Annotated in this window: 50 protein-coding genes (1 of these 50 running past the window's edge); 38 read left to right on the top strand and 12 right to left on the bottom strand. The window is 42.6% G+C overall.

Going from position 1 to position 57,671, the window contains the following annotated elements; genetic code table 11:
- The 14 genes from fliR to MHO82_RS19880 all read left to right on the top strand — a co-directional run.
- Positions 1 to 326: the final stretch of a flagellar biosynthetic protein FliR gene (fliR, locus tag MHO82_RS19945; protein ID WP_239186908.1), read on the top strand. It extends 457 nt beyond the left edge of the window; the window shows 326 of its 783 coding nt (coding positions 458-783); the start codon falls outside the window, past its left edge; its stop codon occupies positions 324 to 326.
- Positions 327 to 362: 36 nt separating this feature from the next.
- Complete coding sequence (flhB, locus tag MHO82_RS19940; RefSeq protein ID WP_239186831.1) at positions 363 to 1,493, top strand: flagellar biosynthesis protein FlhB; 1,131 nt, start codon at positions 363 to 365, stop codon at positions 1,491 to 1,493.
- Between the two features lie 155 nt (positions 1,494 to 1,648).
- The gene (gene flhA / locus MHO82_RS19935) at positions 1,649 to 3,742 is read left to right on the top strand and encodes a flagellar biosynthesis protein FlhA (RefSeq protein WP_239186828.1); all 2,094 of its coding nucleotides are present in this window, start codon (positions 1,649 to 1,651) and stop codon (positions 3,740 to 3,742) included.
- Between the two features lie 36 nt (positions 3,743 to 3,778).
- A complete protein-coding gene (gene flhF, locus MHO82_RS19930) occupies positions 3,779 to 5,281 on the top strand; it encodes a flagellar biosynthesis protein FlhF (RefSeq protein ID WP_239186825.1) in 1,503 nt (500 codons plus the stop codon).
- Positions 5,274 to 6,161, top strand: coding sequence for a MinD/ParA family protein (locus MHO82_RS19925; protein WP_239186822.1), 888 nt, complete (start codon positions 5,274 to 5,276; stop codon positions 6,159 to 6,161). The genes flhF and MHO82_RS19925 overlap by 8 nt, the downstream gene beginning before the upstream one ends.
- The gene (locus tag MHO82_RS19920; RefSeq protein WP_239186819.1) at positions 6,154 to 6,888 is read left to right on the top strand and encodes an RNA polymerase sigma factor FliA; all 735 of its coding nucleotides are present in this window, start codon (positions 6,154 to 6,156) and stop codon (positions 6,886 to 6,888) included. The genes MHO82_RS19925 and MHO82_RS19920 overlap by 8 nt, the downstream gene beginning before the upstream one ends.
- A 55-nt stretch (positions 6,889 to 6,943) precedes the next feature.
- Complete coding sequence (gene cheY / locus MHO82_RS19915; protein ID WP_239186905.1) at positions 6,944 to 7,312, top strand: chemotaxis response regulator CheY; 369 nt, start codon at positions 6,944 to 6,946, stop codon at positions 7,310 to 7,312.
- Positions 7,313 to 7,366: 54 nt separating this feature from the next.
- Positions 7,367 to 8,089, top strand: coding sequence for a protein phosphatase CheZ (locus MHO82_RS19910; RefSeq protein WP_239186816.1), 723 nt, complete (start codon positions 7,367 to 7,369; stop codon positions 8,087 to 8,089).
- 9 nt (positions 8,090 to 8,098) lie between these two features.
- Positions 8,099 to 10,393, top strand: coding sequence for a chemotaxis protein CheA (locus MHO82_RS19905; RefSeq protein ID WP_239186813.1), 2,295 nt, complete (start codon positions 8,099 to 8,101; stop codon positions 10,391 to 10,393).
- A 9-nt stretch (positions 10,394 to 10,402) separates the two neighbouring features.
- Positions 10,403 to 11,530: a chemotaxis response regulator protein-glutamate methylesterase gene (locus MHO82_RS19900; RefSeq protein WP_239186810.1), complete on the top strand. Its 1,128-nt coding sequence runs from the start codon at positions 10,403 to 10,405 to the stop codon at positions 11,528 to 11,530.
- A gap of 10 nt (positions 11,531 to 11,540) precedes the next feature.
- Positions 11,541 to 12,320, top strand: coding sequence for a ParA family protein (locus tag MHO82_RS19895; RefSeq protein WP_239186807.1), 780 nt, complete (start codon positions 11,541 to 11,543; stop codon positions 12,318 to 12,320).
- On the top strand, positions 12,310 to 13,326 hold the full coding sequence (locus tag MHO82_RS19890) for a chemotaxis protein CheW (protein ID WP_239186804.1): 1,017 nt from the start codon (positions 12,310 to 12,312) through the stop codon (positions 13,324 to 13,326). Before MHO82_RS19895 ends, MHO82_RS19890 begins: the two co-directional genes overlap by 11 nt.
- Before the next feature lie 22 nt (positions 13,327 to 13,348).
- Complete coding sequence (locus tag MHO82_RS19885) at positions 13,349 to 13,843, top strand: chemotaxis protein CheW (RefSeq protein ID WP_239186801.1); 495 nt, start codon at positions 13,349 to 13,351, stop codon at positions 13,841 to 13,843.
- Positions 13,843 to 14,310 carry a DUF2802 domain-containing protein gene (locus MHO82_RS19880; RefSeq protein WP_239186798.1) on the top strand — a complete coding sequence of 156 codons (468 nt, stop codon included), beginning with the start codon at positions 13,843 to 13,845 and terminating at the stop codon, positions 14,308 to 14,310. The genes MHO82_RS19885 and MHO82_RS19880 overlap by 1 nt, the downstream gene beginning before the upstream one ends.
- 16 nt (positions 14,311 to 14,326) lie before the next feature.
- Here the strand turns inward: MHO82_RS19880 and MHO82_RS19875 are convergent, their stop codons facing one another.
- Both MHO82_RS19875 and MHO82_RS19870 read right to left on the bottom strand, forming a co-directional pair.
- The gene (locus tag MHO82_RS19875; protein ID WP_239186795.1) at positions 14,327 to 14,611 is read right to left on the bottom strand and encodes an EscU/YscU/HrcU family type III secretion system export apparatus switch protein; all 285 of its coding nucleotides are present in this window, start codon (positions 14,609 to 14,611) and stop codon (positions 14,327 to 14,329) included.
- A gap of 20 nt (positions 14,612 to 14,631) precedes the next feature.
- On the bottom strand, positions 14,632 to 15,453 hold the full coding sequence (locus tag MHO82_RS19870) for a hypothetical protein (protein ID WP_239186792.1): 822 nt from the start codon (positions 15,451 to 15,453) through the stop codon (positions 14,632 to 14,634).
- Positions 15,454 to 15,565: 112 nt separating this feature from the next.
- On the opposite strand from MHO82_RS19870, the gene ccmA reads away from it, so the two are divergent.
- The 10 genes from ccmA (at position 15,566) to MHO82_RS19820 (ending at position 23,445) form a co-directional block, all read left to right on the top strand.
- Entirely contained in the window at positions 15,566 to 16,180 is a 615-nt protein-coding gene (gene ccmA, locus MHO82_RS19865) for a cytochrome c biogenesis heme-transporting ATPase CcmA (RefSeq protein ID WP_239186789.1), read from the top strand.
- Complete coding sequence (ccmB, locus tag MHO82_RS19860) at positions 16,181 to 16,849, top strand: heme exporter protein CcmB (protein WP_239186786.1); 669 nt, start codon at positions 16,181 to 16,183, stop codon at positions 16,847 to 16,849.
- A 52-nt stretch (positions 16,850 to 16,901) separates the two neighbouring features.
- Positions 16,902 to 17,633, top strand: a complete 732-nt coding sequence (locus tag MHO82_RS19855; protein WP_239186783.1) for a heme ABC transporter permease — start codon at positions 16,902 to 16,904, stop codon at positions 17,631 to 17,633.
- An 11-nt stretch (positions 17,634 to 17,644) separates the two neighbouring features.
- The gene (gene ccmD / locus MHO82_RS19850; protein WP_239186780.1) at positions 17,645 to 17,851 is read left to right on the top strand and encodes a heme exporter protein CcmD; all 207 of its coding nucleotides are present in this window, start codon (positions 17,645 to 17,647) and stop codon (positions 17,849 to 17,851) included.
- Entirely contained in the window at positions 17,848 to 18,333 is a 486-nt protein-coding gene (gene ccmE, locus MHO82_RS19845) for a cytochrome c maturation protein CcmE (protein ID WP_239186777.1), read from the top strand. The genes ccmD and ccmE overlap by 4 nt, the downstream gene beginning before the upstream one ends.
- Positions 18,330 to 20,315, top strand: coding sequence for a heme lyase CcmF/NrfE family subunit (locus MHO82_RS19840; RefSeq protein WP_239186774.1), 1,986 nt, complete (start codon positions 18,330 to 18,332; stop codon positions 20,313 to 20,315). The genes ccmE and MHO82_RS19840 overlap by 4 nt, the downstream gene beginning before the upstream one ends.
- A gap of 3 nt (positions 20,316 to 20,318) precedes the next feature.
- Positions 20,319 to 20,873, top strand: a complete 555-nt coding sequence (locus MHO82_RS19835) for a DsbE family thiol:disulfide interchange protein (protein ID WP_239186771.1) — start codon at positions 20,319 to 20,321, stop codon at positions 20,871 to 20,873.
- Positions 20,870 to 21,355, top strand: coding sequence for a cytochrome c-type biogenesis protein (locus tag MHO82_RS19830; RefSeq protein WP_239186768.1), 486 nt, complete (start codon positions 20,870 to 20,872; stop codon positions 21,353 to 21,355). The genes MHO82_RS19835 and MHO82_RS19830 overlap by 4 nt, the downstream gene beginning before the upstream one ends.
- Positions 21,352 to 22,572: a c-type cytochrome biogenesis protein CcmI gene (gene ccmI, locus MHO82_RS19825; protein WP_239186765.1), complete on the top strand. Its 1,221-nt coding sequence runs from the start codon at positions 21,352 to 21,354 to the stop codon at positions 22,570 to 22,572. Before MHO82_RS19830 ends, ccmI begins: the two co-directional genes overlap by 4 nt.
- Positions 22,573 to 22,704: 132 nt before the next feature.
- A complete protein-coding gene (locus tag MHO82_RS19820; RefSeq protein WP_239186902.1) occupies positions 22,705 to 23,445 on the top strand; it encodes an MlaA family lipoprotein in 741 nt (246 codons plus the stop codon).
- Positions 23,446 to 23,530: 85 nt separating this feature from the next.
- On the opposite strand, the gene MHO82_RS19815 is transcribed toward MHO82_RS19820, so the two are convergent.
- From MHO82_RS19815 to MHO82_RS19800, 4 genes are all read right to left on the bottom strand, one after another.
- A complete protein-coding gene (locus MHO82_RS19815) occupies positions 23,531 to 24,871 on the bottom strand; it encodes an outer membrane protein transport protein (protein WP_239186762.1) in 1,341 nt (446 codons plus the stop codon).
- A gap of 325 nt (positions 24,872 to 25,196) precedes the next feature.
- Positions 25,197 to 26,507: an outer membrane protein transport protein gene (locus MHO82_RS19810; protein ID WP_239186900.1), complete on the bottom strand. Its 1,311-nt coding sequence runs from the start codon at positions 26,505 to 26,507 to the stop codon at positions 25,197 to 25,199.
- A gap of 269 nt (positions 26,508 to 26,776) precedes the next feature.
- A complete protein-coding gene (locus MHO82_RS19805; RefSeq protein WP_239186759.1) occupies positions 26,777 to 27,496 on the bottom strand; it encodes a DUF3379 domain-containing protein in 720 nt (239 codons plus the stop codon).
- Entirely contained in the window at positions 27,483 to 28,058 is a 576-nt protein-coding gene (locus MHO82_RS19800) for a sigma-70 family RNA polymerase sigma factor (protein WP_239186756.1), read from the bottom strand. The genes MHO82_RS19805 and MHO82_RS19800 overlap by 14 nt, the downstream gene beginning before the upstream one ends.
- A 641-nt stretch (positions 28,059 to 28,699) precedes the next feature.
- On the opposite strand from MHO82_RS19800, the gene fadI reads away from it, so the two are divergent.
- On the top strand, positions 28,700 to 30,010 hold the full coding sequence (gene fadI, locus MHO82_RS19795) for an acetyl-CoA C-acyltransferase FadI (protein WP_239186753.1): 1,311 nt from the start codon (positions 28,700 to 28,702) through the stop codon (positions 30,008 to 30,010).
- The gene (gene fadJ, locus MHO82_RS19790; RefSeq protein ID WP_239186750.1) at positions 30,010 to 32,130 is read left to right on the top strand and encodes a fatty acid oxidation complex subunit alpha FadJ; all 2,121 of its coding nucleotides are present in this window, start codon (positions 30,010 to 30,012) and stop codon (positions 32,128 to 32,130) included. Before fadI ends, fadJ begins: the two co-directional genes overlap by 1 nt.
- A 98-nt stretch (positions 32,131 to 32,228) precedes the next feature.
- Here fadJ and MHO82_RS19785 read toward each other — a convergent pair whose 3' ends face one another.
- Positions 32,229 to 35,006, bottom strand: coding sequence for an insulinase family protein (locus MHO82_RS19785; protein ID WP_239186747.1), 2,778 nt, complete (start codon positions 35,004 to 35,006; stop codon positions 32,229 to 32,231).
- Positions 35,007 to 35,138: 132 nt separating this feature from the next.
- On the opposite strand from MHO82_RS19785, the gene sixA reads away from it, so the two are divergent.
- The gene (sixA, locus tag MHO82_RS19780) at positions 35,139 to 35,615 is read left to right on the top strand and encodes a phosphohistidine phosphatase SixA (protein ID WP_239186744.1); all 477 of its coding nucleotides are present in this window, start codon (positions 35,139 to 35,141) and stop codon (positions 35,613 to 35,615) included.
- A gap of 79 nt (positions 35,616 to 35,694) precedes the next feature.
- Here the strand turns inward: sixA and smrB are convergent, their stop codons facing one another.
- Complete coding sequence (gene smrB, locus MHO82_RS19775) at positions 35,695 to 36,225, bottom strand: endonuclease SmrB (protein WP_239186741.1); 531 nt, start codon at positions 36,223 to 36,225, stop codon at positions 35,695 to 35,697.
- Between the two features lie 52 nt (positions 36,226 to 36,277).
- Here smrB and prmB point away from each other — a divergent pair, with 52 nt between their 5' ends.
- The 3 genes from prmB (at position 36,278) to MHO82_RS19760 (ending at position 40,653) form a co-directional block, all read left to right on the top strand.
- Positions 36,278 to 37,210 carry a 50S ribosomal protein L3 N(5)-glutamine methyltransferase gene (gene prmB, locus MHO82_RS19770; protein WP_239186738.1) on the top strand — a complete coding sequence of 311 codons (933 nt, stop codon included), beginning with the start codon at positions 36,278 to 36,280 and terminating at the stop codon, positions 37,208 to 37,210.
- Between the two features lie 263 nt (positions 37,211 to 37,473).
- Positions 37,474 to 38,559 carry a chorismate synthase gene (gene aroC / locus MHO82_RS19765; protein WP_239186735.1) on the top strand — a complete coding sequence of 362 codons (1,086 nt, stop codon included), beginning with the start codon at positions 37,474 to 37,476 and terminating at the stop codon, positions 38,557 to 38,559.
- Positions 38,560 to 38,769: 210 nt separating this feature from the next.
- On the top strand, positions 38,770 to 40,653 hold the full coding sequence (locus MHO82_RS19760) for a methyl-accepting chemotaxis protein (protein WP_239186732.1): 1,884 nt from the start codon (positions 38,770 to 38,772) through the stop codon (positions 40,651 to 40,653).
- Between the two features lie 229 nt (positions 40,654 to 40,882).
- On the opposite strand, the gene MHO82_RS19755 is transcribed toward MHO82_RS19760, so the two are convergent.
- A complete protein-coding gene (locus tag MHO82_RS19755; RefSeq protein ID WP_239186729.1) occupies positions 40,883 to 41,521 on the bottom strand; it encodes a trimeric intracellular cation channel family protein in 639 nt (212 codons plus the stop codon).
- 215 nt (positions 41,522 to 41,736) lie between these two features.
- Here MHO82_RS19755 and MHO82_RS19750 point away from each other — a divergent pair, with 215 nt between their 5' ends.
- On the top strand, positions 41,737 to 42,267 hold the full coding sequence (locus MHO82_RS19750; protein WP_239186726.1) for an elongation factor P hydroxylase: 531 nt from the start codon (positions 41,737 to 41,739) through the stop codon (positions 42,265 to 42,267).
- A gap of 83 nt (positions 42,268 to 42,350) precedes the next feature.
- Positions 42,351 to 42,620: a YfcL family protein gene (locus MHO82_RS19745; protein WP_239186723.1), complete on the top strand. Its 270-nt coding sequence runs from the start codon at positions 42,351 to 42,353 to the stop codon at positions 42,618 to 42,620.
- Positions 42,621 to 42,688: 68 nt separating this feature from the next.
- Here MHO82_RS19745 and MHO82_RS19740 read toward each other — a convergent pair whose 3' ends face one another.
- Positions 42,689 to 43,141 carry an isoprenylcysteine carboxylmethyltransferase family protein gene (locus MHO82_RS19740; RefSeq protein ID WP_239186720.1) on the bottom strand — a complete coding sequence of 151 codons (453 nt, stop codon included), beginning with the start codon at positions 43,139 to 43,141 and terminating at the stop codon, positions 42,689 to 42,691.
- An 18-nt stretch (positions 43,142 to 43,159) separates the two neighbouring features.
- Entirely contained in the window at positions 43,160 to 44,947 is a 1,788-nt protein-coding gene (locus MHO82_RS19735; protein ID WP_239186717.1) for a sigma-54-dependent Fis family transcriptional regulator, read from the bottom strand.
- Positions 44,948 to 45,206: 259 nt separating this feature from the next.
- On the opposite strand from MHO82_RS19735, the gene MHO82_RS19730 reads away from it, so the two are divergent.
- Positions 45,207 to 46,727: an aldehyde dehydrogenase family protein gene (locus tag MHO82_RS19730; protein ID WP_239186714.1), complete on the top strand. Its 1,521-nt coding sequence runs from the start codon at positions 45,207 to 45,209 to the stop codon at positions 46,725 to 46,727.
- Positions 46,728 to 46,956: 229 nt separating this feature from the next.
- On the top strand, positions 46,957 to 48,216 hold the full coding sequence (locus MHO82_RS19725; protein WP_239186711.1) for a hydroxymethylglutaryl-CoA reductase: 1,260 nt from the start codon (positions 46,957 to 46,959) through the stop codon (positions 48,214 to 48,216).
- Positions 48,217 to 48,294: 78 nt separating this feature from the next.
- Here the strand turns inward: MHO82_RS19725 and mnmC are convergent, their stop codons facing one another.
- Entirely contained in the window at positions 48,295 to 50,325 is a 2,031-nt protein-coding gene (mnmC, locus tag MHO82_RS19720) for a bifunctional tRNA (5-methylaminomethyl-2-thiouridine)(34)-methyltransferase MnmD/FAD-dependent 5-carboxymethylaminomethyl-2-thiouridine(34) oxidoreductase MnmC (RefSeq protein ID WP_239186708.1), read from the bottom strand.
- Positions 50,326 to 50,447: 122 nt separating this feature from the next.
- Here mnmC and fabB point away from each other — a divergent pair, with 122 nt between their 5' ends.
- The 4 genes from fabB to MHO82_RS19700 form a co-directional block, all read left to right on the top strand.
- A complete protein-coding gene (gene fabB / locus MHO82_RS19715; RefSeq protein WP_239186705.1) occupies positions 50,448 to 51,659 on the top strand; it encodes a beta-ketoacyl-ACP synthase I in 1,212 nt (403 codons plus the stop codon).
- Positions 51,660 to 51,994: 335 nt separating this feature from the next.
- Positions 51,995 to 53,140: a 4-phosphoerythronate dehydrogenase gene (locus MHO82_RS19710; protein ID WP_239186702.1), complete on the top strand. Its 1,146-nt coding sequence runs from the start codon at positions 51,995 to 51,997 to the stop codon at positions 53,138 to 53,140.
- Positions 53,124 to 54,137 carry an aspartate-semialdehyde dehydrogenase gene (locus MHO82_RS19705; RefSeq protein WP_239186699.1) on the top strand — a complete coding sequence of 338 codons (1,014 nt, stop codon included), beginning with the start codon at positions 53,124 to 53,126 and terminating at the stop codon, positions 54,135 to 54,137. Before MHO82_RS19710 ends, MHO82_RS19705 begins: the two co-directional genes overlap by 17 nt.
- Positions 54,138 to 54,312: 175 nt before the next feature.
- On the top strand, positions 54,313 to 57,671 hold a 3,359-nt coding region (locus tag MHO82_RS19700), incomplete at its 3' end, for a FimV/HubP family polar landmark protein (protein ID WP_239186696.1).

Below are 57,671 nucleotides of genomic sequence, written 5' to 3'. Positions count from 1 at the left end.
TTAGCTTTAAAACACTGCCAATAGGAACAGGTAGACTGACAGCCATAGACTTTCATTCAATGGCAACATGGCTTGGGATCATGTTTAAAGCCTCTTTAAGTATGTCTTTATCCGGCATTATTGCATTATTAACTGTTAACCTTTCATTTGGCGTAATGACACGTGCAGCACCACAGCTGAATATTTTCTCATTGGGTTTTGCATTTGCTTTGTTAGTTGGTTTGTTCTTATGTTGGTACATACTATTAGGGATGTACGCACACTATGATTTGCATTGGCAGTTGGGAGAGACGCAGCTATGTAGTCTGATCCGGTTAGATTGTTAGTTTAGCGTCGCTTAGAGAAAGGTAACGGAGGCTGCCATGGCAGAACAAGACGGTCAAGAACGTACAGAAGACGCAACGCCCAGGCGGCTTCAACAAGCAAAAGAAAAAGGGCAAGTTGCACGTTCAAAAGAGCTCGCTTCTGTTTCGGTATTAGTACTTGGTGCGATCTCGCTCATGTGGTTTGGGGAATCTCTAGGACGCGCGTTATTTTCTGTTATGGGGCGCTTTTTTACGATCTCTCGTGAAGAAATTTACGATATGGGAGTATTGGTTGAAATCATATGGGGGGCTTTAGGTCATTTGGTTTTGCCTCTGTCTTTGGTTCTTATTACGCTTTTTATTGCAGGGTTAATTGGCGCTGCTGGTGTGGGTGGTGTTAGCTTTTCTGCTGAAGCTGCTAGGCCCAAGTTATCCAAAATGAACCCTCTGAGTGGTATTAAGCGTATGTTTGGCCTTCAAAGCTGGGTTGAGTTGGTTAAGTCTATTCTGAAAGTTGTCTTGGTCGCTGGTGTTGCATTTTATTTGGTGAATGCCAGTAAAGCTGACTTATTCCAGTTGAGCCTAGATACTTTTCCCGCCAATATTTTCCATGCTTTAGAGATTCTATTGCAGTTTATACTGCTTATTAGCTGCTCTTTGCTTGTAGTAGTTGCTATCGATATTCCTTTTCAAATCTGGCAGCACGCAGAGCAGTTGAAAATGACAAAACAGGAAGTTAAAGACGAATACAAAGAGATGGAAGGTAAGCCCGAAGTTAAAGGGCGTATTCGAATGTTGCAAAGGGAAATGGCACAACGACGAATGATGGCGGATGTCCCACAAGCGGATGTGGTAGTTACTAACCCGGAGCATTTTTCTGTTGCACTGCGTTATAAGCACGATCAAGATAAAGCACCTGTCGTTGTTGCGAAAGGCATTGATCATGTGGCTTTTAAAATACGAGAGATAGCACGAGAGCATGAGATTGCTATTATCCCGGCTCCGCCACTGGCTCGAGCACTGTATCATTCCACGGAACTAGAGCAGCAGATCCCTGACGGCTTGTTTACTGCGGTTGCCCAAATATTGGCGTATATTTTCCAATTAAAGCAGTACCGACGTAAAGGTGGCGAGAAACCTGTCTTAATGGAAGATAATTTACCTATACCACCAGAATACCGACGTTGATAGAGTAATTCATTCTGCTTGAAGCTCTTTTTTTAGTGACAGATTTTTGACTGTTAACAGTGGCTTGATTTTTGCTTTTCATGGATTTATTAGTGAAGCAGTCATGGTATATGGCTGCTATTGAAAATTCTTCTGACTATTAAGTATCTCAAACCATGAAGCTAGCTGTTCCTTTCTCGGATAAGTTGCCCTTATCGCAATTAAAAGCCATGCCTGCTATCGGTGCGCCAGTTTTGGTTCTCGCAGCGTTAGCAATGGTGGTGTTACCCATGCCACCATTTCTGCTGGATATCATGTTTTCTTTTAACATTGCTTTGGCGATGGTGGTACTTTTAGTCTCGGTATATACCCGAAGACCATTGGATTTTGCTGCTTTCCCTACCGTATTGCTTATTGCTACCTTGTTACGTTTAGCGTTGAATGTAGCTTCTACGCGTGTGGTTTTATTATATGGTCATGAGGGCTCAGGAGCTGCTGGTCAAGTAATTGAAGCGTTTGGTAGCGTTGTTATCGGTGGTAACTATGCTGTTGGTTTAGTGGTCTTTTTAATCTTGATGATCATTAACTTTATGGTTGTCACCAAAGGTGCAGGGCGTATTTCAGAGGTAAGTGCTCGTTTTACCTTGGATGCGTTACCTGGTAAACAGATGGCGATTGACGCAGATTTGAACGCTGGCCTGATCGATCAAGAGCAAGCAAGAACTCGTCGTTTCGAAGTTACCAAAGAAGCTGATTTTTACGGTTCAATGGATGGTGCATCAAAATTTGTAAAGGGTGATGCCATTGCGGGTATTTTGATTCTCTTCATTAATATTTTAGGTGGCCTAAGCATTGGTATGATCCAACATGATGTTGGTTTTGGTGATGCGGTTCAAATTTATACCTTGCTAACTATTGGTGATGGTCTTGTTGCCCAAATCCCATCCCTCTTGCTATCCATTTCTGCTGCGATCATGGTAACTCGTCAAAACACTGACGAAGACATGGGACAAGAAGTTTTCTTCCAACTATTTAATAACCCAAAAGCGTTAATGATAACGGCAGGGATATTAACAGTAATGGGGCTTGTACCAGGCATGCCTCACTTTGCTTTTTTACTTTTGGCCGCTATTGCTGGTGCTGGCTCGTATTACTTGGTGAAAAAGCAACAGAATAAAGCGGAAGAGAAGAAAGCAGCACCTCCAACCGATTTGGCCAAGCCTACCCAAAAGGATTTATCTTGGGATGATGTTCAACCTGTTGATGTGATTGGTTTAGAAGTTGGTTACCGTTTAATACCAATGGTGGATCGTGATCAGGGTGGTGAGCTATTAGATCGTGTGAAAGGGGTACGTAAAAAGCTTTCTCAAGATTTTGGCTTCCTTGTTCCTGCTGTTCATATTCGTGACAACCTAGAGTTACCGCCGAATAGCTATCGGATTACTTTAATGGGGGTTGCTGGTGGTGAAGCAGAAATCCGTCCTGATCAAGAATTAGCGATTAACCCTGGACAAGTGTATGGAATGATTGAAGGTGAGCCAACGTTTGATCCGGCCTTTGGATTAGAAGCAGTTTGGATTAATGAAGAGCAGCGAGAGCACGCACAAGCTCTTGGCTATACAGTTGTTGATGCTGCAACCGTGCTTGCAACACATTTAAGCCAGCTTCTAACCAACAATGCATCGCAGCTTTTAGGTCATGAAGAGGTACAAAACTTAGTGGAAATGCTGGGACGTTCAGCTCCTAAGTTGGTCGAAGGTTTTGTTCCGGATCAGCTGCCTTTAGGTGTGGTGGTTAAAGTGCTACAGAATTTGCTTAATGAAGCGATTCCAATCCGAGATATTCGAACAATTGTTCAAACTTTATCCGAATATGCAGCAAAGAGTCAAGAACCTGACATTCTTACTGCTGCCGTCAGAATTGCTTTAAAGCGTTTAATAGTTCAAGAAATCAATGGGATAGAGCCTGAGCTGCCTGTTATTACGTTGATTCCTGAGTTGGAACAAATATTGCATCAGACTATGCAGGCGTCAGGTGGAGAATCCACAGGTATAGAACCAGGGCTGGCAGAGCGTCTACAAGCTTCCCTTACACAAGCCACTCAAGAGCAAGAGCTAAAAGGGGAGCCAGCAGTATTACTAACATCAGGTGTGTTACGTTCTACTTTAGCTAAGTTTGTGAAGAATACGATTCCAAGTCTCCGTGTACTTTCTTACCAAGAAATACCGGATGAGAAGCAAATTCGTATTGTTCAGGCTGTCGGCAATTAACTATCGCGTTAACTGATTAACGCAGGATAAACGGCTTTGAAAATAAAGAGATTTTTTGCAAAAGATATGCGTTCAGCCTTAGTTGAAGTTAAGGAAGAACTTGGCGTTGATGCCGTTATTATGTCGAATAAAAAGGTCACTGGTGGTGTTGAAATTGTTGCGGCAATTGATTCTGATCAACAACGAAAACCTAGTGCAGCGGCAGGAGCGGCTTCGCCGGAAAATCAACTCAGTAATCACTTATCTGAGCGCAATTTAGATAATGATAAAGTTGATATTCAAAAGGGTGGTTCGATGACTCGTCGTTTCGCCAATATGTTAAAGCAATACAGCGATAACAACGGGCGTAAACCTGAGGCGGAAACTCATCAAGCGAAGGATCCTGAACCAGAAGTTGACTCATTAACGGCTTTGTTAAGACGTCAATCAAAGTTTCAAAATCAGCAGGCATTAAACTCAACGTCTGAGATGACAAAGGCCATCCAGCATAATCCTGGATTGGCATCTTTGATTGCTGAAGATAAAAATATTGAAGTTCATAAACCTCAGTTAGATCCAACTCGTTTTGAACGTAATCGTGCAGCTGAAGATAAAAAGAACCAAGAATTAGAAAGTATGCGTGATGAGATGACGTCTATTCGTCGTCTTTTAGAACATCAAGTTTCTGGGTTGATGTGGCAAGAGGTGGAGCGACGTGAACCACTAAGAGCTATGTTAATCAAGCGTTTAGTTAAAATGGGTTTATCGGATGAATTAGCTGATCAGTTAGCTTGTTACATTCCAGAAGATATTCCAGCTAATCAAGCTTGGCGATCTTTATTAGAGTTGCTGTCAGATCAAATTATTACGACGAAAGATAATATCTTAGATACAGGTGGGGTTGTTGCTTTACTTGGACCAACGGGTGTTGGTAAAACGACCACCATTGCTAAGTTAGCAGCAAGAGCGGCAATGGATTATGGATCAAGCCAAGTCGCTCTAATTACCACGGATACGTATCGTATTGGTGCTCATGAACAATTAGCGACCTATGGTCGTATTTTAGGTTGTCCAGTAAGAGTGGTTAAAGATGCCGATGAATTGGCCGATACTGTATATCAGCTTCGACATCGTAAGCTAATCTTAGTAGATACCGCAGGAATGGGGCAGCGTGATGTTCGCTTGTCCGAGCAGCTTGATACGTTAATGCAAAATAGTGGTGCTAAAATTCGTAGCTTTTTAGTGCTGCCAGCAACATCACAACGTAAAGTTTTACAGGAAACAGTTGAGCACTTTAGGCGTATCCCATTATCGGGATGTGTATTAACGAAACTGGATGAATCGTTGAGTTTAGGTGAGCTAATTAACGTTGTTATTCAAAATGCACTTCCTATTGCTTATATCGCAAATGGTCAACGTGTACCTGAAGATATCGTATTAGCAAAACCAAAATATCTGGTGAATCGCGCGAATGAATTGTTAGAACAGGAGTCAAAACAAGATACACACTTCTGGAATAGCGATGAAGATGAATCACCAGCGGCGGATACTTATGATTGAGACAATAATGCAAGATCAAGCTAGCGGCCTCCGTCGCCTTACACAGCCAACATCAACTAAAGTGATTGCGGTAACTGGCGGCAAAGGTGGTGTCGGTAAAACGAATGTAACCCTTGGTTTAGCGCTCTCTATGGCTCGCCAAGGAAAAAAAGTCATGGTGTTGGATGCTGATCTAGGCTTAGCTAACATTGATGTAATGTTAGGAATACGCGCCAGAAAAAATCTTGGCCATGTATTAGCAGGTGAGTGTGAATTAAAAGACACTATCGTTGAAGGCCCATTTGGTGTGAAAATTATCCCTGCCGCATCGGGGACTCAATCCATGGCAGAATTAACACCAGCACAACACGCTGGGCTAATTCGTGCTTTTGGCAGTTTAGAAGATGAACTAGACGTATTACTTGTAGACACGGCTGCTGGTATTTCGGACATGGTCATCAGTTTTTCACGAGCTGCACAAGATGTTATTGTTGTTGTATGCGATGAACCTACGTCAATTACTGATGCTTATGCTTTAATTAAGATATTGAGCAGAGAGTATCAGGTTCCTCGTTTTAAAATTGTTGCAAATATGGTAAGAAGTTACCGTGAAGGGCGTGAACTATTTACTAAGCTAACGTTAGTAACTGAGCGTTTTTTAAATGCAAATTTGGAACTGGTCGCGTGTATCCCGATGGATGATAAAGTGCGGCAGTCTGTTAAGAAGCAAAAGATTGTTGTTGAAGCATTCCCTCGTTCTCCAGCATCTTTAGCGATTTGCTCTTTAGCGAACAAAGCGTTGACCTGGCCTGTTCCTAAGAATCCTAGTGGACACCTAGAATTTTTTGTGGAACGCTTATTGCTAAGAAATGACGCTGTTGGGGAGCGTGTTGGTGAGTAAAGCGTTAACTTACAATCAGTTTAAGAGCTCGGATAAGAGCCCTCAAGCTTTCTTAGAAAGATACTCGGATCTTGTAAAGCGTATTGCTCATCACCTGATGGGGCGTTTACCTCCGAGCGTATTAATTGAAGATTTGATCCAGTCAGGAATGATTGGGTTACTTGAAGCCCAGCAAAACTATGATCCAAGTAAAGGTGCTAGTTTTGAAACGTATGCTGGTATTCGAATTAGGGGCTCTATGCTAGACGAAATTCGTCGTGGTGATTGGGTCCCTCGCTCAGTTCATAAAAATAGCCGTTTAATAAATAGTGCAATTAATGAGCTAGAAGGCCGGTTAGGGCGTGATCCAACTGATATAGAAGTGGCAGAATACCTCGAAATGTCAATTGAGCAGTACCATCAAATGCTCAATGATGTAAACTGCGGTCGGTTAGTTGGAATGGAAGACCTTGGAGTAACAGAAGATGCGATTACGACCGAAGAGTCTAGTAATGAAAATCTTCCTTTCCAAGGTGTTGCCGATGATAACTTTCGGTCATCTCTTACTGAAGCAATTAAAACGCTACCAGAAAGAGAGGCTTTAGTTCTTTCTCTTTATTACGATGAAGAACTTAACTTAAAAGAGATTGGTGCTGTAATTGGTGTTAGCGAATCGCGAGTATGCCAAATACATAGCCAAGCAATGCAACGTTTACGTGCTAAATTAAGTGCGTGGACCGCACAATAATACACTTTCAGTCTAGTAATTTGTGACCTCACTGGAGGCGACTTTGAATAAAAATATGAAGATCCTCATTGTTGATGACTTTTCGACAATGCGTCGTATCGTAAAAAACCTACTTCGTGACCTTGGCTTTAACAATACCCAGGAAGCGGATGATGGTTTAACGGCATTACCAATCCTTAAAAAGGGCGGTATCGACTTTGTCGTAACCGATTGGAACATGCCTGGAATGCAGGGGATCGACCTTCTTAAAACCATCCGTGCTGACGATGAACTAAAACATCTACCAGTGCTAATGATTACTGCTGAAGCTAAGCGTGAGCAAATCATTGAAGCTGCGCAAGCAGGGGTTAATGGATATATTGTTAAGCCATTTACGGCTGCAACGCTTAAAGAGAAATTAGACAAAATTTTTGAACGTTTATAGTTCTCTTTTTTGACTGGTTTATCCATCTGGTGTACTGAAGGATAATATATAAGCATGATTTCACTCGATCAAGCCAAGCAGCTTGTTGCCTTTTTAGAAAATGAGCAGCAAGAAGAAGCCAATGCTCTACTAAATAGTATTGTTTCTGATGCCAATAATAATCCTATGTTTACAGAAATAGGGTTATTAACTCGTGAACTACATGACTCATTGGTTAGTTTTAAACTTGATCAGAGAATGTCCGAAATTGCCAAAGCTGAGATCCCTGATGCACAAGATCGTTTACATTATGTAATCGATAAAACAGAGGTTGCAGCGAATAAAACAATGGACGCAGTAGATCGTTCATTGCCAATTGCGGATAATCTACATGAGTGCCTGCTGCAAGTACGGCCTCAATGGAATTGCTTAATGCAAGGGCGTATAGAACTGACAGAGTTTAAAGCCCTTTGTCATAATATTGACGAACTATTAACGCAGGTTGAAGGTGATAGTTCTGAACTTCGTAGCCAGTTAACTGAAATCTTGATGGCTCAAGATTTTCAAGATTTAACCGGGCAAATCATCCGCCGGGTAATCACTCTTGTTAGTGAAGTTGAAGAAAGGCTTGTTGAAATTTTAACGGCCTTTGGTATGGAACAAACAGAGAAGCCAGATGAAGTAATTGTCTCCGATGGCATCAAAGCTGAAGGACCAATCATGAATGCTCATGAGCGTTCAGATGCGGTTTCGTCGCAAGATGACGTTGATGATTTATTATCGAGTCTTGGATTCTAGAGGTAAGATATGAGCTTTGAAGTAGATGAAGATATTCTGCAGGACTTTTTGATTGAAGCTGGTGAAATTTTGGAGCTGCTCTCTGAGCAATTAGTTGAGCTAGAGCAAAGCCCTGAAGACTCCGACTTACTTAATGCAATCTTCCGTGGGTTCCATACAGTTAAAGGTGGCGCAGGCTTCCTTTCTTTAACGGAGCTTGTTGATGCCTGTCATGGTGCGGAGAATGTATTTGATATTTTAAGAACCGGTCAACGTAGTGTAACTGCGGAACTAATGGATACGATTCTTGAAACATTAGATACAGTTAACGTTATGTTTCAGGCTGTACAGGAAAGAGAACCTTTACAGCCTGCTGAACAACGTTTACTAGATGAATTACATCGCTTGTGTAAGCCTGAAAGTGAAGATGAAGTTGCTGAAGAAGTAGAAGTTGTCGAAGAGGCTCCTGAACCTGAAGTGGTTGAAGACGTTGCTCCAGAGCCAGCACCTGAAGTTGTTTCTGAGGCTTCTGGCAATGATTCAATTGATGACATTAGCCAAGATGAATTTGAACGTTTACTTGATGAACTACACGGAAAAGGTGGCGGCCCAGGTGGTCAACCTTCAGCTCCTACTGCAAGTGCTCCAGTAACTCCGCCTACAGTAGAGGGTGCTTCTTCGGCTGATAATGGCGATATCACAGACGATGAATTTGAGCGTCTATTAGATGAATTACATGGTTCAGGACAAGGCCCAGGAGCGCAAGCAGCTGCTTCAGAGTCTCCTGCTCCAACATCATCACAAAGTACGCCTAAGCCTATTGATGAAGTATTGGCTGGTGATGATGATTTAATGACTGACGATGCATTTGAATCATTGTTAGATCAACTGCATGGTGTAGGTAAAGGCCCTAGCATTGAAGAGTTGGATGCTGCGGTAAAACCCGCATCTGAAAACGTTGCTTCTCCGGTTGAAGCTCCCGCACCTAAAGCTCCTGAGAAGCCGAAACCTGCGGCACCTAAAGCGGAACCTAAACCTAAGGCTGTTGCCCCTAAAGCGAAACCACCGGCAGAACCTGCGCCGAAGGCAGCCGCTCCTGCCGCAAAAGCACCAGCAGCTAAAGATAATAAGCCTAAGCCGCAAGCAGAAGCTACAGTACGTGTTGACACCTCGACGCTTGATACCATCATGAATATGGTTGGTGAGCTAGTTCTTGTTCGTAACCGTTTAGTTAGCCTTGGCCTGAACAGCAACGATGAGGAAATGTCAAAAGCTGTTTCCAATTTAGATGTTGTTACTGCTGACTTGCAAGGCGCAGTAATGAAAACTCGTATGCAGCCAATCAAGAAAGTGTTTGGCCGTTTCCCTCGAGTTGTTCGAGATCTAGCTCGTAGCTTGAAAAAAGATATCGTGTTAGAGATGAAAGGTGAAGAAACCGACTTAGATAAAAACCTAGTAGAAGCGCTTGCGGATCCACTTATTCACTTGGTTCGTAACTCGGTAGACCACGGTATTGAAATGCCAGATGCGCGAGTTAAAGCAGGTAAAGAGCGAACTGGTAAAGTTATTCTCGCGGCATCTCAAGAAGGTGATCATATTCAACTCAGCATCGTGGATGACGGCGGTGGTATGGACGCAGATAAGTTGCGTAATATTGCTGTTGACCGTGGTTTGATGGACATGGATGCTGCTTCAAGATTATCGAATAAAGAATGTTATAACCTGATCTTTGCCCCTGGTTTTTCAACCAAAACAGAGATTTCTGACATCTCTGGGCGTGGTGTAGGGATGGATGTTGTAAAGACTGCCATTAATCAGTTAAACGGCTCTATCGATATTGACTCTGAAATGGGTAAAGGTACTCGTATTACGATTAAAGTGCCATTAACCTTAGCGATTCTACCAACATTGATGGTCGGTGTTGCGAAACAGCCATTTGCGCTACCATTGGCTAGTGTGAATGAAATATTCCACCTTGATTTAACGAAAACCAATACGGTTGATGGTCAACTTACGATAATCGTTCGTGAAAAGTCTATTCCTTTATTCTATTTGCAGCGTTGGTTGGTACCAAATGCTAGTCAAAGCAGTGAAAGAGCAGGACACGGACATGTTGTTATTGTTCAACTAGGTGGTCAGCGAGTCGGTTTTGTTGTTGATACTCTTATTGGTCAAGAAGAGGTGGTTATCAAGCCTTTAGATGAGTTATTGCAAGGGACTCCGGGTATGGCTGGTGCAACAATTACGAGTGATGGTCATATTGCACTTATTCTAGATGTACCAAATTTACTGAAACAGTACGCGACACGTGTTCACTTAAACTAAGGACGGATCATGGCAATAAAAGTACTAGTTGTTGATGATTCGAGTTTCTTTCGTCGCCGTGTGAGCGAAATTATTAATGGTGATTCCCGTTTAGAAGTGGTCGATATAGCCACTAACGGGAAAGAAGCGATTGAAAAAGCACAACAAATAAAACCTGATGTCATCACAATGGATATTGAAATGCCTGTGATGGACGGAATTACGGCAGTACGTGAGATCATGAAAGTGGCGCCTACGCCTATTTTGATGTTCTCATCTCTTACTCACGATGGTGCTAAAGCTACTTTGGATGCTTTAGACGCTGGTGCGTTAGATTTTTTACCTAAAAAGTTTGAAGATATTGCACGTAATCGTGATGAGGCTGTTCAATTATTGCAAAAGCGTGTAGCGGAGATAGCGAGAAAGAAAGCGTTTATGCGCTCAGTACCTCGAGTTCCAGCAGCACGAACCAAAGTTGAACCTCAACAAAGAAGTACGGCCTCAGCATTGAGACCAGCAAGTGGTGGAGCGCCGGCTAAGCCTGTTAAATCAGCAAGCGCACGTTTTAAAGCTTCTGGTAAGAAATACCAGCTGATGGCTATCGGAACTTCAACGGGTGGTCCTGTCGCTTTACAGAAAATTTTAACTAAGATTCCGGCAAACTTTCCTTACCCAATCGTCTTAGTGCAACATATGCCTGCTACATTTACTGCTGCGTTTGCTGCTCGTTTAAATAACTTGTGCCAGATCCAAGTTAAAGAAGCGGAAGACGGCGATGGGTTAAAAGCAGGTTGTGCGTATTTAGCCCCTGGTGGAAAACAGATGATGGTTGAAGGACGCCCAGGTTCATCTCGTTTGCGTATTATCGACGGTGGCGAGCGTATGAATTATAAGCCTTGTGTAGATGTGACCTTTGGGTCCGCCGCTAAGATTTATAACGATAAAGTACTATCAATGATCTTAACGGGCATGGGAGCAGATGGGCGAGAAGGCTCACGAATGCTTAAGGCTGCTGGTTCTACTGTTTGGGCTCAAGATGAGCAGAGTTGTGTTGTGTATGGCATGCCTCAAGCGGTAGCAAAAGCTGGGATCTCAACAGAAGATCTTCCTTTGGATCGTATCTCTGAGCGAATCCTTGTAGAAGTTGGATTGGCTTAGGAGTGAATTAGTGATTGTCTGGAGTATAGCCAATCAGAAGGGAGGCGTTGGTAAAACAACGACAACAGTATCTTTAGCTGGCTTAATCAGCGAAAGAAATAAAAAGGTTCTGTTAGTTGATACGGACCCACATGCCTCCCTTACAACATATTTAGGTTATGATTCCGATAATCTTCCTAAAAGTTTGTTTGATCTTTTTCAGTTAAAAACGATCGATAGGGAGTCTGTTGCTCCTATGATCCTGCATACTGAGTATGAAGGTATTGATATAATTCCTGCTCATATGTCTCTTGCTACTCTTGATCGAGTAATGGGAACAAAAGGCGGTATGGGGCTTGTGTTAAAGCGAGCATTGAAAGCATTAGAGCATGATTACGATTATGTATTAATTGACTGCCCACCAATTTTAGGTGTGATGATGGTGAATGCATTAGCAGCAAGTGATCGTATATTAATTCCTGTTCAGACTGAATTTTTGGCCATGAAAGGGTTGGAAAGAATGGTACGAACACTGCAAATAATGCAAAAATCAAAGCAATCGCCCTTTCAGGTTACTATTGTTCCGACAATGTACGATAAACGTACAAAAGCATCGTTACAGACACTATTAGATCTAAAACAGCGTTTTCCTGATCAAGTTTGGGCATCTGCAATTCCTGTTGATACGAAGTTTCGGGATGCCAGCATGAAAGGGATGCCACCATCTTATTTTTCAAAAAACTGTCGTGGCGTTTTTGCTTATAAAACATTACTTAATTACCTAGAGCGGTTAGAGCTCAATGAGCGATAATAAGAGTCTTTCCAGTGAACAAGCACTTGATGATTATTTTTCTTCCTTGTTAGGAGATGATGATCTGTTCGCTGAACATGAAACGGTACAGGCTTCTTCTGATGAGCATCAACATCATGTAGAAAAAGCAGATAAAAGTTCACCTGAATATGGTGAAGACAGTATTCATTTAGAATACTCGGAGCATATTGATTATGGTCTGACCCCTCAACTTCAACCTCAACAGGAAATGGAAGTTGCAGAAAACGCTGTAGCTTTTGATGTTCCTCAGCTTGAGGACGTGCAGAAGTTACTAAGCCAACTTGAGAATATGCAAGATCATGCCGAAGATGAACTGGATCTTGCTTTTGCAGAGGCACAAGCTGCAGCTTTAGAAAAAAAAGAAGCTACGGAAGTTAAACCTGTTGCTGATGTTATTGATGAAATTCAAGATTGGACAATTACAGAACCTGACGTCATTCTTGAAGAGCCAGAGCCAGAGCCAGAGCCAGAGCCAGAGCCAGAGCCAGAAATGGACATGGGATCTGCGCCTCCTGAGAAATGGCACAATATTGAACATGAAAATGATTTTCAGATTCTTTACTTTGAGGTAAATGGTGTTACTTTTGCAGTGCCATTAGCTGAGCTTGGTGGTATTCATCAAATTACAGAATTAAGTCATTTAATAGGTCGTCCTAGCTGGTATCTTGGCTTGCAAAGTAGCCGAGAAGCCCAACTTGATGTCGTTGATACGGCTAAATGGGTGATGCCTGAAAAAATTGATAATGATGATCATCAAGAAAACTACAATTATATTGTGATGCTTGGTGATAGTAATTGGGGCTTGGCTTGTTTTAAATTATCAGGTACTGAGTCTATAAATAGTGACAAAGTCCGTTGGCGAGAAAACGCTGGAAAGCGTCCTTGGTTAGCGGGAATGGTTAAAGAAAAAATGTGCGCCTTAATTCATGTTGAGGCCCTTATTGCCATGCTTAATGCCGGTTTGGACGTTAAGGGTATGGAGTGAGATAGCGTAAAGAGGATACAGAATGTCACAGAGCAATGAAGTAGAAGTAAGAAAAGATCAGAATAACGATGAAATTCTTCAGTGGGTGACTTTCCAGCTGGAAGAAGAGACTTATGGCATTAATGTAATGCAAGTTCGTGAGGTTCTTCGTTACTCTGAAATAGCCCCTGTTCCAGGTGCACCGGACTATGTTTTAGGTATTATTAACCTGCGTGGTAATGTTGTTACTGTTATCGACACTCGCTCTCGCTTTGGTTTAATGCAAGGTGAAACCACAGACAATACACGTATCATCGTTATTGAATCAGAACGTCAGGTGATTGGTATTTTAGTTGATAGCGTTGCTGAAGTTGTTTATTTACGTTCATCTGAAATTGACACAACACCGAGTGTTGGTACAGATGAGAGCGCCAAATTTATTCAGGGTGTGAGTAACCGTGATGGTAAGCTTTTGATTCTTGTCGACCTTAATAAGCTACTGTCTGATGATGAATGGGACGAAATGGCTCACTTATAATGGTTGATTTATTTCTGACATGGTTACCTTTGGTACTTTCGGTCATCTCATTTGTTATTTGTATTTATTTACTTAAATTAAAAATGAATGAAAAAGGCAACCTTAACGCTGAGCTATCAGAGTTGAGAGAAGAAATTTCTACCAGTAGCCAAAAAGTGGATAGTTTGAAAAAGCAGTTTACTGAGTTCAGGACGGCGTCTATAAACTTGGGGCAAACGGTCAATGATTTAGGTACACAATCTCAAGAGCTTGCTGAGCGCCTAAATGAACTCGAAATGGTTGATACCGACAGCAAACTGTATTCTCGTGCGAGTAAGATGGTTCAACTTGGGGCTGATGTTACAGAGCTAATGGAAGAATGTGAACTTCCAAAAGCTGAAGCTGAGTTAATGATGTCTTTAAAAGGTAAATTAGCTGGAAAGCAGACTATCCCACCTTTAAGTGATGAAGAAGATATAGTCCGATAATATACTACGCGTCTTGTTATACTTTTTTTGAAACCCCTTCCCACCCAGGAGGGGTTTTTCCTTCCAATATCCATGCAAAAGCAATTAGCTCTGCAATTACTAAATACAGCTCTTGTGGTATTTCATCACCAATATTCAGATGTTCTAGCCATTGAGATAAGACTGGATCTTGGTGGATTAACCCCCCTTGTTGTTTTACTTGTTCAATGATGTTTTCGGCAACGTGATCAACACCTCTAGCCTTTACCGTAGGCGTTGATATTCCGTCATATCCGATAGCAACAGCAGATTTTTTCTTCACTTTTAGCTTTCCTTCAGCGGTTAAACTTCAATATGTAAACCTGTCGGAATTTTATCTTTGAGAGGAGTTAGTTGTTGAGTCATAGTAACACCGTATTCGTTGCATTTTATTCCCTGCATTTCTATTCGTTTGAGTAATAAGGGAAGATTGGTTTCGGTTAGTTTTTTTATGGATGATGTATCCGTTTCAAACAGTAAACCGATTTGCTTATTTTTATAAGTGGCTGTTGCCCGTAAAAAACCGTGATTCTCTATTGGCAAATGAAGGCATATTTCCCAGCTTGCTTCCGAACTTTTTGTTGAATGCTTATTTGTATGGCGCTTCAGGGTTAGTTCTATAGGGTTCTTTTGTTCTGTTTGGGGTAACGAAATTAAAATAGGTTGATCTAAAGACTGCTTGGTTTCGGCGTATCGGTGCTCCGCATGTAATCGTAAGAGTGCTTGTAAATCGGATTTTGTTTCAGGCTGTAAGCTTAGCAATAATGCTTTAAATTGCTTGGGTTCAGCGAGTTTAAATTCTGTTAATACCTGAGCAAGAACTTTATCCCCTGGGCGTTGCTGAAGCCACTGCTGTAGCTTTTTGGGATCCGTAGGCATTGTTAATTGCAGCAAAATGAATTTGAGCTCTTGCTGCGCTTTAATAGGTAAAGCGTTAAGTAATGAAGAGACATTTTTTAGAATGTTCATTTGAGAGAGTAGGGTCATCAATTTAGGGATATTCGTTTGTTGAGAAAGGTTCTCTTTTACGCTTACCTCTAAAGAAGTACTTGATTTTTTAGCTGTTTCAGGTGTTTTTGTTAAGTTATGAACCTGAGAGCTATTCCCCTGTACTGATATTTTCATAAATGTCACATTTGCTTACCCATATCACATATCTTACTTGTTCTATATCTAACTATCTAACTTTTGGCTGTGATAAAATGCCTGAAAATTTCTGTCAGATACGCTGCGTTTTATGCTAGAAGTTCGCGATTTATGCTGTATTCGGGATGAAAGAATCCTTTTTGAAGACCTCAACTTTTCAATTACAAGCGGGGAACTTGTACAAATTGAAGGACAAAATGGGGCGGGGAAAACCACATTATTACGAATTATTGCTGGTTTAGGCCAGTCTGATACTGGTGAGGTGTATTGGAAAGATGAAACGATTCAGTCTGCGCGTGAAGAGTTTCACCAAGAACTATTGTTTCTTGGGCATCATACTGGAGTGAAAAAAGAGCTAACCGCATTTGAAAACTTGGCTTTTTATCAGGCAATGCATGATAAGCCTGAACCTCAAATGATTTGGGATGCATTAGCGCGGGTAGGTTTAGCTGGACGGGAAGATGTGCCAGCAGGACAATTGTCAGCTGGGCAACAAAGAAGGGTTGCATTGGCTCGTTTATGGATCAGTAAACATAAATTATGGATTTTAGACGAACCATTAACTGCTATTGATAAGCAAGGTGTCAAAGTTCTTGAGTCTTTATTTGCAGAACATGCCCAGAAAGGGGGAATGGTTTTGCTTACCACACACCAAGATATGTTTACCGATAGTGGTAATCTTCGAAAAATTCGTTTGGGTGATTAAATGTTGCAATCACTGGTTCAAGTTATACGTAGAGAGTTACTGATTGCGTTTCGTCGTCAGGCTGATGTACTGAATCCTATTTGGTTTTTTATTATTGTCATCACGCTTTTTCCATTAGGAGTGGGGCCAGAGCCAAACCTTTTAGCTCGAATCGCACCGGGCATTGTTTGGGTGGCTGCATTACTAGCCGCTTTATTATCTCTTGAGCGTTTATTTAGAGATGACTTTTCTGATGGTTCACTTGAGCAATTAATGCTCATGCCGACCCCATTATCTGTTTTAGTCTTGGCCAAGATCATAGCTCACTGGATGTTGACTGGCCTACCATTGTTATTGATAAGTCCATTATTAGCTGTGTTACTCTCACTAGACTGGGCAACTTGGAAGGCAGTAGTCTTAACATTGTTATTGGGTACGCCTACATTAAGCTTTTTAGGGGCGATAGGAGTGGCATTAACAGTCGGGCTGCAAAAAGGTGGTGTTCTTTTAAGTTTGCTGATTTTACCCTTATATATTCCCATTTTAATTTTTGCAACATCAGCAATCGACGCCGCTAGTTTAGGTATGGCTTTTAACGGGCAGCTCGCTTTACTTGGCGCAATGTTGATGGGCTCTGCAACGTTGGCTCCATTTGCTGTTAGTGCGGCATTACGAGTCAGCGTAAACTAATTATTATTTTTACAACTTATTATTTTTACAACTTAGCAAGTGAGATCATTCAATGTGGAAGTGGCTTCATCCTTACGCTAAACCGGAAAAATGTTACCGTTTATGCGGTACGTTGCTCCCTTGGTTCGCCGTTATCTCTTTTTTGAGTTTGGTTACAGGTACGATTTGGGGGCTTGCATTTGCTCCTGCTGATTACCAACAAGGTGACAGTTTCCGAATTATTTACATTCATGTTCCAGCCGCTATCTGGTCAATGGGTGCTTATATGTCGATGGCCATCGCTGCCTTTATTGGGTTAGTTTGGCAATTAAAGCTGTCTGATATGGCAGCGGCAGCAATGGCACCTATTGGCGCGGTATTCACATTTATTGCCTTACTTACTGGTGCTGTATGGGGTAAACCTATGTGGGGTGCTTGGTGGGTATGGGATGCTCGCTTAACCTCTGAGCTGATTTTATTGTTCCTTTACTTAGGTGTCATGGCTCTTTATAGCGCTTTTGATGATCAGCGTATAGCGGCAAAAGCTGCTGGAATTTTGGCTATTGTGGGTGTGATCAATTTACCTATTATTCACTTTTCTGTTGAGTGGTGGAATACCCTTCATCAGGGAGCCACTATTACTAAGTTTGACAAACCATCCATTTCATCAGATATGTTGTGGCCGTTATTATTAAATATTGTCGGTTTTGCAACTTTTTTCGGTACAGTGACTCTTATTCGTTTTAGAAATGAAATTCTAGCTCGTGAAGGGCATCGTCCTTGGGTAAGAGACTTGGTGAAATAAGGAGTAGTAACATGCATTTTGAATCACTGAGTGACTTTTTTGCCATGGGCGGTTACGCCAGCTATGTGTGGGGCGCTTTTGGTGCGACAACCGTTTCGATGTTATGGATTCTGTTTTCGAGTTTGCTTAAGCGCCGCAAGCTTATGGATGAAGTGAAACGCAAAATAGCACGTGAGCAAAGAATTAAAGAAGCAAAAAATCTGGAGAATACTTTATGAATCCAAGACGTAAGAAGCGCTTAGGCTTAATCCTAGCGTTGCTGATAGGCCTTGGCGCAACTATCGGCTTAATGCTGTATGCGTTAAATCAAAATATGGATTTATTTTATACGCCAACGGAATTGGTCAATGGTAAAGATGATGGAACTAAGCCTGAAGTCGGCCAGCGTTTGCGTATTGGTGGTATGGTCGTTGCTGGTTCTGTAAAGCGTGATAATGACTCATTGAAGGTGAGCTTTGATGTTGCTGATGTTGGCCCTAAAGTGACGGTTACTTACGATGGTATTCTTCCTGATTTATTCCGTGAAGGCCAAGGTATTGTTGCACAAGGTATTCTTGTCAATAGTACAACGGTAGAAGCACATGAAGTATTGGCAAAGCATGATGAAGAATATATGCCGCCAGAAATTGCAGAAGCAATGGAAAAAGTGCATAAGCCTCTTGAGTATACTGAAGCACAGAAACAAGGGAGCTACCAATGATCGCTGAATTTGGTCACTTTGCACTAATTGCTTCATTGGGGTTAGCTGTTTTACTGAGCTTTTTCCCTCTTTATGGAGCAAGCAAAGGCAATGTTGCCATGATGCAGACGGCACGTCCGTTATCATGGGGTATGTTTATCATGCTGTTGCTTTCATTTTTGATTCTTATGTGGTCATTTTATGTTAATGACTTCACGCTTCAGTATGTTGCGAGCAACTCTAATAGCCAACTACCTTGGTATTACCGCTTAACCGCTGTATGGGGAGCACATGAAGGTTCTCTGTTACTCTGGGTGTTAATTCAAGCTGCTTGGACTGTAGCCGTAGCAACCTTTAGTCGTGGGATGCCACAAGAGTCGGTTGCTCGTGTATTAGCGATAATGGGGTTAATCACGGTTGGCTTCTTACTGTTTATTATCGTAACTTCTAACCCATTTTTAAGAACTCTGCCTTTCTTCCCGATTGATGGCCGAGATTTAAACCCGTTACTACAAGACCCAGGCTTGATTATTCACCCACCAATGCTGTACATGGGTTACGTGGGGTTCTCAGTAGCGTTTTCATTTGCTATTGCCTCTCTAATGACAGGTCGTCTTGATACTGCTTGGGCTCGTTGGTCTCGTCCTTGGACAATCGCCGCTTGGGTTTTCTTAACGGTTGGTATCGCTCTAGGTTCGTGGTGGGCTTACTATGAACTTGGCTGGGGTGGCTGGTGGTTTTGGGATCCAGTAGAAAACGCATCATTCATGCCTTGGCTAGCTGGTACTGCACTGATGCACTCATTGGCGGTAACAGAAAAACGCGGTACTTTTAAAGCATGGACAGTATTACTGGCGATTTCTGCATTCTCGCTTAGTTTATTAGGTACGTTCCTTGTACGTTCTGGCATTTTGGTTTCTGTGCATGCTTTTGCCTCAGATCCATCACGCGGTATGTTTATTTTAGGCTTCCTCGTATTTGTTATTGGCGGCTCTTTGTTGCTGTTTGCATTGAAGAGTTCTGCAGTACGTGTGCGCGGTAATTTCAGCCTCTTTTCACGTGAAAATATCCTATTAGCAAATAACGTTTTGCTAGTTGCTGCCTTAGTTGTTGTGTTAGTTGGTACTTTGCTGCCACTGGTACATAAACAAATTGGGTTGGGCTCGGTTTCTATTGGTGCACCATTCTTTAATACTTTATTTACTTGGTTGATGATCCCATTTGCCTTCTTGTTAGGTATTGGCCCTCTGATTCGCTGGAAGCGTGACAAGCTTTCAAGTATCAGTAAGCAAATGATGATCTCTGGTGCTATTACTGTGCCACTAAGTGCATTTTTCGTATGGATTTTCTCAAACGAATTCCAATTCATGGCAATGCTTGGCTGGATGATGGCGCTATGGATTATTTCTCTACATGGTTTTGAATTATACGAGCGTGCAACACATCGCCATGATTTTTCGACAGGTGTGAAAAACTTAGGCCGTAGCCACTGGGCAATGATGTTTGCACATGTTGGTATGGCTGTTACTGTCATTGGTATCGCGATGGTGCAAAACTACAGCATCGAAAAAGACGTTCGCTTGGCACCAGGTGAAGCGATTGTTATTGAAGGTTATCAATTCTACTTTGCAGGTGTACGTGATAAAGACGGCCCTAACTACGACGGTTATATTGCTGATTTTAAAATCACTGAGAATGGTAAATACGTAAACACCTTACATGCTGAAAAACGCTTCTATACAACAGCTCGTTCTATGATGACAGAGGCGGCTATTGATCGTGGTCTAACTCGTGACTTGTATATTGCGATGGGTGAACGTTTAGATGATAACAAGTCATGGGCTGTACGTATTTATTACAAACCGTTCGTGCGTTGGATCTGGGCTGGCTCTTTGTTCATGGCAATTGGTGGTGCTCTCGCCATTTCGGATAAGCGTTACCGTTTCCGAAAAAGTGCAAAAAAAGGCGCTATTGATGCAACGAAGACAGTAAAAGAGGCATAAGTGATGAATAAGAGTATTCTTTTCGCACCATTAATTCTTTTTATCGCTTTAGTTGCGGTGTTTGGTACTCAATTGAGTCGAAACTCAGATGGCGATGATCCGACTAAATTGGAGTCGGTGCTATTAGGTAAGCCTGTCCCTGAGTTTCGTTTAGAGGACTTAACGGAAGCCGGTAAGCTTTATGATCAAGATATCTTTAAAGGCGAACCACTTCTTCTTAATGTTTGGGCAACGTGGTGTCCAACATGTTATGCCGAGCATCAGTATCTAAATAACTTGGCAAGCCAGGGCGTTAAGATTATCGGTTTGAACTATAAAGATGAGCGATTAAAAGCGGTGGGTTGGCTAAATGATTTAGGTAATCCATATTTGATCAGCTTGTTTGATGGTGATGGTATGTTAGGCCTAGATTTAGGCGTATACGGTGCACCAGAAACTTTCCTTATTGATGCTAACGGCGTTATTCGCTACCGCCATGTAGGAGATGTGAATGATCGTAATTGGAATGAAACTCTGAAGCCGATTTTTGACAAGCTGAATGAGGAGGCTAAATCATGAAACGATTAGCCACTTTACTTTTGAGTGCTTTCTTAGTTATTTTGCCAGCGTACGCTGCAATTGATGTGTATGAGTTTGATACACCAGAGCAGGAGCAGCAGTTTAAAGAGTTGGGCAATACAATCCGTTGCCCGAAATGTCAGAATAATACGATTGCTGATTCAAATGCTGAACTTGCACAAGACTTGCGTCAGAAAGTCTATGAGATGACAAAAGAAGGTAAGTCGGAAGGTGAGATCATTGATTATATGATCGCACGTTACGGAAACTTTGTTACTTATGATCCTCCTATGACGCCTGCGACGCTTATTTTATGGCTTGGCCCTTTGTCTGTGGTTGTATTTGGTTTTACTTTTATTTTCTTAAGAAGCCGTAAAAGTAAAGCACAGCTAAAAGACCAAGAGGATTGGGATGCAGAGCATGAAGCGCGTTTAAAAGCCCTATTAGATGAAGAAAAAGAAGATGGGAAGGTGAACAAATGACCTTGTTTTGGATGTCAACTCTAGTACTGACAGTGCTAGGGATCGTGGTTATTGTTCTGCCATTATGGAAAGTTCGAGATCAAGATAGCGATGCGACTCGTCGTGATGAGCTAAATAAAGCGTTTTATAAAGACCGTTTATCTGAACTGGAAGAGGAAACTTCAGAAGGTTTAGTGAATGATCAAGCTGAGTTAATTACTGAGTTAAAGCAGTCATTACTTGATGATATTCCTGAAAAGAGCCAAGCCAGTGTATCAAATGGTCTCAATGCCAAAATGATGATTGCACCAGCTGTGATTATCTTTCTGGCTATTACTTATAGCTTTTATTTTAAGTTCGGCAATATCGATAAAATTCAAGCCTGGCATGAAGTGTCGGGTAACTTACCTGCATTATCTAAAAAGTTAATGGTTCCACAAGGGGCTGAGCTAACAGATGATGAAATGTTAGATCTAACTTTGGCTCTGCGTACTAAATTGCATAACAACCCTGATGATGCCATGGGGTGGTTACTATTAGGCCGTATCGGTATGGCAAATCGCGATATTGAAACGTCTGCGGGGGCAATGAAAAAAGCCTATAAATTAGAACCACACAACCCTGATATTCAACTCGGTTATGCTCAAGCCTTAATGCTAACAGGTGAAGATGCTGAAGCTGAGCAAGCTCGTCAAATGTTACGCCGCATTATTGCTAAAGATCGCACTAACATTCGTGCTTTGTCTTTACTGGCGTTTGATGCGTTTGAACGAAACGAATATCAAGTGGCAGCAGAAGCTTGGTCTTTAATGCGTGATTTGATTGGCCCTGAAGATCCAAGAGCTGAAATGCTAGAGCGTAGTATTGAGCGTGCTTTATCGCGTATTAATGCACCTGATGCGTCTGAACTGTCAGTACCAGTGACGGTGAATCTTGGTAGTAATGTTCAGTTGCCAGAACAAGGTGTTGTGATTGTGTCTGTGCACCCTGCTAATGGAGCACCAATGCCAGTAGCGGCGGTTCGTTTGCCGCTAGAGTCATTCCCATTAACAATCAGCCTAGATGATACAAACAGCATGATCCCTGAGCGTGCTCTGTCTAGTTTAGAGACACTAATGGTACGAGCTCGTATTGATACCGATGGTAATGTATCGACTAAAACTGGTGATTGGTATGGTGAAAGTAGCGTTGTTTCAATTGGTGAACCAGTAACGTTAGTGATCGATAATCAATACTAATTAGGTATAATTGAACACAAGTCAAAATAGGCCGGGCTATCCGGCCTATTTTATATTTATAATAAAATAAACGTTGCTTGGTAGTTGATTGTGAAAAAACAGTTATGGGTAGTGCTTGTATTAGCAATAGGGATGGTCGGTTGTGCTCAAACTCCACAAGATGAGGGGCAAGCACAAGCATCTGACAATAAAGCCGAAAGTGTAGAGATTTCACATGAGAATGATCCACTTGAAGGCTTTAACCGTGTCATGTGGGATTTTAACTACGAGATACTAGACCCATACCTTGTACGTCCAGTTTCTCTTGGTTATGTTAATTATGTACCTGATCCAGCGAGAGAGATGATCAGTAACTTCTTAGCTAACCTAGATGAACCATCAAGTATGGTTAACAGTATTTTAATGGGAAATGGTAAAGACGCTGTTTTGCATTTTAATCGTTTCTGGATCAATACTTTCTTCGGTTTAGGTGGTGTGATTGATATTGCAACTGCAGCAGAAATTACCAAAAAAGACAATGTTGCTTTTGGTGATGCATTAGGAAGTCATGGAGTGGGGCATGGACCTTATTTAATGGTTCCAGGCTATGGCCCAACCACCGTACGTAATTTAACGGATACTGTTGATGGCTTGTATGTTCCTCTGACATATTTAAATTTTTGGCAAGGTCTTGGTAAATGGGCGCTAGAAGGCATGGAATCGCGTGCTGCTTTAGTTTCTCAAGAGCCATTGTTAGAAGCTTCTCCAGATCCTTATGCGTTAACGCGTGATGCTTATATTCAGCGACAAGACTTTAAAGCTGGTGTTGTGCAAGAAGAAGACCCAGAAGAAGAAGCCATGCTTGATGATTTCTTAGATGAGATTGATGAATAGCGATTAAGTTGACAAATTGGCTTTGTAATAAAGAGAAAGGGGATGTATTGATAGCATCCCCTTTATTATTTAAGTCTACCTAGACTTAGAAAGTGTAGCTCGCTTGAACACCAACTAGCCAGATATGACCTGTTGTTGTTCCAACAAATTGTCCGCCAACTGCTTGCGCTTCATCATCAGATGCATAACCACGAGACTCTTTAATGTCAGCATCTTTAGCTGCTATGTAAGTAACACCAGCATCAAGAGTTAGTTGCTCTGACCACTGGTAGCCAGCACCCGCACTGAACCATAGACGGTCAGTTTCTGGGATTGTAATTGTACGGTTTTTGTCATTTACCGCTGAAGTATCGTAAGCAATACCACCACGAACAACTAATTTATTGTCTAGCTGGTAAGTTGTACCCAGTGCTAGACGGTAGTTGTCTTCCCAGTTTTCAACTTTTACCATTGAAGGGCCATCTGCAAATTCAGCTTCCAGTTTTTCGAAGCTGCTCCAATCTGTCCAGTTGAAGCTTGCGTGTATGGCTAGCTTTTCTGTTAATTGGTGGTAGCTTGCCAATTCCGCTGTTGCAGGTAGGGTTAAGTCCATCTTACCGTTTTTTTGAGCGCCAGTGGCAAGTCCAAAACCAGCTCCTTCAGCATGACCTTCAAGCTCAAGTAGTACTTCTGATTTATAAGCAAAGCCAATACGATGATCATCATTGACTTGCCATGCAGCACCTACTTGCCAGCCATAAGAAGTGTCGTCACCTTCCATGTATTTCAGGGTAGTGCCTGCGGCTGGAAGGAAGTTACCTCCTCCAATGTGTGTTGGAGTCGATGGTAAGTGGCTAGGGGTTGTTGCCCCAAAGCTACCTTCCCCAATTACGTAGCGAAGTCCGCCACCAAGGCTGAATGCATCATTGAGTTTATACGCAATATTGGCATTGATTTCTTTAGTGATAACACTGGCTTCGTTACCAAAGTGTGATGCAGAAAAATCTTTACCTAGGTCGGTTTCCATACCGTAGTTAGTGCCAGCCGCTAAACCAAGCACAATGTTGTCATTTAATTGGTGGCTTAGGTAAATATTAGGGATCACGGCGCTATTTGCAAAATCAGAAGACGAAGCTGATTTTGTTTGATTAGGTGTACCTGTGCTGTAGTCGGTATAGGTAACCGTTCCATCGACATCTACATTTGGATCAACATAAATCGCGCCTACGGATACCTGTGTGCCTTTTAGGTAGGTCATCATAGCAGGGTTGCGCCATTGTGAACCTGCGTTGTCTGCTATTGCGGCTTCGCCTGCGTACGCACGGCCAAGGCCAGTTGCTGAATATTCTGCCAGTTGGAAGCCTGCTGCGTTGACTGTTGAGCTAACAGATAGGCTTAATAAGCTAAGAGTGACTGCTTGGGAAAGTTTTGTTTTACGCTTAAACATTATTATGGTGTTCGCTGAGTTTTAGGGAATCTAATGCGTTTATGATAATAATTAGAGTAATAACTTCAATTTTTAATCGGTAAAAATAGATTATTTAGTGAGAAAAATAAATATCTGGTTAATCGGGAGTCAAATAATCTAACTTTTATACATTTAACATGGGGTTAACAGTTGGTTTCAGCGAACACTTGTAGTGTTAATCAGGGAGTTCAGAGAGCATGTGTACGCTCAAAATGAGTGAATATAGGTCAACGGTAAGAATACGAGGTATGAAAAAGGGCTGACCGAAGCCAACCCTTTAAGCATATTTATTCTAGGCGATTACTTAGAAGCTACGGCTGTACTGTAGGCCTAATAATACCGCGTTGGCACGTGTTGTACCTGTAAACTGGGTCTCAACAGTACCTAAAGCAGTGCCAGTTGGAACAGAAGATGTTTCTTTTACGTTTACATCTTCTCCTAATAGATAAGTTGCACCAAAATCAATGGTTGATTTACTATCCAAGTGGTAACTAAAGCCTGCTGAGAACCATTGACGATCAGAGTCTGGTACTGAAACTGAGGTTACTTGATCTTGAGCACTGGTGTCATACATGTAACCGGCGCGAAGTTCCCAGTCTTTATTTAAGTAGTAAGTACTACCAATTGAGTAGTGCATACCATTTTGCCATTTATAATCATTTAATGAACCACCAGCTTGAGTTTTTTCACTCTCAAGTTTGTCGAATGCAGACCAGCCAATCCATTGAACAGAGTAATGAACTGCAAGCTTAGAATTTTCAATTCGGTGATAGCCAGAAAACTCAGCCATATCTGGTAGTGGCATATAAAGAGTATCACCTTTATATTCGGTTCCTGCATATGAAACGTCACCTTCAGCTTCCAGTCTTGGGCTATGGCGATATGATAAACCAAATCTATTTCTTTCATTTAGCTCATAAACAGTGCCGAGATTAAAGCCAAGAGCAAAGCCATCAGCATCTGCTTTCAATGCTGTACTTTCAGCTGGTCCTCCAGCTACAGCTGGTGCCTGTATAGTTATATCTCTTTCAAGCTTACCTTTACCGTATACAAGGTCTAATCCCCCGCCGATACTCCATTGTTCATTTAGGCGGTACGAAAGACTAGCACCTAAATTCATGCTTTTAACGTCAGTTAAGCCACCGTATTCAGATGCTACAAATGAATTATCAAATTCGGTTTTTGTGCCGAAGTTAGAGTATAAGTTGACCCCCCATGCTAGTTTCTCATTAATAGGAACTATTAGGTGGATATTTGGAACAAAAGAAGTGTCACCAGCATTATCGTAGTTGGATTGGGAGCTGTAATCTATGGATAAAGGATGTGCCGAGGGTAAGTTGTTAGTTTGGCTATATTTCGCATCTTTCACTTCGATCTGAGAGTCGATCATTACAAAACCAAGTGACATCGACATTTCATCGAATAGAGCCATTGCAGCAGGGTTACGCGCCATCACAGAAGCATTATCTGCAATCACAGCATCACCAGCAAAAGCACGGCCTAGGCCAGTTGCAGATTGGGCATTTAGCTGAAAACCAGCGGCCACTGCTTGTTGAGTGGTTAAAGTAATAGCTGCCGCTAAAACAGTTTTTTGAAACAGACGCTTCTTGTTCATCATTATTATTTCCAATTTTATATTTGGTTTATTTATATCGCTGACATTTTTGTCAAAGCTGCGCGATTGTAGTGGTTGTTCTAATAATGAGAAATCCGACCATTGCCTAAAATCGTCTAAAATGCATGAACTAGCATTAAGTTGTAACAAAATAGTTATAAGTGTATGTATGTGTGCTCTTGCTTTGATAAGTGCGGTGAATTGTGTATAGAGAAAGCGCCTTAACCGAAGGCTAAAGCGCTTTATATAGGTAGGTTAAAGCAAAGAAGCTAGGCTTGAAGGTTTAGGTTATCCATCAGGCTATCAACAACAGGCTTTATATCTTCTTGCTGTTCACCAACAACAATCATGCTGGCTTTTTGCAGTGGAATAACAGTGCCTTTCATCTGTGCATCATTAAAGTCATATTCGTTTTGACTTTTCTCTGGTACGACAAAGATGGTGATTTTGCCTTTCTCACCTTGCATAACTACATGCAGGGCATTCATGTTGCCAAATGCACAGTGGTTTACATAGTAAATATGACCAGGTAAATCACGGCTAAACTCTTTACCAAAAGGTGCTAATTTCGCATTGACCTGCGCAAGAGAGACAGCCTCATCCACAAGATTAACAAATGGGGCTTCGTCATACACATGTGTCAATGCTGTGTCTGACATGCTTGCTTGTGCCGTTGGCAGAATTTGTTCTTGCCAGTTGGTTTGACCGAGTAAAAGCCCACAGAAGAAGGCCACCGAAGCTGCGATAGCCAAATGTTTACGTGGTGCTTTAACAGGCTGTGGCTGGTCACTTACTTGATTAAATAGTATGCGGTCAGCTAAGTCGTCTGGCACATCAATTCTGAGTGCTTGTTCAATTTGGTTATCTAATTGCTGCAACTCATCAACGAACTGACGGTTCTGGCTGCTTCCTTCAAGCGCGTTAAGAATATCCGTACTCTTATCGTTAGGGTCGGCCAGAAGACGTCGACGAAATTCAAGATCGTCCATTTTGTTGACCTCTCTGTGAATGCTTCTGTTCCATTTGATCTTTGAGTTGATTACGAGCTCTAAATAAACGTGTCATTACCGTGTTACGGTTCAAACCTAAAATACTCGCAATCTCATCGCCATTAAAACCAGCGATGACTTGTAGTACTAATGGCTCTCGATATTCAGCTGCTAAAGACATGATTTGTTTATGAAGCCATTGCTGCTCCATAGATTGCTCGTTCCCCGTATACGAGCTATCTTCCACAGGATGGTCTTCTATATCAACTAATTCGAGCTGTTTTCGTTCGAATCTACGTGCATTTTCGCGACGCAGAATAGTTATCAGCCATGATTTAGCTGCCTTTTCATCTTGTAAACTGTCGAGAGAGCGCCACGCTCTAAGGCAAGTTTCTTGTACAAGATCTTCAGCAATATGCTGATCTTTACACAGCCAATAAGCGTAACGGTATAAGTCTCGATGCCAAGCTCGTACCAGAGCTTCGTATCGCCTTTGCTTATCCATATCATTATTGACCGAGGCAGAGCGATCTTTCTTTCGAAATAAATTGGTCACACCCATTTTTTTGTCCTTATTTCGTAAAGCAAAGCGATTATTCGTCATGAAAAGCCAAATTCAGCACTAAACTTGATCTACTTCAAAAATTGGCTTTGCAATAAGGTTATATTAGTTTCCGTCATCCCGTCGGGCTCTTGTAGCCTGGCACGTTGAGCAGATGACACTTCCTTTTGAAGGCTGACTTTACTTTCTCCAATCAGGTAACACTGATTTTTTACAATTGGCTTTATGTTAATTGCTTTATATGTAGATTCTGACCACGCTATTTTGTAGTGTGGTTTTTTTTTGCTTGCTTTATTGCTTGCAAAAAGCATAACCAATCTGTGAGTGAATGCTTCCCCCCAAGCTTTCTTTAGTATATCAGCCTTTATAAATATGCAATTCTGTTGACATCATATTTACAACGTTAATACGTGCGCCAATAGTAATCGGCCAAGCTATCAAACATCAATCTGAAGTCGCTATTTTCTTTGAATTATTTGTCTTTCTTTCCAATGGTAACGGATTGCTAACATTCTTGCCGCTTTATGAATATCAAACTATTTGAGCAAGCTCTCAAACAATTGTTTGAAAAAAGCAACATTCTCGTTACAATTGATCAGGTCTGACCTCTTAATGAATTAATAGAATGATAAGGAGAAGCGATGACTACGCTGCAAAATTTAACAACCCGTTCGGGTGAGCGCATCGCCGTGGTAACTGGATTACGAACTCCCTTTGCACGTCAAGCGACGGCTTTTAACGGAGTGTCTGCTCTTGATATGGGCAAAATGGTAGTAAATGAAATGCTACTAAAACTAGATTTAGATCCAAAAATAATTGACCAAGTTGTATTTGGGCAAGTTGTTCAGATGCCAGAAGCGCCAAATATTGCACGTGAAATCGTTCTTGGTACTGGAATGGACGTTGGTACAGATGCTTACAGTGTGACTCGTGCTTGTGCCACCAGTTTTCAAGCCGCTGCTAACGTTGCTGAAAGCATTATGTCAGGCACTATTGATGTTGGTATTGCTGGTGGCGCAGATTCTTCTTCTGTTCTACCTATTGGTGTCTCTAAAAAAATGGCTGCCACCTTACTTGCGTTGAGTAAAGCCAAAACGATGAGTAAGCGTTTGAAGCTATTAAGCCAGCTTTCGCTGAAAGATTTGGCTCCTGTTCCTCCTGCTGTTGCTGAGTATTCGACTGGGCTAAGCATGGGGCAAACTGCGGAACAAATGGCTAAAAGTCATGGTATTACCCGACAGGCTCAAGATGAGTTAGCGCATCGTTCTCATTCTTATGCATCTAAAGCATGGGCAGACGGCTTAATTGATGATGAAGTCATGACGGCGTTCTCAGAACCGTTTAAAGGTTATATCAGCAAAGATAATAATATTCGTGAAGATTCAACGGTTGAAAGCTATGCGAAACTGCGTCCAGCGTTTGATCGCAAGTATGGCTCAGTGACGGCTGCAACCAGCACACCACTGACAGATGGTGCCGCGGCGGTTTTACTAATGCGGGAAGGTAAAGCCAAAGAGCTTGGCTTAGATGTACTTGGTTACATACGCTCTTATGCATTTTCGGCCATTGATGTTCATGAAGATATGTTGATGGGGCCATCGTATGCGACGCCGATTGCTTTAGATCGTGCGGGTATAACGCTTGCTGATCTTACGTTGATTGAAATGCATGAAGCGTTTGCCGCTCAAACGTTAGCGAACGTAAAAATGTTTGCATCAAAAGAGTTTGCACAACAAAAACTTGGCCGTAGCGAAGCCATCGGCGAAATCGACATGAATAAATTTAATGTATTAGGGGGCTCGTTAGCTTATGGGCATCCTTTTGCTGCTACAGGGGCTCGTATGATCACGCAAACGTTACGTGAACTTAAGCGTCGTGGTGGTGGACTTGCGTTAAATACTGCCTGTGCGGCAGGTGGTTTAGGTGCTGCAATGATTTTGGAGGCAGAATAATGAATAACACATCAAATACATCAGCATTTACTCTGACGCGCGATGAAAACAACGTTGCTTGGCTAAAAATTGACGTTCCTGGCGAGAAAATGAACACCCTTCAATCCGTATTTGCAGAGCAGGTCAGTGCGGTTCTTGAAGAGATCAAACAGCAACAAAACGACATTAAAGGGCTAGTAATTCATTCTGGTAAGCCAGATAACTTTGTTGCTGGTGCTGATGTACGCATGTTAGATGCGTGTAGTACAAAAGAAGAAGCACAGGCATTAGCCAAACAAGGGCAAGAGTTGTTCGCTCAAATTGAAGCGTTGCCGTTTAATGTGGTTGCCGCGATTCATGGCCCATGTTTGGGAGGCGGATTAGAGTTGGCATTGGCGTGTCATTACCGCGTGTGTAGTGATGCCGATATTACTCGCCTTGGATTACCGGAAGTGCAGTTGGGCTTACTGCCGGGCTCTGGTGGTACTCAGCGTTTACCGCGTTTAGTCGGTGTCGCAACAGCATTAGACATGATGTTAACGGGTAAGCAGCTACGAGCGAAAAAAGCGAAAAAGCTGGGTGTTGTGGATGCTTGTGTACCAGAATCAATTTTATTGCAAGTTGCTCAAGATCTTGCGACGGGTAAAAAGCCAAAGCGTAAGCGTGAATGGAAAGAGTGGGCAATGGGTGGTAATTCGTTGGGCCGTTCTGTTGTTTTTGATCAAGCAGCTAAAAAAACACGTGAGAAAACTCGCGGTAACTACCCAGCAACCGAAGCCATTCTTGAGGTCATTAAATATGGTCTAGAGAACGGCCTGAAAAAAGGCCTAGAGCTTGAAGCCAAACGCTTTGGGGAGTTAGTTCAAACGTCAGAGTCGGCTTCTCTACGCAGTATTTTCTTTGCTACTACCGCCATGAAAAAAGAGCATGGTAGTGATGCAGAGCCTAAAGTGGTAAAGCGTGTTGGTGTACTGGGTGGTGGGCTAATGGGAGCGGGCATTGGTCACGTTTCTGTTGGTAAAGCGAAAGTACCTGTGCGTATTAAAGATGTCTCTAATGATGGTGTTTTAAATGCGTTAAGTTACAACTACAACTTATTTAATAAACAACGCCGTCGCCGCATTATTTCCAGAGCTGAATTGCAAAAGAAAATGAACTTGATCACGGGTGGCACTGATTTCACCAGCTTTGCTCAAACGGATGTTGTTGTTGAAGCCGTATTTGAAGATTTGTCTTTAAAGCAACAGATGGTTAAAGACATTGAAACGAACGCAAACCAAGCTACGATCTTTGCTACTAACACATCATCATTGCCTATTCATCAAATCGCAGAAGGGGCAGAGCGCCCTGAAAATATTGTCGGTCTTCATTACTTTAGTCCTGTTGAAAAGATGCCGCTGGTGGAGGTGATACCACATGCTGGTACGTCTGACGAAACAGTTTCTACAGTGGTTGCTTTAGCGAAAAAGCAAGGCAAAACTCCGATCGTTGTGGCAGATACGGCAGGCTTTTTTGTAAACCGTATTCTTGCGCCTTATATGAATGAATCTGCTCACGTTTTATTGTCTGGTGAGCCGATTGATCATATTGATACTGCGTTATTGGATTTTGGTTTTCCGGTTGGGCCGATAACTTTACTCGATGAAGTTGGCGTAGACATTGGCGCGAAGATCATGCCTATTCTAGTGAGTGAGCTTGGTGATCGCTTTAAAGGGCCTGATGTTTTTGATGTGCTCCTGAACGATAACCGTAAAGGTCGTAAGAGTGGTAAAGGTTTCTATTTATATGATGGGAAGAAGAAAAAAGTCGACAAGTCGGTTTACACGCTATTGAACTTATCTCCGAAAGAATCCGCAGCAGGGAATGACATTGCATTGCGATGCGTTCTTCCAATGCTGAATGAAGCTGCGCAATGTCTTGCGGATGGGGTGATCCGTTCGCCACGTGATGGTGATATTGGCGCTATTTTTGGTATCGGTTTCCCTCCTTTCCTTGGCGGACCATTCCGTTATATGGATCAGATCGGCGCTGCGAAGTTAGTTGAGATGATGAACGATGCCGTGAATAAGTACGGCGAACGATTTAAGCCATGCGATAAGTTGGTCGCGATGGCGGCAGAAAACCAGCGTTTTTATGACTAGAAGCGTATTTTAATTGAACAAAAAAGGGTTAGTATTTTACTAACCCTTTTGTTTTTGTTTTTGTTTGAGCGATGGAAATGGTTTTTAATTTATATTGCTTAGCCAAGCTCTTCATCTTTTGGCCGTAGCTGGAACTCGTCGATGGAGCCTATCTCTAGCCCTACATCTAGCCTATCAAGTTCGGCATGAGCATGTCCTTGGCAGTGCATCACTAAGCGATTGGCCGTCCGTGGTTTTAATACATTAACAATAAAACGGATCATTTCTGCTCTGCTTAAGTTTTTAAGCTCTTCTATGACTTTAGTGCGCTGATTAAATTCTTCATCTTTATTACCAATACTGACCCATAAGCGTTGGCCTCTGGCTCTAAGGTTGGTGTCAGGTTCCGAGAATTGGTTAATCAAGCCTGTTTTACTGCTTTGCCATTGGTATTCATTGAGTTCAAGAAGAACCAAAGAAAACGCATTTACGAATTCATCAATAGCATCCAGTAGAAAAGCAGGGGATGCCATTGGAGATTGCACATACAAAATAAGACCAGGGTGGCGATTTAACGGCAAATTGCCCGTACCAACCATATAACCTAGTTGTTGTTTAGTACGAATTTCATGGAAGAAAGTTGCCGACATTAAGTGGTTTGCTAATGTGTAAATAGCAATGCTGCGAGGATCAAAAGTTGGTGACTGGTAGTACAGCAAGATGGCGGAGTCAGCGTGATTACAGAATAATTCTCGCTGGAAGGTGCCTGACTCGCCGAGCATGACCAACGGACGCAAAGCTTCTTCATACTGTTGGTTTTGAACTCGTAAGGCATCTTTGAGAGTTTCAGCTAGCATAACCGCATCTTTTTCTAACCAATCACCATACACAAACATATCGACATGCAGTTCAGCAAACATAGCTTCTACAAACGCAGGTAGCTCATCCACTTCAATGCTTTCCAATGCTTCGATAAGGGCTGGGTAAGGGGGGTTATTAGGCTGTAAAATACCCGTTAAAGCATTAAAAAGCTGTGAAATTGGCCTGTCCTGAGAGGCATTACGCCAATTACGCAAGAGCTGTGCTTTAATCACTTCAAAACGCTTTGCATTAAATTCACGGGTAGCAAAGCGCTTAATGATCAGCTCAAGCAGTAGTGGCTGTTTTTGGCTAAAACCCGATAGCTGGAGGGTAACCCCACCTTGATGGGCATACAGGTTATAGTTCATGCCTGCAATTTCAGCTTGATAAGTTTCTTGGCTGAGGGCATCCAAAAGCATTTCAACACATAAACGAGTTTTTACAATTTTTCGAGGCGTCGATACTGCATGAGGGCTATCTATAGCAATGTACACTAAGCCTTTTGGTACTCGGAAATCATGTTCTTGTTTATGCCATAACCTAAATCCAGGCAGATCTTGGAGAATGCGTGGCTCTTGTGCTTCCCCTTCGAGCGGCTGAGGATCGAGATCATAGCAGATGTATGGGTTTGGCTCTGGTAGCAACAGGTTCGGGTCTGGTTGTTGAGTGTTCCAGCGTTTTAATTGTGCTTTAGTAAAGGGGGTTGATGAGTAGGGGGTATCGTACCATTGAGCAATACGATCGTATTCCAAACCTTGGGCGATGAGCGTTAAGCGCATTTTTTCTGGTGTTAGGTAATCGAGTAACTCACGCAGCATTGGCTCATCATAGCCATTCATCATGTAGTCACCATAAATGACGTCGTTAGCTTGGTAATGATGTAAGTTCATGACTAGATAGCTGACGGCATCTAGGGGCTTGGTTTTTTCTTGGAACTGAAAAGCGGATTCGAGAACGGCTTTTTTCTCATCATAGCGCCACTCATCTAACCCTGACTCTTTGATTAGATGAATATATTGGAAGGTTTTTTCAACAATATATTCAACATTATCAATGCCTTCTTCCGTTAGGTTATAACTGACCGTAAATTCACGGAAGTTACTGCCGTTGATACCACCGCCAGCAGCAAGAGTGTTGATGTAACCTTGATCTTTTAGGTACATCATTAAACTGCCAGGACCTTCATACCCTAATAAATGTGCAATATAAGAAAGTGGTTTGGTTGGGTATAAATGATCAACACAAGGCAAAGAGAACGAGAGTGTCAGCTTTCGAACTTCTTTTATTGGCTCCACTGTTATCCATTGCGCCATTTGTTTTTTTGTCACCAATGGCGTGTCGATAGATTTAGCAGCCAACTGACGGTTTTCTACTAAGCCAAAAAATTGCTCGGCATACTGGCTGAGCTCGTCGAGTGATTTAGGGCCAAGCAGAACTAGCGTCATTAAATCCGCAGAGTAGTGCGTTTGGTAAAAATGGATGAGCTCATCGCGGATAGAGGTATCGTCTCTATCTTCTAGGGTATCAAAACTGCCGACTGAGAATTTGGTAAAAGGGTGCTTAGGGTTAATGGTTTCTTTGTGAACCTGATATAAGCGACGAACATCGTCTTTCAGTTTTAGGCGATATTCGGAATCTACGGCTTGGCGTTCTTTTTCTAGTGCGTCTTCATTAAATAAAGGGGCATGGAAGAATTGGCCAAAACGGTCTAAGCCTTCTTCAAACACATCGGGGTTAATTTCAAAGAAAAAGGTGGTATGTTCAGTACCTGTCCAGGCGTTATTGTTGCCGCCATGCTGACTGATGAATGACTGAAATTCGCCCACTTTAGGGTATTTATCTGTGCCTAAAAATAGCATGTGCTCTAAAAAATGCGCCATGCCTTGTCTATCAGTAGGATCGTCAAAGTGACCAACATTCACCGACAATGCCGCTGCGGCTCGTGGTGCAGTATGGTCGTGAACGAGGAGTACACGTAAACCATTAGCTAAAGTGACGTAGCGATATTTTTTATGATCGTTTGGGCTGACGTGCACGTAAGTACTCCGATTTTCAGTCAATTAGACATTAATTATGACGCTGATGCCGCATACTGGCAAACATAAGCTTTACCAATTTTTGATTAGCTTGTTACTATTATGGGCTTGATATTGAGTATGAGCTTATTTATGCAAGTGTTTATTATGCGTCACGGTGAGGCAGAAAATTTTGCTCCAAGTGATGCTGAACGTGCGTTAACCACTAAAGGTGAGCAACAAACTATTGCCATGGCAGAGTGGCTTTCTTCACAGCTGACGAATGACATTGATTATGTTTTAGTTAGCCCTTACTTACGTGCTCAGCAAACGTGGCAGGCAATTGAGAAAACATTGCCTATAAATGCTCATGTTGAAACATGTGAAGAAATTACCCCCTATGGCCATTCAGATGATGTTGCGGAATACCTGAAAGCATTAATTTCGACTAAGTCATTAAAGTCTGTTCTGGTTGTGTCCCACTTACCCTTAGTTGGTTATTTAACAGCCGAATTGGTTCCTGGGTTAACAGCACCCATGTTTTTCACTTCTGGTATCAATTGTATCGAATTTGAGACAGATTTAGAGCAAGGCAGATTGCTTTGGCATCGTAGTCCGGCGAACTTGTGAACATAAAGTGAGCAGCTGCGATGTATGAAGGGATAATGGCGGTCAGAAGTACCGCCATTATTTATTACAAAAGGACATATTACTTTTCAGGGATATGGAGTAAAACAAGTAAAGCGCCATTACCACCAAATTCCAAAGGAGCTTGGTGAAAAGCCATCACATCAGGGTGCTGCGCTAACCATAAAGGCACTTTTTGCTTAAGAATATTTTTTCCTATTCCGTGCATGACGCTGGCACAGTTTACGTGCTCTTTTAAGCAATATGCGATCATTGCCCCAAGCTCTCTTTTAGCTTCTTGTTGTGTCATGCCATGCATATCTAAATAGACATCGGGAACATACACTCCGCGGCGAAGGCGTTTTACTTCATACTTAGAAACATCACTACGAGCATAACGAGTTGGGCCTTCTTCATTTAAATGAGGCACAAACTCATCTGAAAAATAAAACTCGTTATCTTTGGCGCTGTGGGTGGTTTTTCTTTCGTCTTGTTTTTTATTGCTCTTACGAGGTTGCTGGATTATGGTATCCTGTTGCAACTTTTTTATGCCTTTTACTGCATCTCGAAACAGCATAAGATCGTCATCATTAATTGGGTCTTTTTTGCTCATAACATACTTCCAACTACAACTTGCAGTATTGTAGCGCTAATCGGAGGCTATTTTGGATAAGATTTTTGTCGATGAGGCTGTAGCAGAGCTACATACCTTACAAGATATGTTGCGCTGGACAGTAAGCCGCTTTAATGCAGCTGGTCTGTTTTACGGCCATGGTACTGACAATGCATGGGATGAAGCGGTTCAACTTGTGCTACCAAGTTTGTACCTACCTATCGACATTCCTGCGGATGTTCGTGGTTCCCGCTTAACAAGCAGCGAACGTTTACGCATTGTAGAACGAGTTGTTCGTCGAATCAACGAGCGTACTCCAACCGCTTATTTAACAAATAAAGCGTGGTTCTGTGGCTTAGAGTTTTTTGTTGATGAGCGTGTACTTGTGCCTCGTTCACCAATTGGGGAGCTGATTGAAGCGCAATTCTCACCATGGTTGGTTGAAGAGCCAACACGCATTATGGATTTGTGTACCGGTAGTGGTTGTATTGCTATCGCATGTGCGCACGCTTTCCCTGAAGCAGAAGTTGACGCGATTGATATTTCTACCGATGCGCTAGAAGTAGCAGAGCAGAACATTCAGGATCACGGTATGGAGCAACAGGTGTTCCCTATCCGTTCAGATTTATTCCGTGATCTACCAAAAGATAAATACGATCTGATTGTGTCAAACCCACCGTACGTGGATCAAGAAGACATGGACAGCTTACCTGAAGAGTTCCAGCACGAGCCTGAGTTAGGCCTAGCTGCTGGCTCTGATGGCTTGAAATTAGTGCGTCGTATTTTGTCTAATGCACCAGACTACCTGTCTGACAATGGTATTTTGATTTGTGAAGTTGGTAACTCAATGGTTCATATGATGGAGCAATACCCAAATGTTCCATTTACTTGGATCGAATTTGAGCACGGTGGGCATGGTGTATTCATGCTAACTCGTGATCAATTAGTAGCTTGCCAAGAAGAGTTTGCTATTTATAAAGATTAGGTCTTTGTAATTTTTGAAGTAAGTAAGAAGCCTGATAGTGATATCGGGCTTTTTCTTTATTGGAAGTATATTCACGTAAAAGTGCCTTGAATAAAAAACGATAGAGAAGAATGCCTTAGCCATAAAAATAAACTTATCGATTGTATTTTTTTAATCGGGACTTTACAGCAAGGGCGTATAAAGCGAGTATGGGATTATGAAAAATAGGAAGGATAGCTCTTTTTGAGCGGTTAAACTCAAAAAGAAGCAACATAGGGGAAGCAATGGCAGGCAACACAATAGGACAACATTTTCGAGTTACCACGTTTGGTGAAAGTCATGGGATAGCGCTTGGCTGTATTGTGGATGGTTGTCCTCCTGGCTTAGAGCTAACAGAAGCTGATTTACAAAAAGATTTAGATCGTCGTCGTCCGGGTACATCTAAGTACACCACGCAGCGCCGTGAACCTGATGAAGTGAAAATTTTATCCGGTGTTTTTGAAGGGAAAACGACGGGCACTTCCATTGGTATGTTGATTGAAAATACCGATCAACGTTCTAAAGACTACTCCGACATCAAAGATAAATTCCGCCCAGGTCACGCTGATTACACTTATCATCAAAAATACGGTCAACGTGATTATCGTGGTGGTGGCCGCTCTTCCGCTCGTGAAACGGCAATGCGTGTTGCTGCTGGAGCTGTTGCTAAAAAGTACTTATTGCAAGAGTTTGGTATCGAAGTTCGTGCGTATTTATCACAAATGGGTGATGTCTCGATTGATAACGTCGACTGGGATGAAATTGAGAATAACGCTTTTTTCTGCCCTGATGTCGATAAAGTGGATGCGCTTGATGAACTGATTCGTAAGCTTAAAAAAGAAGGCGATTCTATAGGTGCCAAACTGACTGTTGTTGCCCAAGGGGTTCCAGTTGGTTTAGGGGAGCCTGTATTCGACCGCTTGGATGCCGATATTGCCCATGCCTTGATGAGCATTAATGCCGTGAAAGGGGTGGAAATCGGAGACGGCTTTGACGTAGTGAACCAGCGTGGCAGTGAGCATCGTGATCCACTGACACCAGAAGGTTTTGGCAGTAATCATGCTGGTGGTATTTTAGGTGGCATTTCATCTGGTCAGGACATTGTGGCTAATATTGCATTAAAGCCAACATCCAGTATTACGGTTCCGGGTGAAACCATTACACGTGATGGCGAAAAAACAGAGTTGATCACTAAAGGTAGACACGATCCATGTGTGGGCATTCGTGCCGTACCTATTGCTGAAGCGATGTTGGCCATTGTGCTAATGGATCATTTACTTCGTCATCGAGGTCAAAACTTTGGGGTTGTGACAGAAACACCAAAAATCTAAAAAATTGACATTATCCCAAGATAAAGAAAGCGAGGCTGTAGAAGACCTCGCTTTTTTATGACTTATAAATAATTATGATGTTACTAAACAGTGCCATATTAACAATAAGAGCTGTTTGTTTTTTGGTCGCTTGGTGTTTCTAATTCCAGTAGGACATAGAAAATGCCAATGACTTCTTTTTTGCTGTAGAACGATAAAGTAGGGTATTTCATGTTTGCAAATCTAACATTGAAAAATAAGCTGGCGTTGTCGGCCAGTGTGGCAATCATCCTGGGGGGCATTCTGGTTGAATTTCTTTCATTTTGGTCGTCACTTCAACGTCTTGATATCGAAGTTGAGCAGAGGCTTGAAAGCTCAGCGGCGTCTTATAATCAATACGTAAGTGATTGGTTAGAGTCTAAAGGCAGTGCTTTAACGGCATTACCTAGTGATGCTGCTTTGGAAGACATTGAACGTCATTTAAAGCAAGCACGACACTCAGGTCAGTTTGATAATGTGTTTCTTGCGTTTCCTGATGGTTCCCAGAAAAATGCCAATGGCGTTGTGTTACCTCCGGGAAATGACGATCCGAGAAAGTGGGGCTGGTACATTAATGCGAAGGCAAACCCTTCAAAAGTGTTCATGGACAACCCGACCGTCGCCGCTGCTACTGGTGCAAATGTGGTATCTCTTGGTAAAGCGCTCCAGTTGCAAAATCAACAAGTTGTACTGGGAGCGGATGTAGAGATCAACGATATTGTGAACAACCTTCAGAAAGTGATTTTACCAGGTGAAGGTTATATGTTCATTGCCACTGAGCAGGGCACCATTTTTACTCATGCGGACACAAAGTTACTCAATAAAGACATTACGACACTGGGTCTAAATAATAATGACATTCAGCGTGTGGTTCAAATGGGGAAAAATGAGCACTTTAATGTCAATGGTCAAGATCTTATTGTGTATGCAGAGGCCATACCTAATACCCGCTTAAAAACAGTGATTGTGATTGACTATGGTTCACTATTAGCGCCTTTATATAAAGCGATGTGGAGTCAAGTTATTGCGACTATTTTTGTGGTTATTATATGTACTTTCTTATTCAACTTATTGTGTGCGTATCTATTTAAACCTTTGCAGCGAGTGTCAGATGCGCTTGAGTTGATTGCACAAGGGAGTGGTGATCTGACGCAGCGAATTGATATTGATACCAAAGACGAAGTCGGCAACTTAGCGACTAGTTTTAATCAGTTCGTTGGTAGTTTACAGCAGCTCATAGGTCACGTTCGCCAGCAGTCTGAAGGGTTAACAGCCACCGCTGTCGAAGGCGAGAAACGTTCTAATAAGGCGGTTGGCGAATTACATCAGCAGCAGCAAGAAATCACAATGGTTGCTACCGCTGTGACCGAAATGGCTTCTGCCACGCAAGAAATTGCTTCTCATGCCGAGCAAACCGCAAAAGCTGCGCAAGACTCGTCAGGCAGTACTGATAATGGGCGTCAGTTGGTGCTGAATACGAAGAGCTCTATTAACAACCTAGCTGAAGAAGTGAATCAAGCCTCTAATGTGATTGGAGATCTTAACCAACACGCCCAAGAAATTAATACTATTTTGGCTACCATCCAAGGCATTGCAGAGCAAACCAATTTACTGGCGTTGAATGCTGCTATTGAAGCTGCGCGTGCGGGTGAGCAAGGGCGTGGATTTGCTGTGGTTGCCGATGAAGTACGTGTGTTATCTCAGCGTACCCAAACGTCGACAGAAGAAATTAAATCCATGATTGATACCTTACAAAAAACGACGGGGAAAGCCGTGGATTTAATGGGAACCAGCTCGGCTCTGGCTCATGAAACGGTGTCTGATGCGGATCAAGCGGCTTCTGCTCTGGAAGAAATTAATCAGTCAGTAGCGTTAATCAGTGACATGGCCACACAGATTGCGACAGCAGCGGAAGAACAGACTCAAGTGACAGGTGAAATTACCCAAACGATCACAGCGATTAAAGATGTAACGGATGAACTGGCGCTAGATGCTGATCATAGTTTATCGCAGTCACGAGATCTAAATGGTCAAGCTAATGACCTTAACGGTAAGGTTGCGACCTTTATCGTTTAATTATTTGGTGGTTTTATTATGAATAAACGGCGCTGATATCAGTGCCGTTTTTGTTTGCAGGATTGTGAATATTGATGTGCCCAATTTCATGATGATGGGAGAGGGACACCCAGCTTCTCTACCTAGGGGGAAATATCGGCTGAGTGCCGCTAAGCTCTTTTACTTGTAAACTCTTTAGCTTGAGTTCAGGGTAATTCAAGTTGGATGACGTAAATTACCTAAGCTAATGTTATTTGTGTTCTGAAACTGTTTCTGATGGATCTGCTTCAAAGTGGAAGGTTGGTAAGCTCCACCCGAATTTGACTGCGGCCATGCGAAGGCTAAAGCCAACCACTAATGTGGCAACAGTTGCTATCAGTTCATCAACATTGAAATGCAAAAGACCTAAATACAGCGCTGCTGAAAACAGTGATATCGATGCATATAACTCTTTATGTAGCACCATTGGGGTTTGGCGACACATCAGATCTCGTAATAACCCACCAAACACACCTGTCACAATAGCAGACACGAGGCAGATCAAAGGGTGAAGCCCCATATCAAGGGCGACTTTACAGCCAATAATACTAAAAACAATAAGGCCTAAAGAATCAAGCCAGACAAAGAAACGATGATTACGCGCAACCCATGGACCAATCCATGTCGTAATCACACCAGCAATACAGGTGATCATTAAAAAGTGTGGGTTTTCTACCCAGCCTAATGGGTAATGCCCTAATAAAATATCTCGTACCGTGCCACCACCAATTGCGGTTGCGCTGGCTACGAGCATAACGCCAAACCAATCCATTTGTTTTTTACCAGCGGACAATGCGCCAGTCATGGCTTCTGCCGTGATGCCAATGATGTATAAAATGCTTAGTAACATGGATATGAAAATCTACAGAGGTCAGGTTTATAAAACAGAGGTTATTGTAAGTGAAAGTAAATTGTATGACAAACTAGAAAAAGTAACGTTGTCCCGTTCGGATTAGTAAAATTAATTCACTAGGTATCTGCGTATAGGGAGTAAATCAAAGACATCTGCTTTTATCGGGCGTAAAATATCGGTTTGTTTTATGTTTGAACTGAACGACATTTGTAATGAGCCATAACTACCAAGACCTAATCAGCACCTTTAATCATACGTTTTTTCAAGATTTTAATACCAAACTTGAGCTAGGTGGTGATGAGCCTATTTACCTTCCTGCGGACGAGCAGTATGCGTACCACCGTATTATTTTTGCACGTGGTTTTTATGCTTCGGCATTACACGAAATTGCGCATTGGTGTGTAGCAGGCCCTCAAAGGCGTCTTTTAGAAGATTTTGGTTATTGGTATGAGCCTGATGGTCGTACAGAGCAAGTACAAGCGGAGTTCGAAAAAGTTGAGATCCGTCCACAAGCGTATGAGTGGATTTTATCAGTGAGTGCGGGTTTTCCTTTTACGGTGAGCTGCGACAATTTAAATGGTGACTTTGAGCCAGACCGTTTGTTATTTATGAAAAAAGTGCACGCAGAAGTGATGACGATTTTAGACGCAGGTTTACCTCTTCGCGTGAAAATGCTGTCGGACGCTTTGCGTGATTTCTATCAAACCCCCGATCTTACGCCGGAGCAATTCGTTGTTAGTTGAGGCTCGGAAGAGAAAGACGTTGCAAATTTATCTTCTGTCGTTAGGATTATCGGCATAATTAGCTCAATGAAGGCCAGCCTTAGATGATTGCACAATACGAAGAAACATTACTTGAACTTATCGACCAACAAGTTGAAACCGCATCTGACGATGAGTTGTTTGCTGGTGGCTACTTACGTGGCCATATCTCCCTATCTGCGGCAGACTGCGAAGCAGAAGAAATCTCTGATTTAGATGAGCTAAAAAAGCGTATTGTAAAAAGTCTGGATGATGCGAAAGCCGAGCTTTCCCCTGCTGATCGAATTATTGTTGATGATCTATGGCAGCAGCTGCAATCTAAAGCAGACAGCTAAGTTTCAGCATTTTATGGAAGCACTCAGCGTAAATTGAGTGCTTTTTTTGTGCCTGATTGCTTAGAAAGCTAACACCAGCGCCGAACTTGTTGGCAATATTGTAGGTATTCCTCGGCAAACAGTCCCTCTAAAATAGCTTCTTCTGGCTTGATCTGAAAGTAGTTGATATAAGCAATAAAGGCAGGAAACATGAGCAAGGAAGACAAGCTGCCAAAGTAAACAAAAGCAGCAAGCAAAATTAAAGAAAACCCTAAATACATTGGGTTCCTAGAGAGGCGATAAACACCTGAAGTGACCAAATGCGAAGAAGATTCTGGTTGGTGTGGGTTGACGGTGGTGCGGGCTTTCTGAAATGAAACAAAACCCGCAACAGGCAGTAGTGTTCCTAAGCAGCATAATATGAGCGCTAGCCAAAGTTGTCCTTGAAAGGAAAAATACCTCAAAGGCCAATAAACTGAGAGAAAATACATACCGATCATAGCAAGCAGTAATATGATTGGCGGTGGAACTTTTAAGTGCATGACCATTCCTTCAAATGATTATTTACATCCAATTTCTTTTAGCTTCCGATAAAGCGTATTGCGGCTGATACCCAGTTGTCTCGCCGTCTTACTGATATTACCGCTGTTACTTTTATAGGTTTCTAGCAACCGGGAGTGGATAGATTGTTTTAAGCTAGGTTGCGCAATAGGTTCTTCTGCTTTCACTGGTTCCGAGAAAAGCTGCTGCTGAATATTGGAAGGAATATCGGAAAGTTCTAAGGTTTTCTTTCCTTCAGAGAGTAGGCATGCAACTTTCATCATGCTATCTAGTTCTCGTAGGTTGCCAGGCCAAGCGTAGGTTTGTAGAAGCTTGGTGAGTGTGGGGGAAATATGTTGTTTTTGCTCTGAATATTTCCCATGAATTTGATGAATTAATGCTTTGAGATCATCACGTTCACGAAGGGCCGGAATATTGAGGGTAAGCCCATTTAGGCGATAGAATAAGTCTTGGCGAAAGGTCCCCTTTTCGACAGACTCTAGCAGGTTATTGTGTGTAGCCGCGATAATTTGAATGTCGACGTGTTCAATGCTGTTGCTACCAATAGGCACCACTTCACGTTCTTGCAATACGCGAAGCAGTCGGCTTTGCGCTGAAAGTGGCATTTCACCAATTTCATCTAAAAATAATATGCCTTTATTGGCCTGACGAATTTTGCCTAAATAGCCTTGTCGATTTGCTCCGGTAAACGCGCCGCCTACATAACCAAATAATTCCGACTCTAATAACTCACTAGGTAAAGAACCACAGTTTACTGCTACCAGAGGCGCTTTCTTTCTTTGGCTGACTTGGTGGAGCTGTTTAACAAACTGCTCTTTTCCGACTCCGGTTTCACCTAAAATCAGCAAAGGGATGTCTTTATTGATCACTTTGCATGCCTGCTGCCATATTTTCTCTACGGCACTATCGCCATAGTGCAAGGAGTTAGAAGCGGTGAACGTTCGGTTTTTGGGAGCAAGGGCCTGACACGCAATGCTGACATTATTGCTAGAGGTTTTGATGGATCTTGGAGCTGCATTCTGAGGTGGCCAGCTTTGTTGCCAAAAAGCCTCTAGGGTTTCACCTATTAAAATGGGCTTTTCAAGTAACTGGCTGGCGATTGAATTGTAAGCCAAAACTTTTCCTGATTCATTTGTCACAATGATCCCCTGCCACCCAGTATGAAGTAGGGAGTCGGAGAGGGCGATATCAAAACGGTAGCTCCCTTGAGGAACATGGTTCATGAGAGCACTTTCAACCTGTTGAACCATAGTTTGCACCAACAGGTTGACCTGAATGTTGTGTATTTGTTGCTCGCTCGTGATGTCTAAAATACCAATAAGCTTACCGTCTGGGGAAAAAATAGGGCTGGCAGTGCAGCTGAGAAAGCGGTGGTTTGAAATAAAATGTTGTTGGCCTCGTACACAAGTAAGGTTTTTTTCGGTTAAGGCGGTACCTATTGCATTGGTGCCTTTATGCTTTTCTTGCCAACATACACCTGCTTCTAAAGCGACATCGGTAAGTCGATTAGCGAACTTTTCTTGTCCCCAAGACGTTAAGATCACACCATTATTGTCTGCAATAATGAGTCGGCTTTGAGTGTGTGCTAAAGCTTGTTTGAATAAAGGAAATGCATGTTTTTCAATCACATTAATCAGTAGCGCAGACTCGTCTTTCTTGTGTTGTAAATCGACTCTATTTAAACGGATATGTTCAGGGGTTTCAGACTCTTTTAAACCTGCATGTCGGCTGCGTTGCCATGAACTGTTTAGCCAAGAGTCAGAGTGCGGGGTAGTTTGTAAGGTCATGGCAGGAGTGTCCTATGCTGATACAGTTTGGGTGTGTCAAAACGGAACAATGGAACAGGATTGAACACTTGGGCTGTGCGAGTCATTTTTCTTATATGATTGTGAAAATTTTATTTAATCATAACGTTACATTTTATTAACACCAAATGTTCATTGTTGGTCTGAGCTTTGCGTTATTAGATTTGTGAACAGAGTGGCATACAGCTAAATAAATAAGCCGCTTTGTGCCCTAACTAACAACAGTAACAAGGAAGACATTATGATTTATGCTCAGCCGGGAACAGACAACGCCATTGTTAACTTCAAGCCACGTTATGAAAACTTTATCGGCGGTGAGTGGGTTCCCCCTGTTAATGGCCAATACTTTGAAAATACCTCTCCAGTAAATGGTCAGCCTTTTTGTGAAGTGCCGGCTTCAACAGAGCAAGATATTAATTTAGCGTTAGACGCAGCCCATGCAGTACGTGCCCAGTGGGGGAATACGTCGGTGACTGAACGTTCTAATATGTTGCTAAAAATAGCGGATCGTATTGAGCAAAACATTGAATCATTGGCTGTTGTCGAAAGCTGGGAAAATGGCAAAGCAGTACGTGAAACATTAGCGGCGGATTTACCATTGGTGGTGGATCATTTCCGTTATTTTGCTGGTTGTATTCGAGCACAAGAAGGTTCGGCGGCGGAATTAGATGCCAATACGGCGAGCTATCATTTTCCAGAACCAGTTGGGGTGGTAGGGCAGATCATTCCATGGAACTTCCCGCTTCTAATGGCGGCTTGGAAATTGGCACCAGCAATGGCTGCTGGGTGCTGTGTCGTGCTAAAGCCAGCTGAGCAGACACCCACATCGATCCTAGTTTTGATGGAGTTGATCGGTGATCTGATCCCGGCAGGGGTGGTGAATGTGGTAAATGGATATGGTGCTGAAGCGGGCCAAGCATTAGCAACCAGCGATCGCATTGCGAAACTCGCCTTTACGGGCTCTACCAGTGTTGGTCAGCATATTCTGAAATGTGCTGCTGATAACTTGATCCCATCCACCGTTGAGCTTGGTGGTAAGTCTCCGAATATCTACTTTAAAGATGTGATGGATCATGAAGATGAGTACCTAGATAAATGTATTGAAGGTATTTTGCTGGCTTTCTTTAACCAAGGGGAAGTATGTACATGCCCATCGCGTGTCCTTATTCATGAAGATATTTATGATGCGTTTATTAGTAAAGTGGTTGAGCGTGCCAAAACCATTAAGCAAGGCAACCCGCTAGATACGGAGACTCAAGTTGGTGCGCAAGCATCGAATGAGCAGTTTGATAAAATAATGAGCTACATGGAAATTGGCCGTAATGAAGGGGCTGAAGTTTTATTAGGCGGTGAAGCCAAACAGCAAGATGGCGATTTAAACAAGGGCTATTATGTGCAGCCAACCATGTTCAAAGGCGACAATAAAATGCGTATTTTCCAAGAAGAAATTTTTGGCCCTGTTATCGCAATTACGACGTTTAAAACCAATGAAGAAGCGCTAGAGATTGCCAACGATACGGAATATGGCTTAGGTGCGGGTGTATGGACTCGTGATACGAACCTGGCTTATAAGGCGGCTCGCAATATTGAAGCTGGTCGTATTTGGGTGAACTGCTACCACGCTTACCCGGCTCATGCGGCATTTGGCGGTTATAAGAAATCGGGCATTGGCCGTGAGACTCATAAAATGATGCTGGATCATTATCAGAATACCAAGAACATGCTGGTGAGTTATGATTCTAACCCACTTGGTTTTTTCTAATTAAGTGAGATCCAACCAATTGATAACCAAAGCTCAGTGATGTATTGCTGAGCTTTTATTTATGGTTTTTTTCTTACTATACAGCCAGAAAATTGTTGGTCTTGTTTGTTCAATTTTTTAGTGGGGTTTATAGAAAAATTGTGTCTTTGTGTTGCACGATTTCTGGAAGGAGCAGTATTTTTTTTTATAACAAGTACAATCACGGCATCATGAGTTAAGAAGTATTGATATGCCAAAATTGAATCTACATCGACAAGACTATATGACGTCGATGGTTGGAACATTATCCTCCTCAGATCTGCATCAACGCCTCGATTCCGATAACTCCCCCGTAGAAAAGAAACTACCGAGAAGTCCGTTTCTCAATGAAAAGGTGGTGGGTAAACGTTGGGATGTGTTGGAAAATGAAAGTGCGAAGCAGGCATTGTTGGATCCTGTCACTCAGGACGAGATGACGCATTATCAGAAAAATATTGAAAATTTTGTCGGTACGGTGAAATTACCAGTTGGGGTTGCAGGCCCATTACGAGTGAACGGCTTGTTTGCTAAAGGGGATTATCATGTGCCTTTGGCAACTACGGAAGCAGCTTTAGTGGCTTCCTATCATCGTGGTGCAACGTTGATTTCCAAAGCTGGTGGTGCAACGGCAATGTTGCTAAATGAAGGTGTAACTCGAACACCAGGTTTTGCCTTTTATGATTTGATTCAGGCAGGCCAGTTTGTTGCTTGGATCGTTACGCAATACGACGTTTTTAAGGCAATTGCAGAGTCAACAACCCAGCACGGCAAGCTAATGGACATCAATACCAATATTGAAGGTAACCATGTCTATCTTGTGTTTGAGTTTTTAACGGGTGATGCTTCAGGTCAAAACATGGTGACGATCTCCACCAACGCTGTGTTTGAGTACATCATGGAAGAAAGCCCAATTAAGCCTGAGTATGCTTTTCTTGATGGCAATCTATCGGGTGATAAGAAAGCGACGGCACAAACCCTACGTAGTGTTCGTGGCAAAAAGGTGACGGCTGAAATTCACCTTTCTGCTGAACTGGTCAAAACCTATTTACACACTACGCCCCAAAAAATGACGGACTTTGGCCATATGACCACAGTGGGCGGAGCGTTAAGTGGTACGATTGGTGTGAATGCGCATTACGCTAATGCGTTAGCGGCTTTGTATATTGCATGTGGTCAAGATGCAGCCTGCGTTGCGGAATCGGCAGTGGGTATCACGCGTATGGAGGTAAATAAAGAGGGCGGTTTATATGCCTCTGTGACGTTACCTAATTTGATGGTTGGTACCGTTGGCGGAGGAACTTGTTTACCAAGCCAGAAAGCGTGTTTAGATATTTTAGGTTTATCCGGAAGTGGTCATTCTCAAGCCTTAGCAGAGGTGTGCGCGACCATTTGTTTGGCTGGGGAGTTATCGATTGTTGGGGCATTTTGCTCTGGGCATTTCTCAAAGGCGCATCATAAACTGGCGAGATAGATGAGCTTATCTTCTTAAGAGAGCATGCTTTGGTGAAGGCCAAAGCATGCCAGTATTTCAGCTACTTTTGAATGCAAATTAATGCTGATTCGTTGTGATTGGGCGACCCTTTAGTAGCTTTCTTACCCACATTCTTCCCGGGTGAAGCGCTTCAAGAATTGAAATAGGTAGTGGCAGTGGATCACCACAAATTTGAGATGCCAGTACTTCTCCCAACAATGGTGCTGAACTGAGGCCACGAGAGCCTAGCCCAATGAAAGAGAACAGCCCGTCATACACAGGTGTGTCTTTCGCGTGTTGCTGTTCTTTTTGCAGGTTCTTATATTGTGCCATTAAGGGCTCGAACTGGCAGATATTACCCACAAACGGTAAGTGATCACGGCTGGCACTGCGAATCGCAACACGTGCTTGATTGTCATCGACGTTGATTTCATGCGGCCATGTTTGTTCAGGAAGGCACTTGATCAAACGTTGTTTGTTTTCTTGTTGCTCAGTTTCAGAAAACTGAATCGCTAAATCATGCCTGTCGTAGCTGGCACCAATACAATGCGTTTGGGTATTAGGGTTTACTGGGGTTAAGTAGCCATCGTAGCAAAGTACACTTTTAATGTTAGAAAGTGCCTCTGTTGTTTTGGTGTGGCTAACTTGACCACGAACGGGCGTAGCTGGGATTTTTTCACTTTGAGTAAATTGAGCCACTTTGTGACCATTAGCAATCACTACCGCTTGGTGCGAGTATTGCTGCTGTTGTGAATCACAAAGTCGCCAGCTTTTTTCATCAGACAGTTCGGTGAGCTTGGTAATATCGCAATTGAAATGGGCATTAAAGTTGTCTGATTGCAGAAGGAAATCAAATAGCCCTTGAGTCAGTTGCTGGGGGCATAGCCAGCCGCCCAGAGGGTAGTGGATTCCGTCGACACCAACGGTCAGTCCTGTCTTTTCATTGGTTTGTTCCACATTAAGTTGGGTAACAAGATCTGGGGTGAAGTTTTTGGCTATGATTTTATCAAGCTTAGATTTTGATTTTTTATCCCAAGCTAATTGGGTAACACCACACCAATCATGATCAAAATCTACGTTTTTAGCTGCTTGATCAATAAATTGGCGTGCGTAAACGAAAGCGGGGCCAAAAAATCGGGCTAATGTTTCCAAATTGCCGTGAAGCAGCGGGTAAACAGCGCCTTGGCGGTTACCAGAAGCTCCTTGAGCGGGTTTCTCGTCTTGGCAATATAAAGTAACGTTTATCCCTCTTCTTACTAGCGCTAAAGCAAGAGAAGCACTAGCAATACCACCGCCTATGATGGCGACATCGGTAATGTCTTTTTTGGTTGAAATGGCAAACCAAGGAAGATGGTTCGCTGCATTTTTTCGTTCCGTTAAACGGCCAGCAATCATCTCTCGTTTCGTACCAAAGCCTTTGACTTTTTTCATATCAAAGCCAGCTTCAATAAGGCCTCTTCGTACAAAACCGGCGGCGGTAAATGTGGCACAAGTACAATCTACTTTGGCCAGTTTAGCCATGTTATTAAACAGCTCTTGATTCCACATTTCAGGGTTTTTACTGGGCGCAAAACCATCTAAGAACCAAGCGTCGATCAGGCCTTCGTCACTCATCCACACTTGTGGCATACAGTCTTTAATATCACCAAACCACAAATCCAGCGTGATCATTCCATCTGCTAGAACGAGGCGATGGCAATCTGCCACTGCGATGGGATAGTTTTCACGCAGTTCAGCGGCCAATTCCGCTAACTCAGGCCATGCGGCATGGGCCTTCTCTAAGTCAGATCGGGTAACGGGAAATTTTTCGAAGCTGATAAAATGAAGCTCTTTAAGTGGCGCTTCAGGATTATTGGTTCTAAATTCTTTAAACCATTGCCAAACCGCTAAAAAATTAAGCCCTGTACCAAAACCTGTTTCACCAGTAACAAAGCGTCGGCTTTGAAATTCTGTCCAGCGTTGAGGTAAATGATTTTGTTGAAGGAACACATAACGTGTCTCTTCTAAGCCATTGGTGTTAGAGAAATAGACATCATCAAAATCATTCGATACAGGAGTGCCTACCTCATTCCAATCTAGGGTTGCGTTCTCAATTTTGTGGTTTGACAAGGGAAACCTCGTACTTTGAAAGTAAATTAGCGTGAATTGTACCGGAATTCATGGAAAGCTGACCACTTTCTGGTAATAAGTTGGTTATTATCTTCGACGATCTATGACAATAGGAAAGAATCATGAAACGAGCCGTCATCACAGGCATGGGGATTGTCTCCAGTATCGGTAATAATGTAGAAGAGGTTTTAGAATCTCTAAAAGCAGGTAAGTCAGGCATCAACTTCTCTGAACAGTTTGCGGAAAAAGGTCTTCGCAGCAACGTTTGGGGCGATTTAAAAATGACGCCTTCTGAACATATCGATCGCAAAAAGATGCGTTTTATGGGTGATGCGGCTGCATACGCTTACCTATCGATGGAACAAGCTATTGAAGATGCTGGCCTAACAGAAGAGCAAGTGTCGAATGATCGTACCGGTATTGTTGCTGGCTCGGGCGGTGCGTCGTCACTAAACCAAGCTATTGCAGTTGATACACTACAAAACAAAGGCGTTAAGCGTATTGGCCCTTACATGGTGCCGCGTACTATGTCTTCAACGGTTTCTGCTTGTTTAGCGACGCCGTTTAAAATCCGTGGCGTGAACTATTCAATGAGTTCTGCATGTGCAACATCTGCACACTGTATTGGTCACGCGGTTGAATTGATTCAACTTGGTAAACAAGACGTTGTGTTTGCAGGTGGTGGTGAAGAGCTAGATTGGACTTTGACCATGATGTTTGACGCAATGGGCGCATTATCAACGAAATACAACGATGATCCTTCAAAAGCATCTCGTACCTACGATGCAAACCGTGATGGTTTTGTTATCTCTGGTGGTGGCGGTATGCTGGTTATCGAAGAACTTGAGCATGCTTTAGCTCGTGGCGCAAAAATTTACGGTGAAGTCGTCGGTTATGGCGCGACGTCTGATGGCTACGACATGGTTGCACCGTCAGGTGAAGGTGCTGTGCGTTGTATGAAGATGGCAATGCAAAACGTAGACAGTGTTGACTATGTGAATACCCACGGTACATCAACCCCTGTAGGTGATGTGAAAGAGCTAGGTGCAATCCAAGAGTTGTTCTCTGAAAACTGCCCAGCCATTTCTGCCACTAAAGCGATGACGGGTCACGCATTAGGTGCTGCAGGTGTTCACGAAGCTATTTACTCAACATTGATGCTAGATAACAACTTTATCGCACCAAGCATTAACGTGGAAACATTAGATGAAGCCGCTGAAGGTTTAGATATTGTCACGGAAACTCGTGAGCAAGAGCTGAAAACCGTAATGTCTAACAGCTTTGGTTTCGGTGGTACTAACGCCACGCTTGTTATCAAAAAATACGAAGCATAAAAATTAGGTTGCCTAACCACAGGGCAACCTAATAACCCATTTCCAGATATTAGCTTGATCTGATCGGGCTAAAACAGACGCGAACATTACTCCACGGAGAGCGGAGTAATGGACTTTGATTCTGGAACTTTTTACCCGGCGATCATCGCCGGGTTTTTTCTTTGTCGCTAGCCTATATCTTAGCCTTCGTTTATATATCCAGATAAGTTTATCCATAAAACTAAAGCAATTTTCTTTTAGTAATTTCTCTCTTTGTCGTTGGTCATGACTTTCTTCTTGCCAGTACTTTCCTATCCCCAATACAATCGATGGCAGCTGAATAATAGGACTATTTTATGAAGATCGTGATTGATGAAAACATGCCTTATGCTGAACAACTGTTTAGCAACTTAGGCGACGTGAGGACTAAACCCGGTCGGGAATTAACGGCTGACGATTTAATCGACGTGGATGCATTAATGATTCGCTCTGTGACCAAAGTGAATGAGGCGCTGATAAGTAAAGCCAATAAACTAAAATTTGTGGGCACTGCGACAGCGGGTATGGATCATGTTAATCAAGATTTATTAAAGGAAAAGGGGATCTTTTTCACTGCCGCTCCTGGTTGCAATAAAGTGGGTGTAGCTGAATACGTATTAAGTTGCTTAACTGTACTTGCACAACAACAAGGTTTTTCAATTTTTGATAAAACCATCGGCATCGTTGGTGCAGGGCAGGTGGGGTCGTATTTAGCGCGGTGCTTAGAAGGTTTAGGTATTCGTTATTTGCTAAATGACCCTATCAAACAACAGCAAGGAGACAGTCGCACGTTTACTGATTTAGATACTTTATTAAGTCAGTCCGATGTCATTACTTTTCATACCCCAATTACAGTAGGGGGAGAGTGGCCGACACACCATTTAATGAATGAAAAACGATTGTCAGAATGCCGCCATAATCAAATTTTAATTAATGCGGCGCGTGGCCCTGTGGTGGATAACCAAGCACTAAAAACTCGATTGCAAAAACAAGACGGCTTCACGGCAATATTGGATGTATTTGAGCACGAACCAGAAGTGGATTTAGAGCTATTAGAGCATCTTGCATTTGCTACTCCGCATATCGCTGGCTATGGTTTAGAAGGGAAGGCTCGCGGTACAACCATGATTTATAATCGGTACTGTGAGTTTTTGAAATTGAAGGAAGAGGTATCAGCGGCGAGCTTATTACCCGTTGCACCTGTTCCGTATGTGAAATTAAATCAAGCTTGGGACGAGGCAACGCTGCACAATCTTATCCAGTTGATTTATGATGTGCGTAAAGACGATGCTCTTTTCCGTCGTAAGATAAACCAAACTGGTGCATTTGATGCAATGCGTAAAGGTTACTGGGACAGAAGAGAGTACAGTGCAATAACCCTTGCTGGTGGTTCAGCATGTAATCTAGAGCCATTAGCAAAACTTGGATTTACAATTGAGGACATTCATGAGTCAAGAATTTGATATTGCCGTATTAGGTGCAACAGGCGCAGTTGGTGAGACGATTGTTGAAGTATTAGAGCAACGTAACTTCCCTGTGCGTAACTTGTACTTATTAGCGAGTGAGCGCAGCGAAGGTAAAACCATGCGCTTTAACGGCAAAACAGTCCGTGTGCAGAATGTTGAAGAGTTCGATTGGTCTCAAGTACAAATTGGTTTATTTTCAGCAGGTGCTGAGCTGTCAGATCATTGGGCTCCTATTGCTGCTGACGAAGGTGTGATTGTGATCGATAATACATCACGCTTCCGTTACGAACCTGATGTTCCACTGGTTGTGCCTGAAGTAAACCCTGGTGCAATTGCTGATTTTCGTAATCGTAACATTATTGCAAACCCAAATTGCTCAACCATTCAGATGTTAGTGGCATTAAAGCCAATTTACGATGCGGTTGGGATTGAGCGCATCAATGTGTCTACTTACCAATCTGTTTCTGGTTCTGGTAAGCCTGGTGTTGATGAATTAGCGGGTCAAACTGCTCGTTTATTAAATGGGCTACCTGCTGAAAATAAAACGTACGACAAACAAATTGCATTTAACTGCTTACCACACATTGATCAGTTCCTAGACAATGGTTACACCAAAGAAGAAATGAAAATGGTGTGGGAAACTCAGAAAATTCTGGGTGATGACACAGTAGCGGTTAACCCAACTTGTGTTCGAGTGCCGGTTTTCTATGGTCATGCGGAAGCGGTGCATTTAGAGACTCAAGCTCCGATTGATGCAGAAGAAGTGAGCCGTTTACTAGAAGCGGCTGAAGGCGTAGAAGTATTCCACGGAACGGATTACCCAACTCAAGTGGGCGATGCCACCGGAAAAGATCATGTAATGGTAGCGCGTATTCGTCAGGATATTAGCCATCCAACAGGTATTAACCTTTGGGTTGTTGCAGACAATGTTCGTAAGGGCGCAGCAACTAACACAGTGCAAATTGCAGAAGTATTAATTAGAGATTACATCTAATTGATTTAAGGCGCTCTGGGGATTCCTCGGAGCGTTTTTTTATCTATTTACATAGATCAGATTATTTTTTGATTGGATGAAACACTTTTAACGTTAAATGCTACAGTTTTTAAGGTTCTATCCGATATAGTGTCTAGTTCATATTTTTATTATCTCCCAAAGAGGCATACGGGCAGTGTCTGACGCATTTACTAAAGTTACACGCATTCTTACGCCACTCGCATTATTTGTGGCAACGCAGATATCGACTGCACAAGCGGATACGATTCGAATCATAGGGCCTGATGGAGACGCTAACGACTCTAGCAGCTTCTCTCAACGTTATGATGAAACGCAATCGACAGCTTTACCTCAAACGTTACCGAATGATTCTGAAAGCGTCAGAACTTACGGCCCAACAACCAGAAATGACACTTTATGGTCCATTGCTAGTCGCGTAAAACCTTCCAGTACAACCACTGTTCAGCAAACATTACTAGCTATTTATCGTTTAAACCCACAAGCGTTTGAAGGTAATAACTTACACGGCCTTATTCCGGGCAGTGAATTACGTTTGCCAACATTGGCGCAAGTTCGCCGTGAAAGCACAGAAGAAGCTAAGCGCCTGTTAACAGTACATCAAGCCCGTTTAAATGGTGCTCAGCCTGCTCGTCAACCTGTGGCTCCTTCAAGCACTGCGGCGACAACGCCTCCAGCTAGTCGAACCACAGATCCAGCTATTGTCGCTGCGCCAGAGCCTACGACGTCAACACCAGAAAAAGTGACTAAGCCTGACATGCCAGCAATGACGAAAGCTGACGATAAAATGGCTGAAGTCGAGAAACCTATGGGTGAAATGGCAACGAAGTATGCTGCGACGAAGCCAATGTCAGACAGTGAACTTGTTGAGCTGAAAAACGAACTGAATATGACAGAAAGTGAGTTCTCTGCCTTAGAAGAGAGCAATCATTTACTTCGTGTTCGTCTAGCAGAAATGCAGCATCAGGTCGCTGCTTTGCAAGAAGAAGTTGACGATGAAAGTCGTATTCGTGCTGAAGTGGAAAAATTCTTAGCCGAACAAAAACAGATGCAAATAGACAAGATGGTGTCTGAACCATCTTTGATGGACAAGCTTGCGTCTAGCCCTTGGAGTATTGCTGCTCTTGCCCTGGTTCCAGGTGCGTTGATCGCTGGCCTTATCGCTTTCTTCTTATCTCGTCGTAAGGAAGAAGAGATCACAGAAGAGCAAGCGGCTGATATGCCAACCATTATCGTACCAGATGAAGATGCGATTGATGATGATATCCCAGAGCTAACATTGTCTGATGATGACGATGATATTTTAGGTGACTTAGATGATGGTGACTTCCCGTTAGGCGATGATGAGGACCCATTTGCAAGTGATGATGAAGACCCATTTGCTGATAGCTCCGATGATGACCCGTTCGGCAGTATGGACGATGGGGACGATGACCCATTCTCAGGACTAGGTGATGGTGATGACTCATTAGACTTAGATCTTGATTCATCTGATGAAGATGACCCATTTGCAAGTATTGGTGACAATGGCGATTTAGACAGTTTATCAGACGATGACTCGCTAGGAGATCTTGATGATCTTGATATGAGTGCTGGTGGTATTTCCGTTAATGGTGATGAAAAAGCGTTAAGCCTAGAAGAGATGGAACGGGCGCTTGACGACATTGATTCAACATCATTAAACAAAGATGACGAAGAGTTTGCTTTTGATTTGTCTGTTCCTGAAGAAGAAGCAAAAGAAGAAGTTGACCTTGATAGCTTGTTAGCGAGCGATGGTGAAAATGAAGCTTTAGAAGGAGAATTAGATCAATCTCTGTTAGATGACTTGTTCTCCAATATGGATGACGAGGATGACGATGATGCAGCCTTAGCCACTGAGCCTGAAAAAGCTGACTTAGCAAATGCGCTCGATGATGGTGCCGCTGCGGAGTTAGAAGGGTTACTTGAAGATCCAACTGAAAGCTCAGAGCTTGATGCCGGTTGGGACTTAGATGAAACAGGGGATGAAGAAGAGCTTGAGAAAGAAAAAGAAGAAGATCTAGATCTGTCTTTGGATTCTGATGAGTCTTCTTTAGAGGCAGAAAGCGTCGGTTTTGATGAATTATTCAGTGGTGTTGATGAGACATCCAGTGATCAAGATGACAGCCTAGATCTAGAAAGTACGGCATTACTTGATGAAGTACTAGAAGAGGAAGAGCTGGATAGCCAAGAGACTATTGAGCTAGCGGATGACAGTACAGAATTGCTTGATGAGTTATTAGAAGATGATCTACGTCTTGATGATGAAATTGACGTTCCAGAAGAAAGTACGGATTTGCTTGATGACTTATTAGACGCCGATAGCAGCCTTGATTCTGATCTGGAATTAAGTGAAGACAGCACTGATTTACTGGATGAGCTGTTAGAAGAGCCTACCGATGGTTCCGATGAATTAGAGATTGCGGAAGACAGTGTTGAGCTTTTAGATGAACTGTTAGGTGATGATAATAAATCGGACTCATTAGATTTCGAATTTGATGAAAACAGCACTGATCTATTGGATGATTTCATCGACGATTCACCAGAGCTTGAAGAGGAACTCGAGGGAAAGGGCGGTAAAGATATAGCAGACACTGACGCTGATCAGGCTGATGAAGACGCTATATCTGATACTCCGGACCTTAGTACTAAAGAAGATGAGCCTCAAGATGAAGATTGGCTTATTGATGCAGAACCAGAAGTAACAAACAATGAATTTGGTGTTGATCTTGATTTTGATGCGTTATCAGATCCTGATGCAGAGATTGATGATTTAGAAGTCGAGTTAGAAGCAACCGAAACAGAGCCTGATCTTGAAGAAACTGGTAGTACGGATAATTTTGATTCTGTATTAGATCGAGCTTTGGCTGATCATGGTGAAAATAAGTTGGTTGAGCCTGACCTTGATATTGACTCATCAGAAAGTGAGTTAACAGGCGACATCGCAGAAGACGACAGCGATGAGTTGCTATCTGAATTAGGCGCGGATATTTCTGAGCCAGAAGCCGAGCTTGCAGCGGATGATGTTGAGTTAACTGAAGATAGTACAGATGCTTCGGATGACGCCGAGCTGGATTCAATCGAAGATGATGACTGGGCTGTGGATGCACCGGAAGAATCTGACACTGAATTAGTCACAGAGCCAGAAGCAGCACCAGAAAGTGAGTTAACCAGCGACATTGCAGAAGACGACAGCGATGAGTTGTTATCGGAATTAGACGCGGATATTTCTGAGCCAGAAGCCGAGTTTACAGCGGACGATGTTGAGCTGACCGAAGACAACACAGATGTCTCAGATGACGCCAAGCTGGATTCAATCGAAGATGATTTCTCTTTTGAAGAGCCAGTAGTTGCTGACGAACCTGAGCTTGAAAGCGAAGCGTCTCTGGAAGAGTCAGAGTCTCTGGACGACTTGGACTCGCTAGATGATGACTGGGCCGTGGATGCACCGGAAGAACTGGACACTGACGCTGAATTAGTCACAGAGCCAGAAGCAGC

Source organism: Vibrio sp. Of7-15 (genome assembly GCF_022347565.1).
Lineage (GTDB): Bacteria > Pseudomonadota > Gammaproteobacteria > Enterobacterales > Vibrionaceae > NORP241.
This window is presented reverse-complemented; position numbering and strand designations above follow the sequence as displayed.

Coding starts and splice junctions, on each gene's coding strand:
- MHO82_RS19760 (WP_239186732.1), top strand. CDS start 38,770: ATGTTTGCAAATCTAACATTGAAAAATAAGCTGGCGTTGTCGGCCAGT.
- cheY (WP_239186905.1), top strand. CDS start 6,944: ATGAAGATCCTCATTGTTGATGACTTTTCGACAATGCGTCGTATCGTA.
- MHO82_RS19910 (WP_239186816.1), top strand. CDS start 7,367: ATGATTTCACTCGATCAAGCCAAGCAGCTTGTTGCCTTTTTAGAAAAT.
- fadJ (WP_239186750.1), top strand. CDS start 30,010: ATGAATAACACATCAAATACATCAGCATTTACTCTGACGCGCGATGAA.
- fadI (WP_239186753.1), top strand. CDS start 28,700: ATGACTACGCTGCAAAATTTAACAACCCGTTCGGGTGAGCGCATCGCC.
- MHO82_RS19840 (WP_239186774.1), top strand. CDS start 18,330: ATGATCGCTGAATTTGGTCACTTTGCACTAATTGCTTCATTGGGGTTA.
- MHO82_RS19800 (WP_239186756.1), bottom strand. CDS start 28,058: ATGGGTGTGACCAATTTATTTCGAAAGAAAGATCGCTCTGCCTCGGTC.
- ccmD (WP_239186780.1), top strand. CDS start 17,645: ATGCATTTTGAATCACTGAGTGACTTTTTTGCCATGGGCGGTTACGCC.
- MHO82_RS19870 (WP_239186792.1), bottom strand. CDS start 15,453: ATGAAAATATCAGTACAGGGGAATAGCTCTCAGGTTCATAACTTAACA.
- ccmI (WP_239186765.1), top strand. CDS start 21,352: ATGACCTTGTTTTGGATGTCAACTCTAGTACTGACAGTGCTAGGGATC.
- MHO82_RS19730 (WP_239186714.1), top strand. CDS start 45,207: ATGATTTATGCTCAGCCGGGAACAGACAACGCCATTGTTAACTTCAAG.
- flhA (WP_239186828.1), top strand. CDS start 1,649: ATGAAGCTAGCTGTTCCTTTCTCGGATAAGTTGCCCTTATCGCAATTA.
- MHO82_RS19750 (WP_239186726.1), top strand. CDS start 41,737: ATGAGCCATAACTACCAAGACCTAATCAGCACCTTTAATCATACGTTT.
- MHO82_RS19805 (WP_239186759.1), bottom strand. CDS start 27,496: ATGGACGATCTTGAATTTCGTCGACGTCTTCTGGCCGACCCTAACGAT.
- MHO82_RS19905 (WP_239186813.1), top strand. CDS start 8,099: ATGAGCTTTGAAGTAGATGAAGATATTCTGCAGGACTTTTTGATTGAA.
- ccmA (WP_239186789.1), top strand. CDS start 15,566: ATGCTAGAAGTTCGCGATTTATGCTGTATTCGGGATGAAAGAATCCTT.
- MHO82_RS19880 (WP_239186798.1), top strand. CDS start 13,843: ATGGTTGATTTATTTCTGACATGGTTACCTTTGGTACTTTCGGTCATC.
- MHO82_RS19855 (WP_239186783.1), top strand. CDS start 16,902: ATGTGGAAGTGGCTTCATCCTTACGCTAAACCGGAAAAATGTTACCGT.
- MHO82_RS19925 (WP_239186822.1), top strand. CDS start 5,274: ATGATTGAGACAATAATGCAAGATCAAGCTAGCGGCCTCCGTCGCCTT.
- MHO82_RS19810 (WP_239186900.1), bottom strand. CDS start 26,507: ATGAACAAGAAGCGTCTGTTTCAAAAAACTGTTTTAGCGGCAGCTATT.
- flhB (WP_239186831.1), top strand. CDS start 363: ATGGCAGAACAAGACGGTCAAGAACGTACAGAAGACGCAACGCCCAGG.
- MHO82_RS19900 (WP_239186810.1), top strand. CDS start 10,403: ATGGCAATAAAAGTACTAGTTGTTGATGATTCGAGTTTCTTTCGTCGC.
- MHO82_RS19735 (WP_239186717.1), bottom strand. CDS start 44,947: ATGACCTTACAAACTACCCCGCACTCTGACTCTTGGCTAAACAGTTCA.
- MHO82_RS19835 (WP_239186771.1), top strand. CDS start 20,319: ATGAATAAGAGTATTCTTTTCGCACCATTAATTCTTTTTATCGCTTTA.
- MHO82_RS19740 (WP_239186720.1), bottom strand. CDS start 43,141: ATGCACTTAAAAGTTCCACCGCCAATCATATTACTGCTTGCTATGATC.
- MHO82_RS19820 (WP_239186902.1), top strand. CDS start 22,705: ATGGTCGGTTGTGCTCAAACTCCACAAGATGAGGGGCAAGCACAAGCA.
- MHO82_RS19815 (WP_239186762.1), bottom strand. CDS start 24,871: ATGTTTAAGCGTAAAACAAAACTTTCCCAAGCAGTCACTCTTAGCTTA.
- sixA (WP_239186744.1), top strand. CDS start 35,139: ATGCAAGTGTTTATTATGCGTCACGGTGAGGCAGAAAATTTTGCTCCA.
- MHO82_RS19725 (WP_239186711.1), top strand. CDS start 46,957: ATGCCAAAATTGAATCTACATCGACAAGACTATATGACGTCGATGGTT.
- MHO82_RS19885 (WP_239186801.1), top strand. CDS start 13,349: ATGTCACAGAGCAATGAAGTAGAAGTAAGAAAAGATCAGAATAACGAT.
- MHO82_RS19830 (WP_239186768.1), top strand. CDS start 20,870: ATGAAACGATTAGCCACTTTACTTTTGAGTGCTTTCTTAGTTATTTTG.
- smrB (WP_239186741.1), bottom strand. CDS start 36,225: ATGAGCAAAAAAGACCCAATTAATGATGACGATCTTATGCTGTTTCGA.
- MHO82_RS19890 (WP_239186804.1), top strand. CDS start 12,310: ATGAGCGATAATAAGAGTCTTTCCAGTGAACAAGCACTTGATGATTAT.
- MHO82_RS19755 (WP_239186729.1), bottom strand. CDS start 41,521: ATGTTACTAAGCATTTTATACATCATTGGCATCACGGCAGAAGCCATG.
- MHO82_RS19710 (WP_239186702.1), top strand. CDS start 51,995: ATGAAGATCGTGATTGATGAAAACATGCCTTATGCTGAACAACTGTTT.
- aroC (WP_239186735.1), top strand. CDS start 37,474: ATGGCAGGCAACACAATAGGACAACATTTTCGAGTTACCACGTTTGGT.
- fabB (WP_239186705.1), top strand. CDS start 50,448: ATGAAACGAGCCGTCATCACAGGCATGGGGATTGTCTCCAGTATCGGT.
- MHO82_RS19705 (WP_239186699.1), top strand. CDS start 53,124: ATGAGTCAAGAATTTGATATTGCCGTATTAGGTGCAACAGGCGCAGTT.
- ccmB (WP_239186786.1), top strand. CDS start 16,181: ATGTTGCAATCACTGGTTCAAGTTATACGTAGAGAGTTACTGATTGCG.
- ccmE (WP_239186777.1), top strand. CDS start 17,848: ATGAATCCAAGACGTAAGAAGCGCTTAGGCTTAATCCTAGCGTTGCTG.
- MHO82_RS19745 (WP_239186723.1), top strand. CDS start 42,351: ATGATTGCACAATACGAAGAAACATTACTTGAACTTATCGACCAACAA.